Here is a 57,671-nt window from a genome sequence, read left to right on the forward strand (position 1 = left end):
TCTGCCATGTCGCCAAATCGGCAAAAACCGCATGAGGGGCGGCGTGGGTTTCATCACCGAACACATGTTTGATCTGGCTGCCCATCCCCAGATGCGGCATCACATGCTGAAGGCTCAGCTCGCGGTCAAAGTCGGTCCCGCCAATGCGCACCCCTTTGCTGGCGAGGATATGAATGCCCGCGTCACCTTCCTGCCGGAAAAGGGTAAAGTCAGACGTACCGCCCCCGATATCGACGATCAGCCCCAGATCGCCGGGTTCAAGCACGGCACGATTGGCCAGAGCCGCGGCCTCGGGTTCGGGCATAAAGCGGACCTGCTTGAACCCGGCTTGCGTATAGCATTCGGTCAAATCCACCAGCGCCTGCGCGTCCCGCGCCGGATCGGCGCTGTGGAACATCACAGGCCGCCCTGACAGCGCCCGATCAAACTGCTGGCCGGTGGCGTGCTCTGCCTTCGTCTTCAGCTCGGCCAGAAAGCGCGCCACGATGGCGATGAAATCCATGCGTTTGCCCAACAGAACCCGACTTTCGCGCATCAAGGGCGTGCCCAGCAGACTTTTGAGCGCACGCATATAGCGCCCGTCCTCCCCGCCGATCAGCGCCTCTTGGGCACCGCGACCATAGATGATCCGCTTTTCCTCATTGTCGAAAAACAGCGCGGTCGGCAGCGTGTTCTGCCCCGCCTCGACGTTAATCAAATGCGGCACACCGTCTACTGCATACCCCACGGCAGAGTTAGACGTTCCGAAATCGATACCCAAAGTGGGTGACATCGTAGCCATGGCGCGCCCCTTCAAAACTTCAAAAAACGGCGCATAAACCGCGCACAGGCTAGGTACAACCGATAATTGCGACAGCATCCCGACGCTGGTCAAACCTGACAGAACTGGTTAACATTTTCCTTATTGCCAACAGGAGACACCCATGGCCCATCTTCGCAAACTTATTCTAGGCACCTGCGCTGCCGCGCTGATGGCCACCGGCGTCGCCGCGAAAAACGACATCACCGTCGCGATGCAACTTGAGCCACCGCATCTGGACCCGACCAGCGCTGCGGCGGGAGCTATTGATCAGGTGCTCTATTCCAACGTTTTCGAAGGGCTGACCCGCTTTATGGGCGACGGATCGGTGGTGCCCGGGCTGGCGCAATCGTGGGAAATCTCTGACGATGGCCTGACCTATACGTTCAAACTTCAAAGCGGCGTGACCTTTCACGACGGAACGACGATGGATGCCGCCGACGTCAAATTCTCGCTTGACCGGATTAATGCCGAAGACAGCGCAAATGCCCAAAAGGCGCTGTTTGGCGCGATCTCGGAGGTGACAGTCGTCGACCCGTCGACCGTCGAAATCAAACTGTCAGAGCCGGACGGCAACCTGTTGTTCAACCTCGCCTGGGGCGACGCGGTGATCGTGGCACCCGAAAGCATCGACAATATCAAGCAACTGCCCATCGGCACCGGCGCGTTCAAATTCACCAGCTGGACCCAGGGCGACAATATCCGCATCGAGAAGAACCCGAACTACTGGGGGACCCCGGCCGCGCTGGATATCGCCACGTTCAAATTCATCTCTGACCCGACCGCCGCTTTCGCGTCGATGATGGCCGAAGATGTTGATGTGTTCGCCGGCTTCCCCGCGCCCGAGAACCTGCCGCAATTCGAAGCGGACCCGCGGTTTCAAGTGCTTGTCGGTTCTACCGAGGGCGAAACCATTCTGGCGATGAACAACAAACAGCCGCCGTTTGATGACCCCAAGGTGCGCGCCGCCGTCGCCCATGCCATTGATCGTCAAGCCATTATTGATGGTGCGATGTTCGGATACGGCACGCCCATCGGTACGCATTTCGCGCCCCATAACCCGGCCTATGTCGATCAAACCGCGCTGAGCCTGCATGACATCGAAAAATCCAAAGCCTTGCTGGCCGAAGCCGGCTTTGCCGACGGGTTCGAGACCACGCTGGACCTGCCGCCCCCCTCCTACGCCCGCCGCGGCGGAGAGATCATCGCCGCGCAGCTGGCCGAGGTTGGTATCACCGCCAAGATCAACAATGTCGAATGGGCCCAATGGCTTGAGACGGTGTTCAAGGGAAAGAATTTCGGCATGACAATCGTAAGTCACACCGAACCGATGGATATCGGCATCTACGCCAACCCTGATTACTATTTCCAGTATGACAACCCTGATTTTCAGGCTTTGATGACCAAGCTGAACACGACAACCGACCCGGAAGCACGCAACGCGTTGCTGGGCGAGGCGCAGACCATGATTGCCCAAGATCACGTCAACGGTTTCCTGTTCCAGCTGGCGTCACTGTCCGTTGCAAAGGCAGGTCTGACCGGCCTTTGGCGCAATGCACCGACGCAGGCTGTCGACCTTACCGGTGTTTCCTGGGCCGAATAGGGCGACATTTGAAGAAAGCGATAGAAGGGGGCTCGGGTCGTGCGCAATGCCCCTTTTTTATACCATTTTTCTATTCCATAAGGTTACCCCCCGCTTGCCCGTGTTGTGCCATTGCCCGAGATCGGCAGCGTCTGAACCTTCGCCGCCACCCGCGTAGGGAAAGCGCGCCCGAAGATATCACGGGTCAAGCCGAACTGCCTTATCCGCCCCTCGGACAATACTAGCACTTTGTTCAACGCCGAAATTGCACAGGGCTGGCGCGCCGTGATCACCACCGTGCTACCCCGATCACGCATATGGCGTGCGACCTCTGCCACGATCTGTTCAGCATCGGGACAGCTGAAAAGCGACCGCAGCGGATCATCCATCACAACCAGCGCCGGATTGCAGACCAACGCCCGCGCCAGCCCGATCTGCTGTATCTGCCCTTGGGTTAACGAGGATCCCCCACCCCCGCTCACAACACTCATATACCCATCCGGAAGAGCCATAATGGCGTGGTGAACACGGGCCAGCTTTGCAGCGGCGATCACCTTCGCATCCGTGGTATCGGGGCGAAATCTGGAAATGTTGTCGAAAATCGTCGCGGGTAGAAGATCAATGGTATCGGGCAAATAGCCGATCGCAGGGCCAATCTTCGCGGAAGGCCATCGGGCCAGATTAACGGCATCAAACCGAACCTCACCGGTTGTAGGAGCCGCAACGCCAACAGCCAGTTTTGCCAGTATGCTTTTGCCCGCATTTGGCCCGCCAAGCACGCACAGCCCATCCCCCGGTGACAGGTCAAAAGAGACATCCTTCAGCCCGTTCTCCGCCCTTCCCTCGATCCCGAGGGAAACGGCGGTGAAAGAAATCCGGCCCTTTGGTTCAGGCAATGCAACCCCCTCGGGCACCGGGACGGTCTGTGAAAAATGTCGGTGCAGGTGGCGGTGCGCGGACCAACCGCATGCAATCCCCTGCCAGCCGCTGATCATCTGGTCGATAGGGGCCAGAACGCGCCCCGCCAAGATCGAAGCGGCCATAATCATCCCCGCCGAGATTTGGCCCTGAATGACCAATATGGCCCCAACTGTCAGGATCGAGGATTGCAACATCAGGCGGAACGATTTGCTGAATGATGCCAGCGCATCCGGCGGGGCATGCAGGCGCTGGTGCCACGCCAGACTGCTGCGCTGAAGCCCACGCCAATATGTGGCAAGATCAACTTGCATACGCATGGCGCGCAGCGGCTCCGCCAGACGGCGACTGTGATAGGACATATCAGCGAGGGTAAGATCCTGATTTGCAGAGATGCTGATCGTGTTGCGCGTCAAATAGCGGCCCATTGCCATCACGGCACAAGCCAACGCCACGCCGCCCAGAACCATCGCCCCCAACCAAGGGTGAATGATGTAAAGGGCCAGCAAAAAGATCGGCACGAACGGCATATCACAGACACTTACGAATGCGGCACTAGACAGCAGCCGTCTAATGTCCCCCAGTTGTTGCAGGGGCTCTTGTGCGCTTGCCGGTACGTTGTTCTTTTCATCATTGCTGATCCAAGCCGCGAAACACTCAGACCCAAGCGCTAGGTCCAAACGCACCGAAAGACGGGCCAAAAGCCGTTGCCGGATCAGGTCAAAAAGCCCGAAGAAACAATAGAGAAGCAGCACAATCCCGAAGAGACCCATCAGCGTGACCACTGACCCACTAGGCAAAACGCGGTCATATATCTGGATCATGTAAATCGATCCTGTGAGCAGCAGGATGTTGATCAACCCACTGACCAAAAAAAGCAGCACAATCCCCCCAAGCTGTGATCGCAACGCGGCGGCATAGATGTTGTGCGTCTGCACGTTGCACTTCCCCCAAACCAATCAGTCGTCATGGCCGACATCCCCGTGCGGCCTGACTACTGTGGTAGGGTGATTTCCTTTACAAAGTGGAAAAATTGGCAAACCCGAAAAGGATCAATATTTCAAATTGTAGTTTCATTCCGCGGGGATCGCGGCTTCGCATCCAACATCCACAGTCCTGCCCCAAATATGAAGAATACGAAGCCATAGATGCTGCCCCAAATGTGCACCGTCGACAGCGTGAGGGTGAGCCCAGTAAAGCAGAGTATCCAGCTTAGCCGTAGCGCCGCTAGGGTCCGATCCATGGTGAAATCTTTGCGCCCAACACGCCAAAGCGCATAGCCATAGCCGACTGTCAAAAAAGTAAACGCCGGCAATCCGAAACGCATCGCGATAAATAGCCAAAAATTATCGATACTCGAGGTGTGCATCCAAACCGGCCTGAGCCAATCGTTTAGCCCAAGTCCAAATACAGGCGCGCTCCAGACATTGGTCATGCCCCATTGGAAAATAGCGGACCGCCAATAGGCGCTTTCGGCAGAAAATGTCGCATAGCTCATGAAAACCTGGATCGGGGTTCGATTGGAAAGGAGATCAATCACGACGTAAAAAATAACAAAACAGGTTGAGAGGATTAGCCATCGTCGCCCGATCCTGCGACATAGGTAGCTCCAGAAAATCAGCCCTATCTGCACGACTGCCGCCATCAGCGCGCCGCTGGACAGCGATAGAAAGCAGCTGGCGCAAATCACCGTCATAACCACGGACCGCAAACCCAAGCTGTGCCGTCCCGCCAGCCCAATAAAGTACAGGGACGTCGCGATTGTACAAAACAAGCCCCAGTGAATTGGATGCTCGAACGAAAGTTGCACCCGCTCCAGTCCCATGCGGCGATCAATCGCCAGATCCACCGGGGTCGTAAGCCCGGTCATCTTCCACAATTCAATGGGAACAGATGTCCCGCTTTGCGACTCTATCAAAGCCAGAGGGAAGCATAGCACGATCAGTCCTGTGAGGATCTTAACCACTGCGGCAAAGCTGTGTCTGTCTCGGATAAAGGCGCGCCCGATCAAATACCCGCCTAGAAACTCGACCCCGATTGAGCCTGCATTCTGGGTGGCTTCCACCGGGTTGTTGACCGCTAAGGCCAGCGAAACCCATAGAAAATGCATAAAGAACAGAACGTCTGTCAACAAAACACGCCCGTAGTGGCCGCAAAACAGGCGGAGACTTAGCGGAATAATCAGCACTGCTAATAGCGCCTTGGTCCCGGTCATATAGACCGACCCTAAATTGAAGCCGACGGGCACCAGCAGGAGCCCGAAATACACGAGCACAACCCGTGATACGGGCCGTTGATGGTATAGCCGTATGCGCTTGAGAGAGCGGTGCTGGTCCGTCGCGTATATATGGTTCACGTCCAAATCATATCTGTCCTTTCGTAAGAGGAATCGGCGGTACGACCACCATTGGGCTGAACATTTAATATTGCGTGAAGATTAACCCGCCCTCCGCCTCTTTCCCTGCGAATGCAACGGTTCAGCGAGGTTGATATGTATCGATGCCTACGAATTCTGATCGCAAGGTATGGACTATGCAGATGACACTCGGGCTGGGCATGAAACTGGGGCAAACGATGGCGGGGGCGCTGCCGCTAAAGATTTCGCCCGTCACGGAAATTCTTGCAGATGGTTGGCGGGCCGAGCACCGAGATATACCGTCGTTTTCCACCACTTCCGAGGCGCGGAATGTGACCGTGAACCGGCGCGGTTTTGATACGGCGGCGACGGCTGTCAGCAGGGCTTCGGTTGTGCAACTCACCAGCCGTGTCAGGCAGCCCTACCCAGATCATTCAAATTTTACTGACAAGACCGTCGCGTGTTCAGACTTTGTTTACGCGGGCGATACTATCAACGGTGCAATCAATCACAGCACAAGGCCAGCGCCCCGGCCTATTGCGATGTGGTTAAACCATGACCGTGAGAGGGTAGAAGATGATGCACATATACTAAGGCTGGCAGTTGCCCACGCATATGCCCAACAGGGGCAACCCGTCGCGGCGGTGCGGTTCATCGTCCGCGATACGCTTGGCAACGAAGCATCGCAGCTTGTGTCGTCGCAAAGCAGCCTTGGATTTGAGGCGTCGGGGCTCCATGTTCCGCATTATGCAGCGACGGTTGATCTATCAGGCTTGGCCCAGGGGGATTTATTGACTGTAGATGCCACCATCTACCCATGGGTGGGGGAAGCCTTTTCCATCAGTGCCGACGCCGATGAATATCCGTCCCCCAACCTGACGACGCTTCGGATGCTGAACGACACGAGCGGCCGGTATGGGGCATGTTATACCCAAGTCGATGGAACCACGGGCGACGATGCGACGGGTCTGGCTGCGTCTGCGCGCGCAGATGCCATTGCCGCCCCATTCGCGACAATCGCGGCCGCGGCCGACGCGATCAAGGAATTCAATGCCGCGCATATTGGGCGGGTGGATGATGCAGGGGGTGGCACGATTTTACTGGCAGAGGGGGCGCATATCCTAACGCCTTTCAAGGCTGCCGGTCGCTCGGCACAGCTGCCCTTGTGTATCAGGGCTGAAGACCCGTCCAAACGGGATACCACGATCTTAACCGACGGTGGGGTCAATCGGTTCAACGGCATACCAACGCACCTCAAGATTTGTGATGTCACTTTGCAGAAAGGCGGGGCGAACACGGTGTTTCTGGACAGTGGTGCGGAGTCGGCAGGCAATCTTCTGATAACAAAGAACTGTCTTTGGGACGCCAACGGATTCGGCAGCTACGGCGCTTGGATTTACCGGGTGGGGCGCTTTGTACAAATCAACTGCTCCGTCGTGCCCAACGAAGATCCACGCCAAGGCAATTCCTTTTCGACGGAAGCAATCATGGTCACTGCGATCGGCTGCGAAAGCTGTGCCGGAACAATTACCTATCAGGCGCTCGGCTGTTCGGGACTTGACGAATTCACCCTCCGGGCACCGATTGGCAACCGGCCTGCCATGACCGGCACGTTTTTAGGGTGGAACACATTCAGCAATGGCAGCGCGACCAATGCAATCGTTTCCGTAAGCGCCGAGATCGGCGCGCGGGGCTTTGCTTTTGTAGGGAACATCGTCGAAAGCTGGGGGAGCTCTACAAATGCGGCGCTGCGATTGAACGCTGACAGCGACACAAATGCAGCCCAAAACATCGTTGTGCACAACAATACCATCGCGGGGGAACGCGCGAATTTGCTGTATCTGGACGGCACCGAGAACGTGGCGAAGTCGGGCTCTTTTCGGAACAATCTGTTCCACCGCATCAATATCAAAAGCGATGTATTTTCCGGCGAAACCTCCCTTACCGGCAACTGGCCAGCGCGGTACAAGGTTGGATGGTCGCATAATGTCGCAATCGCAGGGTCAAGTAATGAACGCGGCTATGGCCCGTCCTCGTGGCTGGGGGAACTGCCGTCGATCGGTGAGGTTTCACATATCGCCTCGCCTTGGGTCGACGACCGCTCTCACACCGGCAGCAACACGGGCAGCGGTGACTACCGCCCCGACGCACTGTCCGATCTGCCCAAAATATCACCCGCGCAGGCCCCCTATGGGACCGACCTTGTGGGAAATACATTGGGCGATAGCGGCTTTATCGGCGCGGTGCTATCCTCCGCTTGATCAAGGACCCGCGCAGAAAACCCTCTCGCACGAAGGTCAGCGCGGGTCTTTCAATCCAGTGCCAGGACAATACCGCGCAAAGCAACGTCAACGGCAAGGCCAGCGCGATGTTCAGCGCTGGCGTCATGTCCCCCCACACCCAAACCACCAGCCCCTGCAGCGGCATCGCGTAAATATATATTCCGTATGAATAATCTCCGACCCTATTGAACATCAGCAAGGGGTCTAGCTTGCAATACCCCGCCCAGAGGCTGGTGTAGGTCACAGCCAGTGCAAGCATTGGAAAAGCGAAAACCGTAGCGTGCACGGCCCATGTCAGGACGATCAACCCAACGACGAAGGGCCACCGCAAGGGGATATAATCGCGCCAGATCCAGCAGGACGCCCCGAAAACAAAGGGCAAGGACAGCAGCCGCGTTTGCTGTAGGCGCGGATGAATGAGATCGCCGAGATACGGCGCGACTACCCACGCAATCAGGTATAGCGCCAACAGCACCGCCATCACCCGCCGGCGGGACAGGGCCCCGACAAGGCCGACGAACAGGATAAGCGCATAGCAGGCGACCTCATGCGCGAGCGTCCAAATCGACCCCTCTACGATGGGATAGGGATTCGTGGTGAACACGCCCGGCAAGGTATATTGTGGTTTAAACAAGAGTATATTTTGCACGATAAACCGCGCCGTATCGGGATGCGACAGGTACGTACCCGCGTCTAAACGGCTGACCAGCGGCCCCATGACCAGCGCCACGATCAAGATCGACACGGCCAACCCCGGCAGCAGACGCGCGGCCCGCGCCGTGACAAAGGACAAGGCAGACCCCTGCCGGTCGTAGCTGCCCGCGATGAAAAAGCCGGACAGGCCAAAGAAAACGAAAACCGCCAGCTCCCCCAGCGAATAGCCAAACGCTGTTTTCAAAGGCTCAACCGTGCCGCGCCCAAGCGCGAGCGGCCACGCGTGAGAGACAAGCACAGCCACCGCCGCGAGAAAGCGAATGAGGTTAAAGTGGTTGTCCCGCCCGATGGCAAGCTCGGACAGGCGGGGCGGCTTTGCGCGTCTCTTCATGGTGCACGGCTGCCGTTGCTTTGGCCGCGGCATATCTCTTGTGCGGTCAAAGTCTTCTTAACGGTGCTGTATCGCCTTGGGATCCATCCCATCGGGTGCTCCTTTTGTGAAAGTAATTCTGCAGACATCAGGCAGCACCATCGCCAGACCGGCCAGCAACAGACCGAAGCCTGCGGCCCGAAATCCCGTCGGCTGGTCCTGCGTGAAAACCGCCCAAGCCAATACCGCGACCATACCGATCAGTGGCGGGGCCAATGGCCGTAGCGGCACCTGTTGCACGCGGTGCATCCAGAGCAGCGCAATCATCAGCCCCGCGGCTTCGCCCAGTCCTGCGATATGCACCACATGGGGCAGGCTTGCGCCTTGCATAACGCTCCATGCCGCGAGGGGTAGGAACGTGATACGCAACAGGTCCGTCAAAAGCTCGGTCTTGCGATACCCTTCGCCCAGCGCGACAATCGCACACCCGCCTTTGGCCACCCGCAACGCCTGAACCGCCGTCAAGAGCGTCAGCAGGGGCAGCACAGCGCGGTATTTATCGCCCAGCACATGGAGCACGAAGGAACCGCCAAGCAGGTTGACTGCCATGACCATTCCCGCAGCCAGCACAATATGGCTTTGGATCGTGATGATCGCTTGGGCCCGAAATTCCGGGCGCGCGGCGCTAGCTGAAAGGCGGGGCAGAAACAGGCTCATCGTGCTACGCATCAGGACCAGCGACGGGGTCAGTGTTAGCGAGACGGCCATGGAAAACAGGGCCAGCGCCTCTAGCCCCAGAAGACGCCCGACAATGGCGCGTTCGCCATTGAACACCAGAAACATCACCGCGCCGCTTGCCATGAGGGGCCAGCCGAACCGCATGCTTTGGACCATAATGGTCCGATCAAACCGCAGTCGATAAGGGCGTTTCGCAACTGCGTGAGACATGAGCGTGCCCAGCGCCATATGCACCAACACGGCAAAAAGCATGATGCGGAAGTCATCGAACATCCGCGATAGGGGCAGCAGCGCGGCCAACGACCCCAGCGGCGGCAGCAGCGCGATCCATATTGCGGCGCGATGTTTGTGGTGGCGGGTCTGGCGATAGACGTCCAGATGCATCGCCCCCTGTATCAGCGGCACCACAGAGATCAGCTGAAACGCCCATGTCAGCTGCAACACCCCAAAGGCACGCGCCAGAAGCGGCGCGAGAAGGAACAGCGCCGCCGCCCCTATCATGCCACGTATCAGCGCCACACCATGCAGCGCGCTATGGAAATCCGCGTCATCCCCCTTGGGCGCATTGACGATCTGTTGTTGAAAGCCAAGTGCGGTCAGCATCTCTATCATAGCAAGTGCGAGCACGAGGCTTGTGCCGATCCCGAAATCTTCGAGGCTGATCAGACGCGACACCACCACCATGCGCAGCAGCAAGATCGCGGCGGCGCAGGCGTTGCCGGACAGCAGAAAGCCAAAGGACCGGATCACGGGCCACCCCCTGTCGCGCATCTGATGTCAGGGCAGGTCAATGCGGTTCCACCGGTGCAAAAGCCGTTCGGGGTCATGGCCCCGCAGCAGCGACAGCATCCGTTGCGCGCGGTAAAGCCGGATAGACGTCAGCCCGATCAACGCCATCAGACGGTTGCGCGCGCCCTTGATGCGGGGGCTGGTCGCGACCTCTGCCACAGCGCAAAGCGGAGACGGAACGAGCAGCAGCGCCTTTATCGCCCACCGGATCCGGCCGCCAAGGCCGGTACATCGCGTCCAGTCATGGGCAAGCTGCCTGTCCCATTTCAGCCGCAGGCCCGTCGCCGTATGCGGCGGGTGATAGACAACCAGATCGGCGGCAAAGCCTATGCGATATCCGGCAAAGGTGGCGCGCTGGCCCCAGTCGCGGTCCTCGGCATGGTGGAGGCCCTTGAAAGGGCCGACCGCGTCGAACACCTTGCGATGCACGATCAGATTGCCCGTCCCCGTGAACCCCTGCTGCGCGATGTAGCGGTCCATCCGATAAGCAAAAATCGCTTGATATGCGGTCGCGGGGTCCAGCCTGCGCCCTTTACGTTCGATACGGACATCACCGCCAAGGATCGTATGGGGATCGCGCGCCATATGCGCGGCAATATGCGCCAGCCAATGCGCGTCGGGCAGGCAATCGGCGTCCAGAAAGGCAAGCACATCGCCCCGTGCCTGCGCCGCGCCAAGGTTACGTGCGGGGCCGGGGATCGGCTGGTGGATCAGGGATACCCATGGGTAATCGTTAACAACTCCTTGCGGTGAACGGGCGGAGCCATTGTCGACGACGATCACCTCGACCGGCTTCCGCGTTCCGGCGTCCAGCGCGGCAAGACAACGCGCAAGGGCGTTGTGTTGGTTGAGATGGGGGATCACGACAGTGATGCCGGGCGGGGCGGACGGTGTGTTCATCCCCTCTTAAGACGGGAAGATGGTAAAGATTTCGCTAACGTCGAGGTCTCAGGAGCCGCGGAACCCCCGGCGCAGCTGGCTGCTGATAGGCTCTGCCAGATAACTCAACACGGTTCTGTCCTTGGTCTTCAAAAACGCCTCTATCGGCATACCGGGGACCAAACGGACGGAGGCTGGCAGACGGTCCAGCTCGGTACGGGGGATATCCAGAATGACCCGATAAAAGCTGTCGCCATTGCGCGGGTCCACCACCACCTGAGGAGAGATGCTGTAAACGCTGCCGGTCAGTTGCGGGGTCGTATGCGGGTCAAAGGCGGTGAGCACGAGGGTGGCGGGCTGATCATAGCGTACCAGATTGATCGAGCGCGGATCGACCTGCACCTCGAATTCGAACTTTGACTGCTGCGGCACGATATCCATCAAGGTCGCACCCGCCCCGACAACCGCGCCAACGGTCGTGGCGCGCAGTTCATGCACCATCCCGTCGACGGGAGCCCGAATGGCAATACGGTCAAGCTGCGCTTGGCGGGTGAGGATCGACAGGGTCAGTTCCTGAACTTCGGCAGTGACCTCGCGCAGTTGCAGCGCGACCTGTTCCTGAAACCGGCGATCGGCTTGCAGGCTTTCCAGCTTGAGCGTCCAACGTTGGTGGATCAACCGCGCCAAATCCGCCCGCCGCGCGGCAAGGTCACCGTGCAAACCGGCCCGCGTGGACTGTAGTTGCGACAAACGGACCTGCGGGGCCAGCCCCTTTTCAACCAAGCGCGTGAGGCTGCGCAGCTCTGTCGTGAGGATGGCAAGCTGTTGTTCCAGCGCAGAGATTTGGCCGTTGAGGCCCGTGGCCTGGGTTTCGACATCGGCCAGATCACTGGCCATACGGGCGCGCATCCCCGCGCGCATCCGGGCCCGCGCCTCGAATATCGCGGCCTGCCCTGCCTGCGCTTGCGTCATATCCAGCGCGCCGATTTTTGCTGGCAGATCAATGGCATCGAAACGGGGGGCGGGGCTTTCGTCACGCTCTGCCTCCAGACGGGCGCGCAGGCCCGCTGCCTCGGCCAGACGGGCGCGCGCCATGCGCAGGTCAATCTGCAAGATCGTGGCATCAAACCGCACCAAGACCTGCCCCGCCTTGACGATATCCCCGTTCTTGACCGGCAACTCTGCCAATACGCCGCCATCCACCGTCTGGATTACCTTGGGCTTGCCCGCCACATCGATCTGCCCCGTCGCGATCACCGCCCCCGAAATCTGTGTTGTCGCGGCCCATCCCCCAAGCAGCGCAAACAAGCAGAACATCGCGGCCATCGCAGCACCGGTAATGTGCCAAAGGCCGGTCTTGGGCTCAGGGGGGGCATGATGTGGCACGGAAAGCTCCTTTGGTTGATGAACCCGGCGGGGATGCTGGGGGTGCATTCACCTTCGACAGAGGCTTGAGGCGCTGCGGCGGCATTCGTGCGGCGGAATTGAGGCGCGGATTCTGCATGGCGGCGCGGTACAGGGTCAGGGGCGCCCTGTTGCCCGATGGGTTTAAACCAAGACAGAGGTCAGCCCCAAGGGGGGAAGAGACAGATAAACTCGCTTATTTTCAGTCTGATAGCGCAAAACCTCTGCGGTCAACCTTCAGCAAGCCCCCTCTATGGCCGCTGCAAGTTCACGCCGCTTTTACCGTGCACTTCGGTCACACCTCTAAATACCCGGCATTTTAGACCATTTGATCACATCGCAGCGCATACGCCCTGCCCCCGCGTTTCCGCGCTGTGCGCTTGGCCTTGATCCTTACCAGACTGTGTATTGTTTCGATCAAAAGCATAGAAACATGGCCACATTGTTTTTGTTTCCGGTCAAAGTGACGCCACATTGTCCCCGTACCCACAACAATACACAGGACGCGGGCCACAGGCCTGTCACCGGTTCAAAGATGTTGAGGGCTGTAACAATGGCAACCAGATTTAACGTTTTCTACCTTGGGAATGTCGGTCGTATCGATACGACCGAGGGAAACCAGATCAGCGAAAACGCAAGCTCGCTGGAGGGGGAAACCTTTGGGGGTGCCAACAGCCCGCTTTACAACAACATCAAATCCTTCTCTCCGGGGGCGCGGGGGTATGGAAATACTGCACGTGGCACATACTCTACTGATAACAGTGGGGAAAACGGGTCTGATACCTTCCGCATCGACGATGGCAACAGCCAGAACTTTGACGCCATCGCGTCCTATGCCGCGACGCTGACCTACGCCGACGGTTCCCAGGCGACCGTGACGGCGATTGTCTTCCAATCTACCAACGGCGACCTGTTTCTTGCGCCGGCTGCCAGCTCCTCCGATTACCAATCCGCGCTTGAGGCGGGGCCCATCGACTCCATCACGTTCAACACTGTCTCATCAAACGAGTCGATGATGTACGCCAGCCGCGTCGATGCCGACTATGTTGCGCCGGATGGCACCGTTGATGGGACGTCGGGCGATGATTCCATGCGTGTGGGATCGACGGACGCGCAAGCGGACGAGGTGGACAACAGCGGCAACGCGGTAAAGCTGGGCGCGGGCAACGACAAAATCTCGGCCGGGTCGGGCGATGACACGATTTTGGGCGGCGCGGGAAATGACTATATCGCAGGCAATGACGGCGACGACCGCCTCCACGGCGACGCCGACACCACCGAAGAAACCACGTTTTCCTGGGCCAACCAGAACATCGAGGACGGCGTTAGCGTCACGGGTGGCATCACCGGGGTCACCTCGTCCGGCAATATCCAGGTCACGATGTCCGTGGATCAGGGGGAGAACTTCCGCTCTGCCACGATGGAGCGGAACGACCCGCTGTATGACTACAACGAACTAAGCGACAGTTCGTCGATCCGTATCCTTGGCGGTGCGGAGGGGTCGGACCCGAATACCGCGAAGATGAGCATCGACTTCTCGTCGCTGGACAGCGGCGTGTCGGACGAGGTGAGCAATGTCACCTTCGGTATTTTCGACATCGATCAGGCCTATGGCTTCGTGGATGAAGTCATCGTGCGGGCCTATGACGCCGACGGCAATCTTATCCCTGTTAATCTGACGGCGGGCAATAGCGATACGCTGGACGTGAACGACGAAACCGGCCGTGCCATCAGCACGGATGCGGGGCGGGGCACGACCAATGCCAAGACGGGTTTCCTGCAGGTCGATATCGCGGGCCCCGTTTCGCGGATCGAGATCGAGTATAACAACCACGACCCCGATGATACCGGCCACGCGATCCGTGTTGGCGACCTCAAGATGTCGACCATCAGCGCGACCGATGCGGGCAATGATACGCTGGACGGTGGGGCTGGCAGCGACACGATCTATGGCGACGGCGGGAATGACAGCCTTTCCGGTGGCGCGGACAATGACAGCCTGTCCGGCGGCAGTGGTGACGACCGGATCGAGGGTGGCACGGGCCACGATACGATCGCGGGCGGCACCGGCAATGATGCCATGTCGGGCGGGGATGACGCCGATCTGTTTGTCATGGAAGATGATTTCGGCACCGATAAAATCGCCGGTGGCGAAGGCGGCAAGGACTATGATGTCGTCACCTTCGACGCGCTGAGCAAAGGTGTCTCTGTCACCTATACCGGCGCAGAGGCGGGCACCGCGACCGAAGGCCCCAACAGCGTTTCCTTCACCGAGATTGAAAAGCTGGTTCTGACCAATTCATCGGATTATGTGGATGCCAGCATTGGCGGTGTCGCGGTTGATACCGGTGCAGGCGATGACACGATCAAGGTTGGTGATGGTGCCTATGACATCGACGCCGGGACGGGCGACGACCGGATCATTCGCGAGGCGGGCACCACAGCGGACGACGCGAACTCCGTCATCGACGCGGGCGGTGGCATCGATACCTATGTCGCAGGCAGCGGGCTGGGGGCTGACCACACCGTCGATCTTGCCGCCAGCCGGCTGGACCACGCAGGGAGCGACCGTGGCGATCTGCTGAACTTTGAAAACGTCGCGCTCGAGAACTCTGCCGCGTCGGTCAAGGGCGACAGCAAAGACAACACCATCACCGCGCGCGGGACACAGGACAACAGCTTGTCCGGCGGCGACGGCGATGATTCAATCGACGGCGGCGGTGGCAATGACAATCTGCATGGCGACGCTGGCCGCGATACCCTGATCGGGGGCGACGGCAATGATACGCTGGACGGCGGTCAGGACGATGACCAGCTGACAGGCGGCGACGGCGATGACGTATTCGTCTACTCCGGCGGTCACGACACGATCACCGATTTCAACGCGGGCAATACCGGCCCGCTGGATGATAACGACACCACCAATAATGATTTCATTGATCTAAGCGGCTATTACGACAAGATCTTCGATCTGCGCGCTGACTATGAAGACAATGGCATTCTGGATCAGTCCAACTTCGAGACCACGGATTACACCTATAATTCCAAGTTCGAGGATGGGTCGCTCAAGTTCATCGGCGTGCAGGCGCAGCACTTTACCTATGACAACACCGGCGTTGTCTGCTTTGGCAAAGGCACCGCCATCCGCACCCCGCGCGGGGATGTCTTGGTCGAAGACCTGCGTGTCGGCGATCTTGTCACCACAATGGACAACGGCCCGCAGAAAATCCGCTGGATCAACACGCGGTCTTACGATGCCGGACAAATGCAAAAGGAATCACATCTGCATCCCGTGCTGATCAAACGTGGCACTTTCGGTGCCGAACGGGATCTCTTGGTCTCGCAGCAACATGGTGTTTTGGTCGGCCAGAGCGGCGACAGCTTTGCCCGCGCCAAACATCTTGCCGACGCGGCCAAAGGCGTGCGCATCGCCAAGGGCAAGAAATCGGTCACCTATGTGCACCTGATGTTCGACGACCATCAGGTGATCTTTGCCGAGAACGTCCCGTCGGAAAGCTTCTACCCCGGCCCGATGGCGCTGACGCAGATGAGCAAACCGCATCGCGCGGCATTCTCCAAGGTACTGCCCGCCTTGGGCACAGGGCGCGTCAACCGCGAAGAAGTCGCCAAGGTCTATGGCCCTACAGCACGCGTGTTCCTGACAAAGAAACAGGTGTTGAACCAGCACGGCTTGCCTGCGCGCGGCAAGGGTAAGGCCCCCTCGCGCCTGATCCTGCAGGCAAGCGCTGATCTGGCCCGGCAACAGGCGAGCAAGTCCATTCGGACCCGTAACACAGTGACAACGGCAGAAGCCCGCGCCTGACCCTAAAACGCGGTATAGTCACTGCATCGTAGGCTGTATCGCACGAAAAAGGCGGGCGCATTTCTGCACCCGCCCGCAAAACCCTAAAGGGTTAAGTCTTATTTGTCGCCTGGCAGACCTGCAGCGGCCTCACCTACGGTGGCGTCAAGGTTCTGGTTACATACAACCATGAACTGTTCCATCGCGGCTTCGTCCATTGGCTCTGCTGTCATGTTGGATTCAGCAGTGTTACCGCCGGTGTCTTCCACAGCTTTCAGGTCACCTTCCAGCGAACCTTCTTCAGGCTCATCGTCGGTCGCTTCGCCTGCTGTTACAGTAGTGGTGGTGGTTGTATCACCTGTGTCACGACCGGAGTTGCCCATGGAACCGCCGTTGTCACCATCATCGATCTCTGCGATCGCAGCGGAAGCTACCATCATCTGATCGTCTTTCGACAGTTCGTTGAACTCGGCGCAGGTCATCGAGGTGTCAGCATGTGCGGCAGCAAATGCTGGTGCGGATACGGTACCCATAAGGGCGGCAATAGCGAGTGTCTTAAATGTGTTGGTCATCGTTAAGCTCCTAAATTCTCGTTTCTGCATACCCAACCCCGTGCAGCGCGAATTGGTTCCCCTGCCCCAAAACTAATCGGTTCACCAAAAAGAGAGCGACGGGTAACCCGCTCGCCTTAAAAAGGTTTTTCTGCGCTGGACGCTGTTGATTTGCGCGCCTACCTTCGGTCGCATGATCCGGTACACGCTCAAACGTTTGCTTTCGCTCTGTATCAGCCTGGCTGTTGCGTCGCTGGTGATCTTTACCGTTATCGAAGTTGCCCCCGGTGACCCGGCCTCTTTTATGCTGGGGATGAATGCGCAACCTGAAACGCTTGCTGCTTTGCGCAGTGAACTTGGGCTCGATGCATCGAAACCGGCGCGCTATCTGGCTTGGGTCGGCGGGCTGCTGCAGGGGGATTTCGGCACCTCCTATACCTACCGCACCCCCGTGTCTCAGATGATCGCCGCGCGGCTTTGGGTGTCCCTGCCTCTGGCGCTGTACGCGCTAGGGCTGTCCACGTTGATCGCCTTTCCCGCCGGGATCTATGCAGCGGCGCGGCGTGGCAAAGCCGGTGATATGGGGGTGATGGGGGCCACACAACTGGGGGTCGCGGTGCCCAACTTCTGGTTCGCGATGATCCTTGTGCTGATATTCGCCATCAACCTGCGCTGGTTCGCCGCCGGCGGTTTTGTCGGCTGGGATCAAGGCGTGCTGACGGGGCTGCACGCCCTGACCCTGCCCGCCATCGCACTGGCCCTGCCCCAGGCGGCCATTCTGGCGCGGGTCATGCGGTCTGCGCTGCTGGATGTCTTGGGCGAAGACTATATGCGCAGCGCCCGCGCCAAAGGGCTGACCGAAAGACAAGCGCTGTGGCGGCACGGGTTACGCAATGCGCTGATCCCTGTGCTGACGATCATCGGACTGCAATTTTCGTTCCTGCTGGCGGGGTCGATCATCATTGAACAGGTGTTCTATCTGCCGGGGCTTGGACGGCTGGTGTTTCAATCCATTTCGGCGCGGGATCTGATCGTGGTGGAATCCGTGGTCATGCTGCTGGTCTTTTCGGTCATTGTGGTGAACTTCCTTGTGGATCTGGCCTATGCGGCGGTTGACCCGCGTCTGAGGGCGCGCGCATGAACCGGAACCTGATCCTTGGCGCGCTGCTGACCTCGGTCTTTGTGCTGTCCGCGCTTGTGTCCTTTGTCTGGACGCCGTTTTCCCATACGGCGATGGATATCCCGAACAAGCTGCAAGGGGTCGGCGGCGCGCATCTGCTGGGCACCGATCACTTTGGCCGCGATATCCTGAGCATGATCATGGTCGGCGCGCGCACCTCTATCGCCGTGGCGCTGGTGGCGGTGGGTATCGGCATGGGCCTTGGCGTGCCGCTTGGTCTGTGGGCGGCAGCCAAACGCGGGTCGCTGGTGGACGAGATCATCATGCGCGGCAACGATCTGGTCTTTGCCTTCCCCTCGCTGGTGATCGCGATCCTGATCACGGCGATCTTCGGGGCCAGCGCGGTGAACGCGATTATCGCCATCGGCATCTTCAACATTCCCGTCTTTGCGCGCATCACCCGCGGTGCCGCGCTTAGCCTGTGGGAGCGTGAGTTCATCCTCGCCGCACGGGTCGCGGGTAAATCGGCGGCGCGGATCTCGGTCGAACATATTCTGCCCAATGTGACCAATCTGTTGATCGTGCAGGGGACGATCCAGTTCAGCCTCGGCATTCTGGCCGAGGCAGGGCTGTCCTATGTCGGGCTGGGCGCGCAGCCGCCGACGCCATCCTGGGGCCGGATGCTGGCAGATGCGCAGACCATGGTCAGCATCGCACCGCATATGGCGCTGGTGCCGGGGTTCGCAATCATTCTGACGGTGCTGGGGCTGAACCTGATGGGCGACGGGCTGCGCGATGCGCTGGACCCACGGTTGCGGGTGCGCCGGATATGAGCTTGCTTAGCATCACCAACCTGTCGGTGGCGATCCACCGGTTCAATATCCTGCAGGGCGTGACCCTCTCTGTCGACGCCGGAGAGATCGTGGCCGTCACCGGCGAAAGCGGGTCGGGCAAATCCATGACCGCGCTGGCGGCGATGCAGCTGCTGCCCAAGGGGACGCAGGCGCGCGGTCATATCATGCTGGGGGATCAAGACCTGCTGGCCCTGCCTGAAGCCGAGCTTTGCGCGATCCGCGGCAATGACATCGGCATGGTGTTTCAGGAACCGATGACGGCGCTGAACCCGGTGCAAACCATCGGCCATCAAGTGGCGGAAACCATCCGTATCCACGACAAAACCGTGTCACGTCACGCCGCGGCCCGCCAAGCCGCCGAGACGCTTGAGCGGGTCGGCCTGCCAAATGACCGCTTTCCCCTGTCCCGCTACCCGCACGAGCTGTCGGGCGGTCAACGCCAACGGGTGGTGATCGCGATGGCCATTGCGCTGCGGCCGCGCTTGCTGATCGCCGATGAACCGACCACCGCGCTGGATGTCACGACCCAGGCGCAGATCCTTGATCTGCTGAAATCGCTGGCGCGGGATGACGGGATGGGGCTGCTGATGATCACCCATGATTTGGCGGTGGTCGCCGATATGGCCGACCGCATCATCGTCATGCGCAAGGGAGAGATCGTCGAGCAGGGGCACACACACACCCTGCTGCACACCATGCGCCACCCCTATACGCGAATGCTGTTTGCCGCCTCGACCCATGCGGTCGCCCTGCCTGCCGCCCCGCCTTCGCAACCGCTGCTAAAGGTGGAAAACGTGAGCCGCGACTACGTGCTGCCACGCAAGACGCTCTTCGGCAAACCGGGTCGGTTCCGCGCCGTCGATAACGTGTCCTTCACCCTGCAACGGGGGGAACGCCTTGGCCTCGTGGGTGAAAGCGGCTGCGGGAAATCGACCCTGACGCGGGCGCTTTTGGGTCTGGAACCGGTGCAATCGGGCAATATCACGCTGGACGGCACCGCGGTCTATAGCGGCAGCAAACCCGATCTTGCCGTGCGGCGCAAAATGCAGGTGGTGTTTCAGGATCCCTTCGGCAGCTTCAACCCGCGCCACCGCGTGGACCGGCTAATCACCGAACCGTTCCACCTGCTGCCCGACCCGCCCAAGGGCCGCGCCCGCAGCGATGCCATCGCCGATGCGCTGACCGCCGTTGGGCTGTCGCCGGACGATGCGACCAAATACATCCACGAATTTTCAGGCGGGCAGCGCCAACGCATTGCCATCGCCCGCGCCCTGATCATCCGCCCCGACCTCATCCTCTTCGACGAGGCGGTGAGCGCGCTCGATGTCTCGGTTCGGGCGCAGATCCTTGATCTGCTGGCCGCGCTTTGCAGCGCCTATGACCTGACCTATCTCTTTATCTCCCATGATCTGTCGGTGGTGCGCACAGTCACGGACCGGGTGCTGGTCATGAAATCGGGGCAGATCGTTGAACAAGGTGCCACCGCCGACGTCTTTGATCGCCCGCAACACCCTTACACGCAAAAACTCCTCGCCGCCGCGCCCCGTTTGCCGGATCTGTGATGCCCCTGCTTCATTTTGCCAAATAAACTCCCCGCGGAGCGTCCCGCACCAACCAAAGGCCCTGCCCTATGAAACCCGGACCCAGAAACCTGATCACCGATGTGCCCGGCCTTCGGGTGGGAAACGCGCAGGACGATGCGCTGAAATCCGGTACGACGGTGCTGCTGGCGGATGACCCCTTTACCGCCTCTGTCCATGTGATGGGCGGTGCCCCCGGCACGCGCGAGACGGATTTGCTCGCCCCCGATAAATCGGTCGCCGCGGTGGATGCGCTGGTGCTGTCGGGCGGGTCGGCCTACGGGCTGGATGCCTGTTCGGGCGTGGTGGACGGGCTGCGCGCGGCGGGGCGCGGGTTTCGGCTGGGCGAGGCGACGATCCCGCTGGTGCCGGGGGCGATCCTGTTCGACCTGCTGAACGGCGGTGACAAGACCTGGGCAGAGAACCCCTACCGCGCGTTGGGCCGTGCGGCCTATGACGCCGCGGCTGAAGATTTCACGCTTGGCACCATCGGTGCGGGCACCGGCGCGCTGAGCGCGATGGTGAAAGGCGGGCTTGGGTCCGCGTCGCTGCACCTGCCCGATGGGACAATGGTCGGCGCATTGGTCGCGGCCAATCCGGTGGGTGCTGTCACCACGCCGGGTGACCGTCACTTCTACGCCGCCCCCTTCGAGGTAGATGCAGAGTTCGGCGGCATGGGCCCTGACCCGGCGACGGGGCTAGGGATGACGATGGAAAGCCGCAAGATGGCGTCGATGTCCCCGCGCGAAAATACGACGATCGCGATTGTCGCCACAAATGCGACCCTCACAAAGGCGCAATGCCAGCGGATGTCCGTTGCGGCCCATGACGGGATCGGGCGGGCTACGGTGCCTGCGCACACCCCCTATGACGGTGATCTGGTCTTTGGCCTTAGCACCGGCGCGCATGAGGTTGCCGAGAGCATTCTGCCGCTGATCGGTCATGCCGCGTCACTGTGTCTGGCGCGGGCGATTGCGCGGGCAGCCTATCACGCGACACCGGCGGCGGGCGATCTGCTGCCTTGCTGGTCTGATCTGAACAGCTAAGGTCATAAAAAGGCCCGCGCTCCCCTCTGGAAACGCGGGCCAATCAGGCGGGTTAGAGCCGCTTATTCGGTTTTCTCGGCCTCTGCATCGTCAGCCATGGGCGCGTCTGCTGCGGCCTCGGCTTCGGGAGAGAACGTCGCGAGATAGGCCGCAACATCTTCGCCGCCTTTGCGCATTCTGAACGACATTTTCGAACGGGCTTTCTTGTCATCCAGTGTGGTGCGCAGGAAATCGGTGGGGTTCTGCAGGTATTCGGCCATATTGGCTTCGTCCCAGACCAGACCGGCTTCACCGGCGGCAACCAGATCATCGCCATAGCGATAGTCTTCGACGGTGCCGGCCTGCTTGCCGATGATCCCGTAAAGGTTCGGACCGACCTTGCCGCCCCGCTGGAAGGTTTCGCCAGCGTCGTCCACGATCATGTGGCAGGCTTTGCATTTGCCGAACTGCTTTTCGCCGGCGTCTGCGTCACCCATGCTATGGCTGTCTGCCAGGGCCGGAACCGCGATCACGGTGGCCAGTAGAGCGCTATAGATATGTTTCATTGCGATTTCCCATATGTATGAATCATCTTGTAACCTAGGGGGCGCCCCCGTGATTTCAACGGGCGCTTTTGTCGCGGGGCGATGCTGGGGCTCAGGCGCGGGGGCCTATTGTCACCTCAAGCGTCGCGATCCCGTCAACGCCGCCGGTCACGACATCCCCTTCCACAAGGGCTGCGACACCGGCTGGTGTGCCCGTCATGATGATATCCCCCGGGGCCAGCGCCATAGATTGCGACAAGATCGCCACATGTTCGCGCACTGACCAGATCAGATCGGCCAGATCGGCGTCCTGCCGCACCTTACCGTTCACGGCAAGCCAGATGCGCCCCTGTTCCACAGACGGGACATCGGCGATGGGTTTCAGCGCGGCAATCGGGGCGGAGTTGTCAAAGGCCTTGCCCCAATCCCATGGCCGACCGGCTTTCTTCGCCTCTGCCTGCAGGTCACGGCGGGTCAGGTCGATCCCGACCGAAGCCCCCCAGACGTGATCCATCACGTCAGCTTCCGCGATGTTGCGCCCGCCTTTGCCGATGGCGATCACCAGCTCGATCTCGTGGTGCAGATCCTCTGTCTGGGGCGGATAGGGGATCGTGCAGGGCGTATCCAGCGCCGCATCGGCGGGTTTGGTGAAAAAGAACGGAGCCTCACGCGTCGGATCTTTGCCCATCTCGCGGGCGTGCGCCTCGTAGTTGCGGCCCACACAGAAGATGCGGCGCATGGGAAAACGGGCGTCGGTGCCCTGCACAGCCAGACTGGCCTGCGGCGCGGGGGGGAATACAAAATCATCAGCGGGCATGGGGCATATCCTTTGCAATAGTCGTGCCACAGACATACGCCCCTGCGGCAGCCCCGTCATCCGATAAGACACCAAAAGGCAGGTTAGACATAGGCTGCAACGCAAAAAGGCCGACACAATACGTGCCGGCCTTTGTTTTCGTTCACCTTTGGGCCCCGCGCTATTTCTCGGGCTGGGTGGCTGGTTTTTCAACCGGATCAACGGCGCCTGCGGGGGTGTCGTCGATCAGCTCTGCATCCTCGATATCGGCGCGGGTGGCGACAGGCGGCTTGGCATCCGCGCCCGAGTTATCCTCTAGTGCGCCGACGATCAGCGGCAGCATCTGCACACCGCCGGGCATGGCGACTTCGGACAGGGGCGGGGTTTTCCACGCCAGCGTATCGAAGCTGTGGCAGTTTTCGCAGATCGGCTTCCAGCTCGCGTGGATATGTTGGCAGTTGTCACAAATCCACTGAGGGCCGCGCGATACGGTCAGCGCCCGTGCCAGCCAGCCTTTGACGATGGTATCAGAGGCCCCCTCGCCCCGTTCGATGGCCGCCATCAAGGTGACCGAACGTGCGGTCGGGTCGGTTTCGACCAGATCCCCCAAGGACCGGCGCGCTTGCGGGAAATCTTCGGCGGCGATGTTCAGCTCTGCCAGCAGCATCTTGGTCTCGGGGTGGTCCGGCTGCACGCGGGTCAGCGTGGTAAACCGCTTGAGCCGCTCTTTCGGGGTCTCGTCCGGCTGGATCGCGGCGAAGGCACCGGCCAGATCGGGGTGCGGTTGTACGTCCCACGCTTTTTTCAGCACGCGGGCCGCATATTTCGGTTTGCCCTGATCGATATAACCATGCGCCGCCATCACGGCTGCGGGGATCAGATCGGGGGACAGGCGGTTCGCCTCGATCGCGGCCTCGCGGGCTTCGATGCTGTTGCCTTCGGCAATGACGTCTTTCGCCTCGGACAGGGCGAGCACGGCATCGCGACGTTTATGCACATCACGCGGCATCTGGCCGTTCTTGAGCTTGGTGTTCAGCGTTTGGCGCGCACCGGCCCAATCTTCTTTCTCGGCCTGTAGTTTCAGCAGCACATCACCGGTTTCGGCATGTTTCGGTTTGATGGCAAAAGCTTTCTCGGCCAGCTTCAGCGCGGTTTCCGTGTCGCCTTCGGCCAGCTTCTGTTTCATGATCCCGCGCACACCGACAAAACGGGTGCGTTCGTTGGTGACCAGTTTGCGATAAGTCTCTTCTGCCTTGCGACGGTCGCCCGCCATTTCCGCAGCCTGCGCGATCAGCAGATTGGTCAGGTCGGGACGTTCAAGGTATTTATCCGCCTTTGCAGCCTTGGCCATCGCCAGACGCCCTTCGCCGCTGGCCAGCGCCATAAGCCCTTCAGAGAGCGCCTCGTAGCCCTTGCGTTCGCGGTTGCGGTCAAAATAGCGCGACAGCGCGGTTTCGTCGCCGTTCAGGAAATGCCAGACCGCAACCAGCAGCGCAAAGATCTTGAGCATGATCCAGACCGCGACAATCAGCAGGACCACGGCGATGACGGATTGCAGCGGGCCAAAGCTGTATTCGGTGCCCATCACGGTGACCTGCAACCCGCCCGAGCTTTCCAGCAAGAACGATGCGCCCCAGGTGATGGCGGCAATCACCGCAACGAACACAACGATCTTAATCAGTGACCAAAGCATAAATCAGGTTCCTCAGTTCGCCGTCAGGCGTTGTGTCAATGTCTGTACGGCGTCTTGGGCGTCGTGGCGCGCTTGCGCATCAGACAGCCATTCGGACAGGGGCTCTTGGGCTTCGGGCGGCAGGGCTTTCACCTCTGCCAGCGCATCGGCCAGACGCCCGTCGCGCATTGCCGCTTCGGCGCGGGACAGGATCGCGTCGGGGTCATCCCCATCACGCGGTGCAACCGACCGCGCCCCCAACTGCTGCTTGAAGAAGCCGCCGATGCCGCCCCCGTCCACATCAGGCGAGGCCGCGCGTGCCGCGGCAAGCGATGCCCGTGCCGCATCGGGGAAACGGTCCTGAAGATTGGCGGCGGTGACAACGCCCGTCGCCGCCGTATCGGCAAGGGCCGGCGGGACTTCCTGAATACCATTGGCTTTCAGATCGGCGATCTCTGCCTCGAAGGGCTGGCCGGTTGTGACGGCAGAGACGATCCGGCCCAAGGCGGATTGCAACGTCGCGGCCTGTGCGGCTTGCGCCGTCGCTTCTTCAACGCTGAGCGCATTGTCGAGCAGACGTTGAATTTCATCCCGCTGCGTCTCGACCGAGGATTGCAGCGCCGCCAGTTCCTCTTCAAAGGCTGACGTATCGACAGGGGCCGGTGCCTCTGTCGCGGGGCGGTTACCCAGATCATCCACACGGGTGGCCAGTTCGGCCACCAGCGCCTGAACCTCTTGCAGGGCGGCGTCATCGGTGGGCGCGGGGGCCGGATCTGTCTCTTCCAGCGCCTTGATCCGTGCTTCTTGCGCGGCGATCGTGTCGCTCAGGTTAGATTGCGAGGTGTCCGCAGGGCGCAGGCCCGCCTGTTCCAGCAGATCATATTCCGCCACGGCAAAGCCGATTCCGCCCGCGATGATGCCGCCAAACAGCATCGGCCAAAAGACACTACCGCGCTTTTCAGGCTCTGCCACGGGGGTGACGGGGGGCGGCGTCTTGGACGGCGTGGCCGGTTTCGCCGTTGTGGTCGATGCGGTTGACGTTGTGGGCTTGGACGCGGGTGTCGCCGGTTTATCAGAGGCCGTGTCCGGCTTTACATCTTTCGCGTCTGGCTTTGCATCGGATTTTGTGTCGCTCGGCTTCGTCTCGGGTTTGGCAGACGTCGAGGCGGTCGCGGTAATCGCGGGCGAAGCAGCCTTGGCCGCCGTATCACTGCCCCCCGTTTTCACAGCGGGTGTCGTTGCTTCTTTGGCGTCGCTTGCTTTCGAGGCGGTCGATGCGGTGTCGGTGGTTTTCACGCTTTCGGGTTTGGCACTCGCTTTGTCATCGCTGGCTTTACCTGTCGCGGTTTTATCAGCGCTCGCCGCGCTTGCAGCAGATGTCTTGGCCGCAGGCTTGGGCTTGGCCGTTGATGGCTTCGCCGTTGACCCAGCCGGTTTTGTCGCGGTGGACGACCCGGTTTTCTTGGCTGTGGTCTTCGGCTTGGCGGCGGCAGCAGACGCCTTTGATTTCGAAGATGTCTTCGGGGTGTCGTCACCTGAACTGGGTGTTTTCGCTTTCGCCACGCTTAAAAACCTTTCCGATTCTGACCTGATATCAGACGTATTGCACAACCTTAGACGGCATCTAGGTCGACCTTCAAGCTAACCTGTTCCAATCCACCGCAGTTTCAAGCGTAAAACGCAGTGACGTGGCGGTTGGTTCAGGGGCGATGAGTATCTGCTGAACCACTGTGCGGTCCAGCGCCTCGGCCACGGCGGGGCTGAGGGCGATGATGGTGGCCCGCCGCGTTTCACATGCCTGATCAGCGAATTGCGCGGCGGTGCGCGGGGAAAACAGCGGCACGATCGACGGGCCATCTGCCAGCGCGGCTTGGGCGTCACGCGTCAGAGGCAGCGCCCGCTGGTCATAAAGCACCACAGCGCGTGTCGGCAGACCGGCCTGCGTTAACCGTTCGGCAATATCCCCGCGTTGATGCGTGCCGCGCAGATGCAGCAGGGGCGTTGCGGGGCGATGTGCCTTGATCATCGGGAGCAAACGCGCGGCATCGGGCGCGTGAAACGCAACCTGCCAGCCCTTGGCCGCAGCCGCCTGCGCCGTCGCCTCGCCCACACAATAGGCCGGCAGGGCGCCCCCCTTCGGGCCATGCGCCACCCCATTGGCCGAGGTAAAGATCACCCCGCCGATGCCGCCAAGATCAACAGGTGCTGCGGTCGGTAGAATGTGCAGTAACGGGCTGATCACTACCCGCACCCGCGACAGCAGCGCAGCCGGCAGGCTGGCCGCAAACGCCGCGCAGGCGGGCGCAGGGCGGGTCAGGATCAACGCTGGTTTTGTCATCTGACGCTTGGGCCCCAAGGATTGTTCCACCTGCCCCAAGGTGTTACTTGGCCCCTGTCACCCTTGCAACGGAAACAGCCATGTTACTTCTTGGATTGGAAAGCAGCTGCGATGATACCGCCGCCGCACTGGTGCGTCAGCTGCCGGGGCAACGCGCCCTCGTGCTGTCCTCCGTCGTTGTGGGGCAGACCGAGCTTCATGCCTCTTTCGGCGGTGTCGTCCCCGAAATCGCCGCCCGCGCCCATGCGGAAAAGCTGGACCTTTGTGTCGAAAAGGCGCTGGCCGAGGCCGCGCTGACCTTGGCGGATGTGGACGGTTTCGCCGTGACCGCGGGACCGGGGCTGATCGGTGGCGTGATGTCGGGCGTGATGTGCGCCAAGGGGCTGTCGGCCGCGACGGGCAAGCCGCTATATGGCGTGAACCATCTGGCGGGCCATGCGCTGACGCCACGGCTGACCGATGATGTGCCCTATCCCTATCTGATGTTGCTGGTGTCCGGCGGGCATTGCCAGTTCCTGCTGGTGCATGGGCCGGACCGGTTTGAACGCTTGGGCGGCACCATCGACGACGCCCCGGGCGAGGCTTTTGACAAGGTGGCGCGGCTGATCTCACTGCCGCAACCGGGGGGCCCCGCGATTGAGCAGGCGGCCAAGGCGGGCGATCCAAAGCGCTTTGCCCTGCCGCGCCCGCTGCTGGACCGGCCTGATTGCGACATGTCTTTTTCGGGGTTGAAAACGGCGGTGCTGCGCACGCGGGACAAGGTGATCGACGAAAAAGGCGGGTTGAGCGTTCAGGATCAGGCCGATCTGGCTGCCGGGTTCCAGGCTGCCGTTACTGATGTACTGGCCGAAAAGACCCGCCGCGCCTTGCGGAAATATCTGGACCATGCCCCTGATGTGCGCACCCTTTGTGTGGCGGGTGGTGTGGCCGCGAACAAGGCAATAGGCCGCGGGTTAGAGACTGTTGCAGCCGAAGTAGACTGCGCCTTTATCGCGCCGCCGCTGTCGCTGTGCACCGATAATGCCGCGATGATCGCCTTTGCCGCGATCGAGCAAAGCCAGCTGCGCGCGCCCGATGATCTGACCCTGTCGGCCCGCCCGCGTTGGCCGCTGGACACAAGCCAGCCCGCCATGTTGGGCAGCGGCAAAAAAGGAGCGAAAGCATGAGCATTGCCGTTCTGGGGGCCGGTGCCTTTGGCACTGCGTTGGCGATCTCTTTGGCGGGTAAGGGCGCGGTGACGCTATGGGCGCGGGATGCACAGGGCATGGGGCAAAGCCGCGAAAACACCGCCCGCCTGCCCGGTTGCCCGCTGCCCGAGGGCCTGTTCGTGACCGAGGATCTGGCAGAGGCCGCCAAGGCGCAGACCTTGCTCGCCGCTGTTCCGATGCAAAAACTGCGCGGGTTTCTGCGCGATCACGCTGCCGCGCTGGACGGCAAGACCATCGTCGCCTGTTGCAAGGGGATCGAGCTGAACACCGGCCTTGGCCCTGTCGCCGTGATCCGCGAGGTGCTGCCCCATGCGACCGCCGCGATCCTCACGGGGCCAAGCTTTGCCGCGGATATTGCACGGGGGCTTCCCACGGCACTGACCCTTGCTTGCGCCGATAAAACCACCTGCGCGACCCTACAACAGAGCCTAACAACGGCAAACCTGCGTCTTTACCGCACCTCTGATACCGTGGGTGCGGAACTGGGGGGCGCGTTGAAAAACGTGGTGGCCATCGCCTGCGGTGCCGCAATCGGCGCGGGCCTGGGCGAAAGCGCCCGCGCCGCCGTGATGACCCGTGGCTTTGCCGAAATGCAGCGGCTTGCCGCGCATCACCACGCGGATCCGGTGACCTTGGCGGGCCTGTCCGGTTTTGGCGATCTGACGCTGACCTGCACCTCGACCCAATCGCGGAACTACCGGCTGGGGCTGGCCCTCGGCCGGGGGGAGCCCTTTGACAGCGCCACCACCGTCGAAGGTGCCGCCACCGCGCGGGCGGTCGATGCGCTGGCCCATGACAACGGGCTGGATCTGCCGATCACCGCGGCCGTTGCAGGTCTGGTCGAGAACCGCTTAGATGTAGCAAGCGCGATGAAAGCGCTTTTGACCCGCCCTTTAAAGGAAGAATAACATGCTGGTTGCCCTTATTGCCAAAGACAAAGCTGGCGCGCTTTCCGTGCGTCAAGAAAACCGCCCCGCCCATGTGGAATATCTGAAATCCACTGGCGTCGTTGCCCAAGCTGGTCCGCTGCTGGATGATGCCGGCGATATGATCGGGTCTTTGGTCATTCTTGATGTCGCCGACAAAGCTGCGGCGCAAGATTGGGCCGACAATGACCCCTATGCCAAGGCCGGGTTGTTCGCCGATGTGCAGCTGATCCCGTGGAACCGGGTGATCGGGTAATGGCCTACTGGCTGTTCAAATCCGAACCCTCGACCTGGGGCTGGCCGGATCAGGTCGCCAAGGGTGACGCGGGCGAGGAATGGGACGGCGTGCGCAACTATCAGGCGCGCAACTTCATGCGCGAGATGGCGGTTGGCGATCTGGGGTTCTTCTACCATTCGCAAGGCGAGCGCGCGATTGTCGGCATTGTCGAGGTCTGCGCCGCCGCGCATCCCGATAGCTCGACCGAGGACGCACGCTGGGAATGTGTCGATATCAAAGCCGTGCGCCCGTTTGAAAAACCGGTGACGCTGGACGATATCAAGGCCGATGGCCGGTTCGATGATATGCCGCTGGTCAAAAGCCCGCGTCTGTCTGTCCAGCCTGTCACATCAGAGCAATGGAGCGCGATCTGCGCCCTTGGAAACACCAAACCCTAGAGCCTAATACAGGCTTTAGACACGCGCTTTAGACATAAAAACGCCCGCTGAACCAAGCGGGCGTTTTCAGTTCGGCAGGGTCAGATTTACGCGTAAACGGATTCTTTGCCGAAGTGTTTGGTCAGCATATAGTAGACCACCGCGCGGTATTTGTTCCGCTCGGATTTTCCGTAAGTCTCTACGGCTTTGTGGATACCGTCCATCAGCTCGGGGCTATCCGAGAGACCAAGCTTTTTGATGAGGAAGTTGTTCTTGACCAGCTCAAGCTCGCTTTCCTGCGACGCGGCGATGGTCTGCGCGTCAGCGTTATAGATCGACGGACCGCAACCGATAGTCACTTTCGTCAGCAGGTCCATATCTGGCGTCATGCCGCATTTCGTTTGCAGATCGTCGGCATATTTCGCGATCCATTCATCTCTTTTGCCCATTCGTGGTCTCCAACCGTTGATTTGACCGATGTTTCCGGCCTTGTTTCAGACCCTAAAGCGGTTTTGACGCGCGCAAAAGAAATTTTTCCCCCCTGCGTTTGTCTGTGCGGTTTTCGGCATGTCTTGATTGCGGGTCGCCCCGCGTCAAACGCTTGTACCGAAGCGGTTTTTCCGCAAAACTGCGAGGATGAAGACCGCCCTTGTCACCGCTTTCGCCCTTTGTCTTGCGCCGTTTCCTGGCGTTGCGGGACCGCTGCCCGACCCCGTTGATCCGGCCAGCTTTGCGCCCGTCGATCTGGACGAGGCGATCCTCGGGCAATTGCTGTTTTACGATCCGATCCTGTCGGGCAACCGCAATATCGCCTGCGCTACCTGTCACCACCCCGATTTTGCCACCAGCGATGGCGTGTCGCTGGGTCTGGGCGAAGGTGGGGTCGGGCTGGGGCTGGAACGGCGCGGGGATCCCGACAACATGCCGCCCCACCGCATCCCGCGCAATTCGCCTGCGTTGTTCAATCTGGGCGCAAAGGAATTCACCGTGCTGTTCCACGATGGCCGGATCGAGGTTGACGCCGAAATGCCGTCCGGTTTCCGCACGCCGCTGGACGACGATATGCTTGACGGTTTTGCGTCTTTGCTCTCGGCGCAAACCATGTTTCCGGTGCTCAGCCCCGACGAGATGGCCGGCCAGAATATGGAGAATGACGTTGCCAAAGCCGTGCGTCAGGGTCTGATCACGGCGCAGGGCGGGGCGTGGGATATTCTGGCGCGACGGGTGGCGGGTTTGCCCGACTATGCGCGGCGGTTCCAATCGGTCTATGATCATATCACCACGCCCGACGACATCGGATTTACCGATATTTCAAACGCGATTGCCGTCTTTGTGGCCCATGAATGGCGGTCAGACAGCTCTGCCTTTGATGCCTATCTGCGCGATCGGTCAGCCCCGTTGGACGCCGATGCGCAAAAGGGCATGGCGCTGTTTTATGGCGAGGCGGGCTGTAGCACCTGCCACGCGGGGGCGTTCCAGACTGACCATAGTTTTCACGCCATGGGGGCACCGCAGCTTGGCCCCGGCAAGGCGGCCGTGTTTGAAACCCACACCCGCGATACGGGGCGTATGGGCGTGACTGGAAATGGGGCCGATGCCTATGCGTTTCGCACGCCGTCCCTGCGCAATGTGATGCAGACCGGCCCTTGGGGGCATGCGGGCGGGCACAGCCAGATAGAGAAGTTCTTGCGCGATCATATGGATCCGGCCCGCGCGGCGAAACGCTTTGCCCCCGGCGCGGCTGACAGGAACGGGGTGCGCCTGCCGCCGCTGGACAGGGATGACTGGCGCGAGATGGACGACCCCGCCGCCCGTGATGCCATCACCCAAGCCGCGATGATCCGCGCGCCCAAAGGGCTGAATCCCGGTGATATCGCCGCGTTAGTGTCTTTCTTGCGCAGTCTGGATGACCCGCAGGCGCTGTCGGGACGCTTGGGTATCCCTGACACGGTGCCAAGCGGTCTGGCCGTGGGCGGTGCGCCCTGATCAATCGGGCTGCGTGACCGTGATCTCATCGCCTGCCGTCATGCGCATGGGGTCGCTTTGCGTGCCATCGGGCCAGCGGACCTGCACCGATGCTTCTGCCGCGTCGCCGATGCCGAAATGCAGCGGTGCCAGCACCGCCCCCGCATGACCGCCGCCAAGGGTGATCTGCTGGCTTTGCACGGCGTCGCCCACCGTCACGATCACCCGCGCCCCCACGGCAAAGCGATTGCCGCCCGCGCCCCGCACCGCGATGCGCACAAAGCGGCCTGCCTCGGGCGTCACATTGCGATACATACGCATCGGCGCGCGCCGGTTCACCACGGCAAGATCCAGGAGCCCGTCGCCATCAAAATCCGCCAGTGTCGCCCCCCGTGACCGCGCGATATCGGCCACACCTGCGGTGTCGCCGGCCTCGGTAAAGCGGCCATCCGCCCCTTGGATCAACAGATTATTCGGATCGCGCATCGCCATGCCGGGCATCTGGTCGACATTGCCCTTGGCGATAAACAGATCGGCGCGGCCATCGTTGTTCACATCGGCGAAACTGGCGTGCCATCCGGTAGACGGGCGGCCATCGCCGGGCACATAGGGGCGCTGCGCATAGGTGCCGATGTCATAGGGCGCGCCGCGATAGCTGCCGTCGGCTTGCGCCACCTGCATCAGTTGGTCCCCCATAGAGGTGAGCATCAGCTCGTCCCGTTGGTCGCCGGTCAGGTCACGGCTGGCGATCCCCATCCCCCAAAGCGAAACTTTGGCCCAGCCGTCCGCTTCGGTCAGGAACCGCTGTTCAGCGATATCCCACATCTGCTCCGCCCCGCCGGTGACATAATAGTGTCTATCATTGGAGATTCGCAGCGATTTGAGCCCGCGCGCATCCTCTGCGGCAAGCATCGAGAGGGCGCAATACCCCGGCGACAGCGCGTGCGCGGTATATCGGGGCGAGGTGCCGCCCTTGGGCGCGAGCAGCGTGTTGGTATCACAGGCGCCAAACGGCCCATCGGGATTGGCGCGGTCAACATAATGGCCGATCGCAAGCGTGGGAAAGGATGCGCCATCCTCCCACCAGGCGGTGAAGGCGGTGGTCCATTGATCGGTTTGCGGGATCCCCCATGCCTCTGTCACATCGGTGAACTGGCAATCCGCGCCGCCCTGAAGCACGCGGTCCGGCCCGACGCGCATGACATATAGATCAAGCAGCCCGTCACCGTTCATATCGACAGGATAGGCCCCCGTAGCACCCGTAATCTCGGGGTCGATCACAGCCCGCTCAAAGGCGATTTCCCCAGTGTCAGAGACGTTTTTGAGCAACAATAGCGGTGCAGTGCCACCTGCGGCCACCAGATCGGGCAGCCCGTCGCCCGAACAGTCAAACGCCGACACACCGCCGCCGACAAAATGTTCCCACCCGCCGGTATAATGATGGTCGGGCAGGCCCGCGCTGATGTCCTGAAACAACGGATCGGCATGGGCAGCAGAGGCAAAGACACAGGCTGCCGCCATCAAACGATGGATCACGCAGCAGTCTCCCCCAGCAGGGCGTCGGTCACATCGGACAGAGCCAATGCAGCGGCCCCTTTCGCCCAGACGGACCCGCCCCAAGCGTGGATGTCGACAGGGGTCGGCGCGCGGCCCGCGGGTAGGATCATAGAGTTCATCTCGTTTAGCACATCGTCAACGTTCAGATAGTCATAGCGCATCCGTTCGCCGCTGAGAATGATCCGTTCGGGGTCAAACAACTGCACGATATTGGCAAGCCCGACGCTCAGGAACCGTCCGGCGCGGTTAAAGATCGCGAGCGCGGCCTCGTTGCCTGCGTTCGCTTCGTCATACAGGGTTTCGATCATCGACACGGCAGAGCTTTCGGCGCGCGGGTCGCGTTCAAACGCGGTGCCTGCCTCGCGGATAATGGCGTAATCGGCGACATAGGCCTCAAGACAGCCGCGCTGCCCGCAACGGCACAGGGCACCGTCCAGCTGCACCTTGGTGTGGCCCAGCTCCATCCCCGGGCCAAGGGCGCCGCGGAACAGTCGGTTGTTCAGCACCAGCCCCATGCCGACGCCGCGTTCAATGGTCACCACGGCAAAGTTGGAAATCCCCCGACCGGCCCCGAACCACAGTTCGGCCAGCGTCAGCAGGTTGGTGTCATTGTCCAAGGACACAGGCAGCCCCAGCGTTTTCGACAGCAGATCGCGCAGCGGCATGTCCGTGTCCAGCATCACCGGCGACCATTTCACGATCCCGAGGCTCGCATCCACCAGACCGGGCAAGCCGATTCCCACGGCGCTGATGTCGGACATCACGCGTCCCGATTTCTGCAACAGCCTGTCCATGAGGGAACTGACTTCGGTCAACATATCTTCGGTAGACTGCCGCAGCGACGCACTGGCGACATGGGCCTCGGCGATGATCGTGCCGGCAAGGTCCAGCAAGACCGCGGTATGACGTTCGTCCGACAGCTTCATGCCCACGACGAAACGGCTTTGCGGGGCGACCCGCAGGGCAATGGGCGGGCGGCCACGGCTGGGGCCGCGCTGGCTGTCCTCTACCTCTTGCAGCAGACCGCGCGCGATCAGATCAGAGGTGATGGTGGTCACCGACCCGGGGCTGATGTTGAGCTTGCGCGCCACATCCATGCGCGGCATCTGTCCGTTCGCGCGGACCTGTTCAAACACCTGTTGGCGCAGCGGGCGTGTATCATCCTGCGGCAAGGCCAGCAGCGGGCCACAGCCTGAAGACACAAGTTTTGACCCCTCCGACCCAAGGTCGCGAATTAGTTCGCTCGCCAAACTTTATCCTCCCGATGTATTTTGAAATTACCCTGCAACAGGTTAATCCCTCTGTCTCCCACAGGAAATAAGCCGTGTTTTGCCGATCTGTGTCAAATTCTTTGTGTCATAATGTAAAATTTATTTTGACAACTGAATTAAAGTGCGCAACCTCATACTACGACGTCACCGATGCCACCAAGGACATCGGATCATTTCATCTGGGAGGAAAGAAATGCGTAAACTCTTTATGGCAGCGGCCGTCGCCACTGCTGGCTTCACTCAGACCGCAGCAGCCGAGGATATCACCGTCGGCGTGAGCTGGTCGAACTTCCAAGAAGAGCGCTGGAAAACAGACGAGGCCGCGATCAAGGCCGCGCTGGACGCTGCCGGTGCGAAATATGTCAGCGCCGATGCGCAATCGTCGTCGGCCAAGCAGTTGTCGGATGTGGAAAGCCTGATCGCCCAAGGCGTTGATGCGCTGATCATCCTTGCCCAAGACAGCCAGGCCATCGGCCCCGCAATCACCGCAGCCGCGGACGAAGGTATTCCGGTTGTGGGCTATGACCGCCTGATCGAAGACCCCCGCGCCTTTTACCTTACCTTCGACAATGTCGAGGTGGGCCGTATGCAAGCGCGTGCCGTGCTGGAAGCGATGCCAAAGGGCAACTATGTGATGATCAAGGGCTCGCCCACCGATCCGAACGCCGACTTCCTGCGCGGCGGCCAGCAAGAAGTGCTGCAATCTGCGATTGATGCGGGCGATATCACCATCGTTGCCGAAGCCTATACCGACGGCTGGCTGCCCGCCAACGCACAGCGCAACATGGAGCAGATCCTGACCGCGCAAGACAATAACGTTGATGCGGTTGTTGCGTCTAACGACGGGACAGCAGGCGGCGCCGTTGCCGCGCTGACCGCGCAAGGCATGGAAGGCACGCCCGTATCCGGCCAGGACGGCGACCACGCGGCGCTGAACCGTGTTGCCAAGGGCACGCAGACCGTCAGCGTCTGGAAAGACGCCCGTGATCTGGGCAAGAACGCTGCCGAAATCGCTGTTGCCCTTGCCGGCGGCACCGAGATGGCAGACGTGGACGGCGCGCAGGAATGGACATCCCCTGCGGGTACAGCCCTGTCGGCCAAGTTTCTGGCCCCCGTGCCTGTCACCATCGACAACCTGAACGCGGTTCTGGACGCCGGCTGGATTTCGAAAGAAGCCCTGTGCCAAGGCGTGACAGACGTCGCGGCCTGTAACTAAGACCAGAACGCACACCCCGCCCCTGATGCGGGGTGTGCCACCCGTTTGCTTCAGCCCGGCTGCCGCGCTTTGCGGCCCCGCTGATTGACATTGCGACCCAATCCGGAAGCCAATCACATGACAGATACGACCACCGAAACCGGGGCAGATGTACATCCGTCGCCGACAGCGCCCAAGCGCTCTTTTCTTAGCCAGCTCGAAATCGATACCCGTCTGTTAGGGATGATCGGTGCGTTCATTCTGGTCTGCCTCGTGTTCAACGTGCTGACCGACGGGCGCTTTCTGACGCCGCGCAATATTTTCAACCTCACGATCCAGACGGTCAGCGTTGCCATTATGGCGACCGGTATGGTCTTCGTGATCGTGACCCGTCACATCGACCTGTCGGTCGGCGCGATGCTGGCCACCTGCTCTGCCGCGATGGCGATGACCCAGACCGATATCCTGCCGCGTATGCTGGGCATGGGGCTGGGGCATCCGATGATCCCCTGGATCGCGATCATCGTCGGCCTGCTGTTTGGCACAATCATCGGCGCGTTTCAGGGCTGGCTGATCGGGTTCCTCACGATCCCTGCCTTCATCGTGACCCTTGGCGGGCTGCTGATCTGGCGCAACGTGGCGTGGTATATGACCGACGGTCAAACCATCGGGCCACTGGATGAAACCTTCCGCAAGTTCGGCGGCATCAACGGAACCCTGGGCGAGACATGGTCTTGGGTCGTCGGGCTGATCGCCGTGGTTCTGGCGCTTTGGGCGCTGTGGTCGTCACGGCGCAACAAGGTCAACCACGGGTTTCACGTGAAACCGGTTTGGGCCGAGGTGCTGGTCGGTCTGATCATCGCCGTGGGCATTCTGGGCTTTGTCGCCATCCTGAACGCCTACGAGGTTCCGACCGCGCGTCTGATGCGCGAGTTCAAGGCCCGTGGCGATGTGATGCCCGAAGGCTATACCGCGTCATACGGTATCCCCTATTCGGTGTTGCTGCTGATCGCGCTGGCGATTGGCATGACCGTGATGGCCAAACGCACGCGGCTGGGGCGCTATATCTTTGCCACGGGCGGCAACCCCGACGCGGCAGAGCTGTCGGGCATCAACACCCGTCTGCTGACGGTCAAGGTCTTTGCCCTGATGGGGGCCTTGGTGGCGCTGTCCGCGGTTGTTGCCTCTGCCCGTTTGACCAACCACTCGAACGACATCGGCACGTTGGACGAACTGCGTGTCATCGCGGCAGCTGTCATTGGCGGCACGGCTCTGGCGGGCGGTATAGGGACGATCCACGGGGCCATTCTGGGTGCCTTGATCATGCAATCGCTGCAATCGGGCATGGCTATGGTGGGCGTTGACGCACCGCTGCAAAACATCGTCGTCGGTGCGGTTCTTGTCTTCGCCGTCTGGATCGACATCGTCTATCGCCGCCGTATGGGAGGGAAATCATGACACCGCTTGTAGAGCTCAAGAATATCTCGCTGTCCTTCGGGGGGGTGCGTGCCGTCGATAACGTGTCGCTGGACCTGTATCCGGGCGAGGTCGTCGGCCTGTTGGGGCACAATGGCGCGGGGAAATCCACGCTGATCAAGATCCTTGCAGGTGCCTATCAGATGGACGAGGGCGAAATCTGGATCGAGGGCAAGAAAGCCAACATCCATTCGCCCCGTGACGCCCGCCGACACAACATCGAGACCATCTACCAGACGCTGGCGCTGGCCGATAACCTTGATGCGCCCAGCAACCTGTTTCTGGGGCGGGAACTGACCAATAAGTTCGGCCTCGTGGATGACGCGCGGATGGAGGCAGAGACCCGCAAGATCATGGCGCGGCTCAACCCCAACTTTAAGAAGATAAGCGAGCCTGTCTCGGCGCTTTCGGGCGGTCAGCGGCAATCGGTTGCGATTGCCCGCGCGGTCTATTTCAACGCCAAGATCCTGATCATGGACGAACCGACCGCCGCCCTTGGGGTGCATGAAAGCAAGATGGTTGCCGATCTGATCAAGGAACTGAAGGCCCAAGGGCTTGGCATCTTCCTGATCAGCCACGACACCCGCGAGATGCTTGATCTGTGCGACCGTGTGTCGGTGATGAAGAACGGCGCGCTGATCGGCACCGAAAAGGTCGGCGACGTGACCGAGGATGACATCCTGAGCATGATCATCATGGGCAAGGCGCGCGACGCCGCATAGGTGCTGACAAAGGGGAAAACCATGTTTCTGGGGCTTGATCTGGGCACCTCTGGGCTGAAGGCCCTGCTGGTGGACGACGCGGAAAACATCATCGCGGAAAGCGTGGCACCCTTGCAGGTGTCGCGCCCCCACGATGGCTGGGTCGAACAGGACCCGCGCGATTGGTTCACCGCCTGCGCCGATGCGATTGCGGGGCTGGGGGTTGATCTGGCCGCTGTGCAGGGCATCGGGCTTAGCGGGCATATGCATGGCGCGACCCTGCTGGATGGTGCGGGCACGCCGCTGCGCCCCTGCATGCTGTGGAACGACACCCGCGCCGCGGCACAGGCCGCCGCGATGGATGCTGATCCCCTCTGGCGTGCGGTCACGGGCAACATTGTGTTCCCCGGTTTCACCGCGCCCAAAGTGGAATGGGTGCGCGACCATGAGCCCGATATTTTCGCCCGCATTGACAAGGTGCTGCTGCCCAAGGACGCGCTGCGCTTCTGGCTGACCGGCGACGCCGTTTCAGAGATGTCGGATGCCGCAGGCACAAGCTGGCTGGATACCGGCGCGCGCGACTGGTCCGACGCTTTGCTGGAAAGGTCCGGCCTGACGCGAGTGCAGATGCCATCACTGGTCGAAGGATCGCAGGTATCAGGGCATCTAAGCGGCTCTATCGCTGCGCAACTGGGCCTACCTGCGGGGATCCCCGTTGCGGGGGGCGGCGGCGATAATGCCGCCTCGGCCATCGGGATGGGTGTGGTGAAACCGGGGCAGGCGTTCGTCTCGCTTGGCACCTCGGGCGTGCTGTTTGCCGCGACGCCGGGCTATGCCGCAGCACCTGAAAGCGCGCTGCACAGCTTTTGCCACGCGTTGCCGGACCTGTGGCACCAGATGGGGGTGATCCTGTCGGCCACGGATTCGCTGAATTGGCTGGCCGGTGTGTTGAACGAGGACGCGCGGACGCTCACCTCTGATCTGGGCGCGTTGCAGGCCCCCGGCCGCACGATCTTTATGCCCTATCTGGGCGGAGAGCGGACGCCCCATAACGACGCCGATATCCGGGGCGGTTTCCTGCATCTGGCCCATAACACCGACCGCGCCGCCATGACCCGCGCGGTGCTGGAAGGGGTCACCCACGCCCTGCGCGACAGTTTCGACGCGATGCGGCAAACCGGCACGCGGATCGACAGCCTGATTGCCGTCGGTGGCGGGTCTAAATCCGACTACTGGCTGTCGGCCATTGCAACGTCGCTGAACATGCCGATCCAGCTGCCCGCCGCGGGTGACTTTGGCGGTGCCCTTGGGGCTGCGCGCTTGGGTCGTATGGCCGCCACCGGTGCCGGGGCCGAGATCGCCGTGCCACCCCCCCTTTCCCGCGTGATAGAGCCTGTTCCAGCCCTGGTAGATGCCTTTTCAGAGGCCCACGCCCGATATTCAGACACGTATAGCGCCGTAAAACATTTGCGCTAAGACAAGAAGGACCATCCCCATGACCAGCTTTTTCGACGGCATCCCGACGATCTCTTACGACCCGCAAGCGGACCACGATTTCGCCTATCGCAGCTATAATCCCGACGAGATGCTGATGGGCAAGACGATGGCAGAGCATCTGCGCTTTGCCGTCGCCTATTGGCACAGTTTCGCATGGGAAGGCGGCGACCCTTTTGGCGGTCAGACCTTCCTGCGCCCGTGGTTCGACACCACGATGGACGCCGCCCGCACCAAGGCTGACACCGCGTTTGATATGTTCAAGATCCTCGGTCAGCCGTATTTCTGCTTCCACGACGCCGATGTCCGTCCCGAGGGCGATACCTTTGCCGAAAGCACCGCGCGGCTGCACGAGATCACCGATTACTTTGGCGAAAAGATGGAGCAGACGGGCACCAAGCTGCTGTGGGGCACGGCCAACCTGTTTTCCAACCGCCGCTATATGTCGGGTGCTGCCACCAACCCCGACCCCGATATTTTTGCCTATGCCGCCGCGACGGTGAAGGAATGTATCGACGTCACCCATAAGCTGGGCGGCGAGAATTATGTGCTGTGGGGCGGGCGCGAAGGCTATGAAACGCTGCTGAACACCGACCTGAAACGCGAACGCGAACAGGCGGGGCGTTTCTTGCAGATGTCCGTCGAATACGCCCGCAAGATCGGCTTCAAAGGTGCCATCCTGATCGAGCCTAAACCGCAGGAACCGACCAAACACCAGTATGATTACGACGTTGCCACCGTCTATGGTTTCCTCAAGGATTACGGGCTTGAGAACGAGGTGAAGGTGAACATCGAACAGGGTCACGCCATTCTTGCCGGGCATTCGTTTGAACACGAATTGGCCATGGCCTCGGCGCTTGGGATTTTCGGGTCGATCGACATGAACCGCAACGATTACCAGTCAGGCTGGGACACCGACCAGTTTCCCAATTCCGTCCCCGAAGTCGCGCTGGCCTATTACGAAGTGCTGAAAGCGGGCGGTTTCACCACCGGCGGCACCAACTTTGACGCCAAACTGCGCCGCCAGTCGCTGGACGCCGAGGATCTGATTTTGGCCCATGTCGGTGCGATGGATGTCTGTGCCAAGGGCCTGAAAGCCGCCGCCGCGATGCTGGAGGATGGCAAGCTCGAAGCGGCGCGTGACGCGCGCTATGCCGGTTGGGCCTCTGAACGCGGCCAAGGCTTGCTGAGCAGCGATCTGGAGACGATCAACGCGCAGGTCAAAGCCGATGCGCTGAACCCGCAGCCCGCCTCGGGCCGTCAGGAAGCGCTGGAAAATCTGGTTAACCGCTATCTTTAAGCTGTTACATGGCGCTGTTAGGGGTCTAGGCTGACCGATAAGGGGGCCCAAGATGTTCAAACGCTACGCCATTTACTATACGCCGCCGCCGGGGGATTTCGCCCGGCGGGGCGCGGCCTGGTTGGGTTGGGATGTGCAGGCGGGCGAAGCTGTCGCACATCCCGATATCGCGGGGCTTGATATTGCCAAGCTGACCCAAAGACCACGCAAATACGGGCTACACGGGACGGTCAAGGCGCCGTTCTTTCTGGCCGACGCCACCAGCGCGGCACAGCTGACCGATGGCCTCGCCGCCTTTTGCAAAGGGCAAGCGCCGGTGCAGTTGGATGGGCTGGCCCTGTCGCAGATCGGGCGGTTTCTGGCGCTGGTGCCGCAGGGCGACACGACCGCGCTTGGCAGTCTTGCGGCCTCTGCCAATGTGGTGCTGGACGCCTTCCGCGCGCCGCTGTCAGAGGCGGAGTTCACGCGCAAGAACGCCCCCTATCTGACCGATCAGCAGCGGATCTACCTCAAAACCTACGGATACCCCCATATTATGGAGTATTTCCGCTTTCACATCACCCTCACCGGGCCGCTTGCGCCCGATCAGATCGACCCCGTAAAGACGGCTCTGCACCGCTATTTAGGGTCCTATACCCCTGCCCCATTCACCATCGATAGTCTGACGCTTTGTGGCGAGGACGCACAGGGGCGTTTTCACGAGGTCGAACGCTTCGCGCTTGGCAGCTGACCCACAAAAAACGCCGCCCTGCATCCCTGCAAGGCGGCGTTCTGTCAGACGGTATGAACCGGCTTAGTAGCGGTAGTGTTCGGGCTTGAACGGGCCTTCGGGTGTGACGCCGATATAAGCGGCTTGTTCGCTGCTCAGCTGGGTCAGTTTCACGCCGATACGATCAAGGTGCAAACGAGCGACTTTCTCGTCCAGATGCTTGGGCAGGATATAGACCTTGTTCTCGTATTTGCCGGTGTTTTCCCACAGTTCGATCTGCGCCAACACCTGGTTGGTGAAAGACGCGGACATGACGAAGGACGGGTGACCGGTCGCGTTGCCGAGGTTCAGCAGACGGCCTTCGGACAGCAGGATCAGACGGTTGCCCGAAGGCATCTCGATCATGTCGACCTGTTCCTTGATGTTGGTCCACTTGTGGTTCTTCAGCGCGGCAACCTGGATTTCATTGTCAAAGTGGCCGATGTTGCCAACGATCGCCATATCCTTCATCTCGCGCATATGCTCGATGCGGATCACGTCCTTGTTGCCGGTGGTGGTGATGAAGATGTCGGCACTGTCCAGCACGTCTTCCAGCAGGACAACCTCGAACCCGTCCATCGCGGCTTGCAGCGCGCAGATCGGGTCGGCTTCGGTCACTTTCACGCGGGCACCGGCACCGGCCAGCGACGCGGCAGAGCCTTTGCCAACGTCGCCATAGCCACAGACGACAGCAACCTTACCGGCCATCATCACATCTGTCGCGCGGCGGATACCGTCGACCAGCGATTCACGGCAGCCGTACTTATTGTCGAACTTGGATTTGGTGACGCTGTCGTTGACGTTGATCGCGGGGAAGGGCAGCTGTCCTTGCTTCACCAGATCATACAGACGGTGGACACCTGTGGTGGTTTCCTCGGACACGCCCTTGATCTGGTCGCGCATCTTGGTGAACCAGCCGGGGGATTGCTCCATCCGCTTTTGGATCTGCGCCTTGATCGCGACTTCTTCTTCCGACGTTGGCACGGGGATCACGTCTTCGCCAGCTTCGGCACGGGCGCCCAGCAGGATGTACAGCGTCGCATCGCCGCCATCATCAAGGATCAGGTTCGGGCCGTCGGGGAACTGGAAGGATTTATCCAGGTAATCCCAATGCTCTTCCAGCGATTGCCCCTTGATCGCGAAAACAGGCGTGCCGCCTTCGGCAATCGCCGCCGCCGCGTGATCCTGGGTCGAGAAGATGTTGCACGACGCCCAACGGACATCGGCCCCCAATGCGACAAGCGTTTCGATCAGAACAGCGGTCTGGATCGTCATATGCAGAGAGCCGACGATGCGCGAACCGGACAGCGGTTTGCTGTCGCCGTATTCCGCGCGCAAGGCCATCAGGCCGGGCATTTCGGTTTCTGCGATATCAAGTTCCTTGCGGCCATAGGCGGCAAGGCTAATGTCTTTAACGATGTAATCGTTGGCCATCGGGGCATCCTTTTTCAAAAGATCGGCTATGTATCGTATATTTGAAAAGGGCCGTAGCACTTTGATGCGGTGATCTCAACGGTGGCGGTCAAGCGTCACACGAAACGGTTACTCTGCCGAGGCGACGATCATCTCGTCCGTGGTCATCCCCGCCATCCAGTTTGCGCCCTGCGCGGTGACGCAGGCCATCCCGTTCGACAGGGTTTTTACAGCAGACCATGTGCCTGTGTCATCCGAAGCCCAGATTTGGACCGCGCCGTCGTCCTGGCCTTCAACCGGCGTTTCGCCGTACCAATCCACCAGCGACGCCTTCAGCTCTTGCGCGGGCATGCAGACATCGCTTGCCATTGCGGGTGCGGCCACGGTCCCGAGGCCAAGTGCGAGTGTGAGAGCAGAAATAACAGGTTTCATGATCGTCTCCTTCGTGGGAAGAACACGGCGAAACCCGCAAATGTTCCACGTGTCAAAGGCAGAGCAATAGAATGGCGCAGCAATCCCGTGCATGGCAACGTATGTTATCCGGCCGCAGGCTTGACCTGCTGGACCCGACGCCGGTCGATATAGAGATCGAGGATATCGCCCACGGGCTGGCCTTTGTCGCGCGGTGGAACGGGCAAACGCGGGGGGATTTTGCCTATTCCGTGGCCGAACATTCGCTGCTGGTCGAAACGATTTATGGCCGGATGAACCCCAAGGCCCCGCCAAAGTGGCGATTGGCCGCGCTGCTGCATGATGCGCCGGAATATGTGATCGGCGATATGATCTCTCCGGTGAAGGCGGCGGTCGGGCCGGAATATGGTGCGCTGGATGACCGGCTGATGTCCGCGATCCATATCCGCTTTGGCCTGCCTGCGGCGCTGCCGAAATCGGTCAAGCAGCAGATCAAGCGCGCCGATAAGGTCAGCGCCTGGATGGAGGCGACGCAGATCGCCGGTTTCTCGGAGGCCGAGGCGTCCAAGTTCTTTGGCCGGCCCAACCCCGATCTGATGGAGGGGCTGTCGATTGTGCTGCGCCCGCCGGTGGACACGCGCAATGACTTCACCGCGCGGCATCTGGATTTGCTGGGCGCGCTGTGATGGTCAAGGTCCGCCCGCCAATCGCGCTGGATGCCGGCAATATGGCGCAGCTGCTGAACGAGATCATCACCATCGGGGGTACCACCGCGATGACCCGCGCTGTCACCGGCAAGGATCTGACCGAATGGATGGCCAGCAACGCCGATCAAAGCGCGTGGCATGTGGCGCTGGACGATAAGGAGAACGTCGTGGGGTTCCAGTGGATCAGCCCGCACCCCGATCTGCCGCCCGAGGCCTGCGACATCGCGAGCTTTGTGCAGGTTGGTCGTACCGGTCTGGGCATCGGGTCCGCGCTGTTTGATGCCACCGCGCAGGCAGCGGCACGGCTGGGGTATGTCTGGATCAACGCCACGATCCGCGCCGACAACCACGGCGGGCTGACCTATTATCAAAGCCGCGGATTTCGCGACTGGCATTATGACGAAGGGGTCTCGCTTGCCTCGGGTCAGGTCGTGGACAAGATCAGCAAACGCTACGACGTGTAGCGCGTTACTGCGGGGACCGTTTTGCCAGGATGCGCTGCAAGGTCCGGCGGTGCATGTTCAGCCGCCGTGCCGTCTCGGACACGTTTCTATCGCAAAGCTCGTAGACACGCTGGATATGTTCCCACCGCACACGATCCGCGCTCATGGGGTTTTCCGGTGGCGGCGGCATGTCATCGCCCGTGGCCAGCAGCGCGTTCACGATGTCATTGGCATCAGCGGGTTTTGACAGATAATCCGTCGCACCGATCTTGACCGCGGCGACAGCGGTGGCGATGGCACCGTAGCCGGTCAGCACCACAACCCGCGCATCGGGGCGTTTGTCGCGCAGCACCTCGACCACATCCAGCCCGTTGCCGTCCTGCAACCGCAGATCGACCACCGCATAGGCCGCGGGCCGCGCGGTGGCGATCGCCACACCGGCGGCGACGGAACCGGCGGTTTCTACGTCAAAGCCGCGCTTCTCCATCGCCTTGGCAAGGCGTCGCAGAAACGGTTCGTCATCATCCACCAGAAGGAGGGACCGATCCTCGCCGAGATCAAGCGCATTTTCCTGAACCATATCATGCTCCGCTGGTTGAATGTTGTACCGGGACTTTATCCAGATATGTGGCGGTGGCCTAGCTTGGTCAAACTTTTACTGATGTTCCACAAAGCAGGCGACCTTGTCGGCCAGCTGTTCTGGCGGGACATCGCGGCGGAAGAAATCGACGAAACCTTCGCCCGGCATCACCAGATAGCTAAAGGTCGAATGGTCCACGAGGTAGTCTTCGCCTTCATCCTCATGCGCCTTGTAATAGGTGCGGTAGGCATCGCTTGCCGCTTTGACCTGTGCGGGCGATCCGGTCAGCCCGATCATCTTGGGGTGCATGTTGGCGGCGAAATCTCCAACAACTTCAGGGGTATCGCGGGCAGGATCGACAGAAATGAACACCGGCGTCACGGACATACCACGCGCCTCCAGCTCATCCACGGCGCGGGCGTTCCGGTCCACATCCAGCGGGCAGACGTCTGGGCAGAAGGTATAGCCAAAGTAAACGAGGCTGGGCTCGGTGATCACATCCGCGTCCGTCACGGTCTGGCCTTGGGCATTCACCAGCTCGAACGGCCCGCCCAATTCCGCGCCACCGGCCACGGCAGAGTTCTTGCACTGCGCGTATTTGTCGCTGTCGCCATCGGTCCGGTATACCAGCATCAGGGACACCGCCAGAAACGCCAGCACGACCAACACCGCGCCAATTGCCAACACTCTTCTCATATTCATTCTCCTGCGCGGTTAGGCGCTCTTGATCCCGGTCGGACACAGACCTACGCTTTCCCTTTATCAACGTAACCGACATTTTGAAAAGGTGCGCCGATGACGCAGGCCGCTAACATTCCCGTGGGTAGAGGCCTGGGCAAGGGCGCGCGCGCCAACTGGATCCGCCTGCGCACAATGATCGTGCTGCGGTGGGTGGCGATTGCGGGGCAACTGACGGCGATCACCGTCGCGCAACGCATCTTTGGCCTGCAGCTTGAACTGGGGCTGTGCTATTTCGCGATTGGCGTGTCGGTGATCGGCAATCTGATCGCCATTCTGGTGTTTCCCGAAAACAAGCGTCTGTCTGAGTATGAAAACCTGCTGATGGTGCTGTTCGATCTGGTGCAGCTGGCCTTTCTGCTGTTCCTGACGGGCGGGCTGCATAATCCGTTTTCGCTGCTGTTGCTGGGGCCGGTGACCATCTCTGCCACGGCGCTGAGCCTGCGGTCGACCATCGTGCTTTGTGGCACAGCCATTGGGCTGGCGACGGGGCTGGCGCTGTTTCACCTGCCGTTGATCACACAAGATGGGGGCGTGCTTGAGCTGCCGGGCATCTTTATCTTCGGCATCTGGATCGCGCTGGTGATCGCGATTGTGTTTTCTACCGCCTATTCCCGCCGCGTCACCACCGAGATCCATTCGATGGCCGACGCCTTGGCCGCCACCCAGATGGCGCTGGCGCGCGAACAGAAGCTGACCGACCTTGGCGGCGTGGTGGCCGCTGCCGCACATGAACTGGGCACTCCCCTTGCCACGATCAAACTGGCCAGCAGCGAGCTGTGGAATGAACTGCAAGACCAGCCCGATCTGGCCGAGGATGCCGCGTTGATCCGCGATCAGGCGGACCGCTGCCGCGATATTCTGCGCGACATGGGGCGGGCGGGCAAAGACGATCTGCATCTGCGCCAAGCCCCCTTGATGACGGTGCTTGAAGAAGCCGCCGAACCCCACCGGATGCGCGGCAAAACGTTTACCTTTACGCTCGGGCCAGATGCCGGGGACGCCGCCGACCAGCCCGCGATCCTGCGCCGACCCGAGATCATCCACGGCCTGCGCAACCTGATGCAGAACGCGGTGGATTTCGCCGCCACAACAGTCTGGGTAGAGGCGAACTGGTCTGACACGGTGATCTCGGTCCGGATATTTGACGATGGTACGGGTTTTCCTCCGCATATCCTTGGCCGCATCGGTGACCCTTTCATGCGGCGGCGCCCTTCGGACCGCAGCAACGCGCGGCGCCCCGAATACGAAGGCATGGGGCTGGGGCTGTTTATCGCCAAGACCTTGCTTGAACGCTCGGGTGCGGAGCTTCGCTTTGCCAATGGGCCGGACAGCGCCCCCAAGACGGACACCCCCGTCGGTGCGGTGGTCAAGGTCACATGGCCCCGCGAAAAGCTGGATGCGCATCACGGCGAAACGCCCCTGCCCACCGGAGAGAACACGCGCTTCACGTGATCCATGCGGCAGCGGCGTAGGGGGCACCAAAGACGATCTCGGCGATTTTCCGCGGCCATTCACACGGCGGTTAATAAACTGTTAACTATTTGGGCGCTTAACTGAGTGGAACCCTAAAGAATTGAGTCCCGCCGTGGCTTCCACCTTCGACATTGCGCTCGTGATCTTTGCCATTCTTTCGAGTGGCTATATCGCCTATCTCTGGCTCGATAACGCAGAGACCGCCGACAAGGCCGATCCGCGGGGGGAGCCCGAGCTGTCCTATCTTTTTGACCACGGGGTATTGCAGCACGCCTCTGGCACGACAGCGCAGTTTTGCCCGCTAGAGGCAGGGTTTCACGAATGGTCCGACTTGCATCACAACGTGTCAGGTCGCTTCGCGATGTTCCCCGACAAACCCCCTTCGACGCCCGAAGGCCAGTTGATCGTCCCGGCCACCGACCCCAAGATTCACACGCTGATCCGCATCACCTGGGAAAAGCACCTGTGCCGCGTGGTGGTGCTGGACCCCAATGATATGGGCGTCGATCTGCGGTCAGAGGCAGAGGTCACGCTGACGCGGCTACGCTCTACCGTGTCGGTGCCGCTTTGGCATACGGACCATGCAAACCGACTGCTTTGGTACAACGATGCCTATCACGAGTTGTTTAACGCCTGTCACCCCGGTCAGGCGATTGAAACCCAGCGGCTGTTTCCCAGCGATTTCAGCAACGCGACCCACCGTCTGTCCTTGCGCGACCGGACCACGGGGGTGAAAGACTGGTACGCGGTCACCCACAGCCAATCGCGTAGCATCAACTGCTATCAGGCGACCTGCATCACCACATTGGTCCGCGCCGAAGAGGCGCAGCGCAATTTCGTGCAAACCTTGACCAAGACCTTTGCGCAGCTGTCCATCGGGCTCGCGATATTTGACCGCAAGAGCCAGTTGGTGCTGTTTAACCCGGCGTTAATCGACCTGACCGGATTGGGAGCGCAGTTCCTGAGCGCCCGCCCCGCGATCCAGACCTTCTTCGACAAGCTGCGCGAGGCGCGCAAAATCCCCGAGCCCAAGGATTATGCCAACTGGCGCACCACCGTGTCCGAGCTGATCAGCGCCGCCCATGATGGCCGCTATGAAGAGATATGGTCGCTTGAGTCAGGGCAGACTTTTCGGGTCAAGGGCCGACCGCACCCCGACGGGGCCACGGCCTTTCTGATAGAGGATATCAGCGCCCAGGTCAGCCTGACCCGCACCTTCAGGGCAGAGCTGGAACAGGGGCAGGCGATGCTTGATACGCTGGACGATGCCATCGTCGTCTTTTCGTCGTCGGGTATTCTGACCTTCTCTAACACCGCGTATAATGACCTTTGGGGTGTCGATCCCGACATGACCTTTGCCGATATCTCTATCCACGACGCCATTCAGGGCTGGCGCCGCCGGTCCGCCCCCAATCTGCTGTGGCAAGAGATAGAGGATTTCGTGACCAACCGCGAAGATCGCATGAAGTGGAGCATGCCGCTGTATCTTGCCAATGGTACAGAGCTGACCTGCCTGTTTTCCCCCATCGTGGACGGGGCCACGCTGATCCGGTTTCATCAGCCGAAAAAGCCGGTGGCAGAGATTGAAAACCCCGAAGCCGAGAAACCGCCACAAGACGCCTGACGCCCCGCTTTCGCCTTGCGGCGCACCACCACGCCCAAGTAACCTTGGCGCATGGCATCACACGCACTTGATCTTACGCTGCATGACGCAGACCAAACCGCCCGATTGGCCGTGACCCTCGGGCGCGCGCTCACTGCGGGCGACGTTGTTTTACTGACCGGCGACGTTGGCGCGGGCAAGACGCATTTCGCGCGGGCGCTGATCCAGTCGCTGCTGCCGGTGCCCGAAGACGTGCCCTCGCCCACCTTCACGCTGGTGCAGACCTATGACACCCCCGCCGCCGCGATCTGGCATGCGGATCTGTATCGTCTGACCTCTGTCTACGAGATCGAAGAGCTGGGGCTGACCGATGCGTTCAGCGATGCCATCTGCCTTGTGGAATGGCCCGACAGGCTGGGCGATCTGCGCCCCGAAGATGCGCTTGATCTGACGTTGACGGTCACCGGCGACGACACACGCCGGCTCTCTGCCACGTGGAACGACGATAAATGGCCCGAAAAGCTGGGGGCATGGCGCAAATGAACGACCGTATGACTGCCTTGGACAGCTTCCTTGCCGATGCGGGGTGGGCACAGGCGCGGCGCGATCTGCTGGCCGGGGACGCATCGAACCGCCGCTATGACCGTCTCACCCTTGATGATGGCCGCACCGCCGTGCTGATGGACGCCCCCGCCGACAAGGGTGAAGACGTGCGCCCCTTTGTCCGCATCGCCGATTGGCTGCGTGCCCAAGGGGCCAGCGCGCCCGAGATTTACGCGCAAGACGCCAGCAACGGCTTTCTGCTGATCGAGGATCTGGGCGATGACCTGTTTGCGCGGCTGATGGTCCAATCGCCCGCGATGACCCTACAGCTTTATACCGCCGCGACCGACTGTCTGCTGGACCTGCACAAGGCCCCGCCCCCCGATCTGCCGCTCTGCGATGCCGATTGGCTGACAGAGGCGGCGCAGATGGTGTTTGACTGGTACGCCCCCGACAGCGGCGCCGCAGCGGAGTTTAACACCCTCTTCACCCCGCTGGCCCGCGCGCTGGACAATAGCCCCCGTGTGATCATCCTGCGCGATTACCACGCTGAAAACCTGTTGTGGCGGCCCGAGCGGACGGGCTCTGCCCGCGTGGGGCTGCTGGATTTCCAAGACGCGCTGCAGGGCCACCCCGCCTATGATCTGGTGTCGATCCTGCAAGATGCGCGGCGCGATGTGACCCCGCAGATCGAGGCGGCGATGATCGCCCATTACATCCAGCACAGCGGTCAGGATGATGCCGCCTTCCGCAGCGCCTATGCCTTGCTTGGCCTGCAACGCAACCTGCGGATCTTGGGGATCTTTGCACGGCTTTGCCTGCGCGACGGCAAGGCGCACTACGTCGATTTCATCCCCCGCGTTTGGGGCTATGTGCAGCGTAACCTTGATGATCCGGCGCTTGCGCCCTTGGCCAAAGTGCTGCGTCCCGCCCTCCCCGCGCCGACCCCCGATTTTCTGAAGGATTTGAAAGCCAGATGCGCCACGCCCCAGATGCCGTGATGATGTTTGCCGCCGGCTTCGGCACGCGGATGCAACATCTGACCAAAGACCAGCCCAAGCCGATGATCCCTGTCGCGGGCAAGCCGTTGATCGACCACGCGCTTGATCTGGCGCGCGGCGTCGCGCCGCGGCGGATCGTCGTGAACCTGCACTATAAGCCCGACGCACTGCTGGATCATCTGGCAGGGCGCGACGTGCAGACGATTGTGGAACAGCCCGATATTCTGGAAACCGGCGGCGGGCTGCGCAACGCGCTGCCGCTTTTGGGCGACGGACCGGTCTTTACGATGAACACCGATGCGATCTGGGCGGGCCCCAACCCGCTGTCCTTGCTGGCAGACGCATGGGACCCCGACAGGATGGATGCGCTGCTGATGGGCGTGCCGGTGGCGCAGGCCGTGGGGCATGGCGGCGACGGAGACTTTACGATGGGCACCGACGGCGCATTGAAACGCGGGCCGGGGGTTGTCTATGGCGGGGTGCAGATCATCAAAACCGACTTGTTAGAGACGATTTCAGAGCGTGCATTCTCGCTCAACCTCTTGTGGGACGTGATGCTGGACCGCGGGCGGATGTACGGGCTGTCCTATCCCGGCGGCTGGTGCGATGTTGGCCACCCCGGCGGGATCACCCTTGCCGAAGACATGCTGGACGCCGCCGATGTTTGAACCGCAGGACGCACCGCGCGTTTTCGGGCTTGCCCCCGGCATCGACTTCCCCAAGGAACTGGTGCGGGGTTTGCTTTCGCGGCTGGAAGGGCACCCGGCCCATGCCATCGGGCGGATCGATCTGGTGGTGAACACCCGCCGGATGCAGCGGCGTTTGCGCGATATTTTTGACGCGGGCCCGCCCAGCCTACTGCCGCGCATCCATCTGATCGACAACCTTGATACACTTGGCAGCGGCGTTGACCTACCGCGCCCCGGTCCTGCTCTACGCCGCCGGTTAGAGTTGATTACGCTGGTGTCAAAGCTGCTGGATCAAGCGCCTGAACTGGCCCCGCGCGCATCGCTTTATGACCTATCGGACAGTCTGGCGCAGTTGATCGACGAAATGCAGGGCGAAGGCGTGCCGGTCGAGGCCGTGACCGAGCTGGATGTCAGTGACCAATCGGGCCATTGGGAACGCGCGAAACAGTTCCTCGCCATCGCGCACCAGTATCTGGGGGAAAGCGTCACCCGCCCCGATCCGCGTGCGCGACAACGTCAGGTCGCACAGCGCCTGATCGCAGAGTGGGAGCAGAACCCGCCCCGGCATCCGGTGATTGTCGCAGGCTCTACCGGATCGCGGGGCACCTCTGCCCTGCTGATGGAGGCGGTGGCAAAGCTGCCGCAAGGCGCGCTTGTGCTTCCGGGTTTCTGTTTCGACATGCCGCAAGCGGTCTGGACCGATCTGGGCGAGGATCAGGAAAAGATATCGCAGGATCATCCACAATACCGGTTCCGCGACCTGCTGCGCCAGCTTGAAATGTCGCGCAGCAAGATCGAGGCCTGGACCGACACGCCGCCGCCCTCTGCCGCGCGCAATGCATTGGTGTCGCTGTCCCTGCGCCCTGCCCCTGTGACCCACGTCTGGCTGACCGAAGGGCCGAAACTGCCCGATCTGCATCAGGCCACCGAAGGGTTAACCCTGATACAGGCCCCCACCCCGCGTGCCGAAGCGCTTGCGATTGCGCTGCGCCTGCGGCAAGCGGTCGAGGACGGCAAAACCGCCGCGCTGATCACCCCGGACCGGATGCTATCGCGTCAGGTGACCTCGGCGCTGGACCGGTGGAACATCCTGCCCGACGACAGCGCGGGCCTGCCGCTGCATCTGTCGCCTCCGGGTCGGTTCTTGCGTCACGTGGGCGATCTGTTCCTGCGCAAGCTGGATTCCGAAGCCTTGCTGACCCTGCTGAAACATCCGCTGACCCACAGCGGCGGCGATCGCAATTTTCACCAGCTCAACACCCAACGGCTGGAACTGCAACTGCGCCGCGACGGGCTGCCCTATCCGGATGCGGAAGGTGTGTTGAAACTGGCGCGCAAGACGGTATCGCGGTCGAAAGACCCCGCGCAAATGGATGTCTGGGCCGACTGGGTCGGCACCCATCTGACTGATTGCGAACTCACCGGCGACCGGCCGCTGGAAGACTGGGTCGCCCTGCATATGGCGCTGGCCGATGCCATCGCCGACGGTGCCACGCCAAGCCAGCCCAACGGGTTGTGGCAGCATCACGCGGGCGAAGAGGCGGCGAAGGTGATGAACGATCTTGCCGAAAACGCGCCCTATGGGGGCGAGATGTCGGCGGCGGATTACACCGATCTGGTGGGTGCCCTGCTGCAACAGGGCGAAATCCGCGACCGCGACGCGCCGCATCCCAACGTCATGATCTGGGGCACGCTAGAGGCCCGCGTGCAGGGCGCCGATCTGGTGATCCTTGGCGGGCTGAACGACAGCACATGGCCCGAAGCCCCGCCGCCCGACCCCTGGCTGAACCGCCAGATGCGCCTGAAGGCCGGTTTGCTGCTGCCCGAACGGCGGATCGGCCTGTCGGCCCATGACTATCAACAATCCATTGCCGCGCCCGAGGTCTGTTTGACCCGCGCGATCCGGTCGGACGAGGCTGAGACCGTGCCTTCGCGCTGGCTGAATCGTTTGGGCAACCTGCTGAATGGCTTGCCCGCGCAGGGCGGTGATGCAGCGTGGAAGGCGATGATCAAACGCGGCGACCACTGGTTGGATCAGGCCCGCGCGCTGGAAACCGTGACCCGTGTGCCCCCCGCGCCGCGCCCGTCGCCGCGCCCGCCCCGTGCCGCACGCCCCCACGCGCTGTCCGTGACAGAGATCAAGCGCCTGATCCGCGACCCCTATGCGATCTATGCAAAACACAGCCTGAAACTGCGTGCGCTGAACCCGCTGGTGCAATCGCCAGACGCGCCTGTGCGCGGCATCATCGTGCACGAGATCATGGAACGGTTCATCAAATCGGTGACAGCGGAGCCTGCGCTTTTGACGAAAAGCCACTTGTTAGAGACTGCCCGCACCGTGTTAGAGGCCGAAGCCCCCTGGCCCGCCGCGCGCGTCATGTGGCTGACCAAGATCGAACGGATTGCCGATTGGTTCATCGAAAACGAATTGCACCGACAAAGCTATTCCACCCCCGCCGCTTTTGAAAAAGGCGCCAAGGGCAGTCACGATTTCCCCGATCTGGGGTTTACCCTTATGGGATTTGCCGACCGGATCGACCGGACCGAAGATGGCGATATTCTGATCTATGACTACAAGACCGGCACACCGCCCAGTGTGGCCGAGCAGAAAGCCTTTGATAAGCAGCTGCTGCTCGAAGCCGCGATGGTCGAGGAAGGCGGGTTTAAAGAAATCGGCCCCGCCCCCGTTGCCCAAGCCGCCTATATCGGGCTTGGCAGCAAACCGGTGGAACGCCCAGCGCCGCTTGAGGATGAGCCCCCGCACGAGGTGCTGGCCAAGCTGCACGCGCTGATCACCAGCTACCTGTCGGATGAACAGGGGTTTACCGCGCGCCGGATGGTAAAAACCACCGATTTCGCGGGCGATTATGACCAGTTGGCCCGGTTTGGCGAATGGGATGCCACGACCGAACCCACGCCGGAGGATCTGACATGACCGCCCCCTTTGACGACGCCACCCGCGCCCAGATCGACGCGGCGCGGCCCGATGCCTCTACGTGGTTGGGGGCGAATGCGGGGTCGGGTAAGACCCGCGTGCTGACCGACCGCGTGGCGCGGCTGTTGCTGAACGGGGTCGAACCGCAGCATATCCTGTGTCTGACCTACACCAAGGCCGCCGCGTCAGAGATGCAGAACCGGCTGTTCAAACGGCTCGGTGCCTGGGCCATGCTGACCGACGCCGATCTGCGTCATTCACTGTCGGAGCTGGGGGTCGAGGATGGCTTTACCCCCGAAAAGCTGCGCATGGCCCGCACCCTGTTTGCCCGCGCCATCGAAACCCCCGGCGGGCTGAAAATCCAGACGATCCATTCGTTCTGTGCGTCTCTATTACGGCGCTTTCCACTAGAAGCAGGGGTCAGCCCGCAGTTCACCGAAATCGAAGACCGCGCCGCCGATCTGCTGCGGGCCGAGATCGTGGACACCATGGCCGAGGGGCAGGATGCCGCGCTGATCACCACGCTGGCGCGGATGTACACCGGCGAGGACTTCAGCAAGCTCACCCGCAGTATCGTCGGGCAGCGCGAAGGCTTTGCCACTGTGCTGTCATGGGAAGATGTGCTGGCGCTGTTCGATCAGCCCGCCGACCTGACCGAGGACAAGATCACAACTTCGGTGTTTCTGGGATCAGAGGCGATGATCCTTGAACAGATGATCCCGCCGATGCGGGCCAAGGGCGGGCTGGACGGCAAAGCGGCGGAAAAGCTGGCGACGATCCAGACAATGGATATCTCTGCCCTGCCCGTTCTGGAAGACGTGATGCTGACCGGTGCGGGTGCCAAGGAACCCTTTACCGCCAAGGTCGGCAGCCTGCCCACGAAACCGACGCAAAAGCTGCTGTTTGATCTGATGCCGCAGGTCGATGACCTGATGCGGCGGGTCGAAGATGCCCGTGACGCGCGGCTGGCGCTGCGGGCGGCGCAGAAGACCCATGTGCTGCATCAATTCGCGCATCGTTTCCTTGAAATCTATGCCCACGAGAAACAGAAACGCGGCTGGCTCGACTTTGATGATCTGATCCTCAAGGCGCGGGCGCTGCTAACCAACCCTGCGGTCGCAGCTTGGGTGCTTTATCGGATCGACGGTGGCATTGATCATATTCTGGTGGACGAAGCGCAGGATACCAGCCCGCGCCAATGGGATGTGATCGAACGGCTGGCGGATGAATTCTACAGCGGCGACGGTGCCCGAGAAGAGGAAGACCGCACGCTGTTCGTTGTGGGCGATAAAAAACAGTCGATCTATTCCTTTCAGGGGGCCGACCCGCGCGAGTTTGATCACAAACAGGATCTGTTCGAACAGAAAATCACCCAAGCGGGTCAGATCTTTCAACGGCGCAGTCTTGAATATTCGTTCCGATCGTCCTCGGCGATCCTGCAACTGGTGGATACAACGCTCGCCCCGCATACGGATGCAGGGTTTCAGGCGGATGCGGCGCATAAGGCGTTCAAATCCGCCCTGCCCGGCCGTGTTGATCTTTGGCCCGTGGTCGAGAAAACCGACGAACCCGATGACCGTGAATGGTCCGATCCTGTCGATCAGAAGTCGGCGCATCACCATACAGTCGTTCTGGCCGATCAGGTCGCGTCGCAGATCAAGGAACTGACCGAGGGCGAACATTATCTTCCCGTCGATACCGATACCCCCGGTGCCTTTGCGCGGCGGCGTATTCGGGCGGGTGACTTTCTGATCCTTGTGCAGCGGCGCAGTGATCTGTTCTCGGAAATCATCCGCGCGTGCAAAACCGCCGGTGTGCCGATTGCGGGCGCGGACCGGCTCAAGGTCGGGGCCGAACTGGCGGTCAAGGATCTGGCGGCGCTGCTGTCGTTCCTTGCCACGCCCGAAGACAGCCTGTCGCTGGCGACGGCGCTGAAATCGCCTCTGTTCGGGTGGACAGAGCAGATGTTGTTCACCCTGTCTCACTACCGCAAGGAAGATCACCTGTGGCAGGCCTTGCGCAGCAGCGATGCCTATCCTGAAACCGTTGCGATCCTCCGAGATTTGCGGGCGCAGGTCGATTTCCTGCGGCCCTATGACCTGATCGAACGTATCCTGACCCGCCATGACGGGCGCCGCAAGCTGCTGGCACGGCTGGGGTCAGAGGCAGAGGACGGGATCAACGCCATGCTCTCGCAGGCGCTATCGTATGAACGCGGCGCGATCCCCAGCCTCACGGGGTTTCTGGTGTGGATGCAGACCGACGACCTCGAGATCAAGCGCCAGATCGACAACGCCTCGGATCAGGTGCGGGTGATGACCGTGCACGGGGCGAAGGGGCTTGAGGCGCCGATCGTGATCCTGCCGGACACGGGCAAACGCCCTTTGGTGATCCGGGACGAGATCATCAAGATCGGTGACACGCCCGTGTGGAAACTGTCCGAAGGGGATATGCCCGCTGCCATGCGTGGCGCGCTGGACGACCGCAAGGCGCGCGAGATGGCCGAACGGCTGCGGCTGCTCTATGTGGCGATGACGCGGGCCGAAAAATGGCTGATCGTGGCCGCGGCGGGAGAGCTGCCCAAGGATGGCAACAGCTGGTATCAGATGGTCGGTGCCGCGATGGGTCAAGCCGGTGCCAAGCCGGTCGGCAGCTCGGGCGGGATGCGGTTTGAACATGGCGACTGGGATGCGCTGCCGGTGATCGACACCGCCCCCAAAACCCATACCACGCCAGTGTTAGAGCCTGTTTTCAACACACCCCTAACCGATATCCCACTGCGCGCCAAAACGCTGGCCCCTTCTGAGCTGGGCGGTGCCAAGGCCCTGCCCGGCGATGATGGCCAATCGGAAGATGCTGCGAAATCCTACGGCAATCTGGTACATAAGATGCTGGAAACCCTGCCCATGATGCACAGCGACCGCTGGAACGGGGTGCTGCACACGCTGGCGCAGGGGTATGACGAAACCGTCGCCCAAGCCGCCTTGAGAGAGGCGATCGCGGTCTTGGATACGCCCGAACTGGCCCATGTCTTTGGCAAGGACGCCTTGGCAGAGGTACCGATCACCGCGCCCTTGGGCACCGAACGGCTGCACGGGACAATCGACCGGCTTCTGGTGTCGGATACGGATGTATTGCTGGTGGATTACAAAACCAACCGCGTGGTACCCGATACGCCTGATCGCTGCCCCGAAGGGCTGTTGCGCCAGATGGGGGCCTATGCCGCCGCGCTGGCGCAGGTGTTTCCCGATCACCGCATCCGCACCGCTATTTTATGGACCCGTACCGCCACGCTGATGGAACTGCCCGACGCGCTGATCACAAACGCCCTATCGCGGGTGCGCGATCTTGACGGGACGCATGGGGCTACATAGGTTCCCACTCTAACCAACCCCGTGCAGGAGCAGCAACATGGCAACCGTCGCAGTCACAGACGCAACATTCGACGCAGAAGTTAAGAATTCCGATATCCCCGTTGTGGTGGATTTCTGGGCTGAGTGGTGCGGCCCCTGTAAGCAGATCGGCCCCGCGCTCGAGGAACTTTCCTCCGAGATGGACGGCAAGGTAAAGATCGTCAAAGTCA

49 protein-coding genes (2 of these 49 cut by a window edge) are annotated in these 57,671 nt (G+C 61.2%); 29 read left to right on the forward strand and 20 right to left on the reverse strand.

Going from position 1 to position 57,671, the window contains the following annotated elements; all coding sequences use genetic code 11:
• A protein-coding gene (locus AADW22_RS01605) for an Hsp70 family protein (RefSeq protein ID WP_407474107.1) crosses the window boundary here: on the reverse strand, positions 1 to 781 show its 5' portion. The gene continues 491 nt to the left of window position 1, outside the view; 781 of the gene's 1,272 nt are visible here — the first part of the coding sequence; it begins with the start codon at positions 779 to 781; its stop codon lies beyond the left edge, outside the window.
• A gap of 142 nt (positions 782 to 923) precedes the next feature.
• On the opposite strand from AADW22_RS01605, the gene AADW22_RS01610 reads away from it, so the two are divergent.
• Positions 924 to 2,402 (forward strand): ABC transporter substrate-binding protein, encoded by a 1,479-nt coding sequence (locus AADW22_RS01610; RefSeq protein ID WP_009825657.1) that lies wholly within the window; start codon positions 924 to 926, stop codon positions 2,400 to 2,402.
• Between the two features lie 83 nt (positions 2,403 to 2,485).
• Here the strand turns inward: AADW22_RS01610 and AADW22_RS01615 are convergent, their stop codons facing one another.
• Both AADW22_RS01615 and AADW22_RS01620 read right to left on the reverse strand, forming a co-directional pair.
• Complete coding sequence (locus tag AADW22_RS01615) at positions 2,486 to 4,237, reverse strand: type I secretion system permease/ATPase (RefSeq protein ID WP_407474108.1); 1,752 nt, start codon at positions 4,235 to 4,237, stop codon at positions 2,486 to 2,488.
• Positions 4,238 to 4,359: 122 nt separating this feature from the next.
• Positions 4,360 to 5,568 (reverse strand): O-antigen ligase family protein, encoded by a 1,209-nt coding sequence (locus AADW22_RS01620; protein WP_407474109.1) that lies wholly within the window; start codon positions 5,566 to 5,568, stop codon positions 4,360 to 4,362.
• 263 nt (positions 5,569 to 5,831) lie between these two features.
• On the opposite strand from AADW22_RS01620, the gene AADW22_RS01625 reads away from it, so the two are divergent.
• Complete coding sequence (locus tag AADW22_RS01625; protein WP_407474110.1) at positions 5,832 to 7,916, forward strand: hypothetical protein; 2,085 nt, start codon at positions 5,832 to 5,834, stop codon at positions 7,914 to 7,916.
• On the opposite strand, the gene AADW22_RS01630 is transcribed toward AADW22_RS01625, so the two are convergent.
• Genes AADW22_RS01630 through AADW22_RS01645 form a run of 4 tightly spaced genes read right to left on the reverse strand, consistent with a single transcriptional unit; the run spans position 7,888 to position 12,753 of the window.
• A complete protein-coding gene (locus AADW22_RS01630; RefSeq protein WP_407474111.1) occupies positions 7,888 to 8,982 on the reverse strand; it encodes an acyltransferase family protein in 1,095 nt (364 codons plus the stop codon). The two genes, AADW22_RS01625 and AADW22_RS01630, sit on opposite strands and share 29 nt — an antisense overlap.
• A 57-nt stretch (positions 8,983 to 9,039) precedes the next feature.
• Positions 9,040 to 10,449 (reverse strand): oligosaccharide flippase family protein, encoded by a 1,410-nt coding sequence (locus AADW22_RS01635; protein WP_407474112.1) that lies wholly within the window; start codon positions 10,447 to 10,449, stop codon positions 9,040 to 9,042.
• Between the two features lie 27 nt (positions 10,450 to 10,476).
• The gene (locus tag AADW22_RS01640) at positions 10,477 to 11,388 is read right to left on the reverse strand and encodes a glycosyltransferase family 2 protein (RefSeq protein WP_407474113.1); all 912 of its coding nucleotides are present in this window, start codon (positions 11,386 to 11,388) and stop codon (positions 10,477 to 10,479) included.
• Positions 11,389 to 11,436: 48 nt separating this feature from the next.
• Positions 11,437 to 12,753: an HlyD family type I secretion periplasmic adaptor subunit gene (locus AADW22_RS01645; RefSeq protein ID WP_407474114.1), complete on the reverse strand. Its 1,317-nt coding sequence runs from the start codon at positions 12,751 to 12,753 to the stop codon at positions 11,437 to 11,439.
• A gap of 571 nt (positions 12,754 to 13,324) precedes the next feature.
• On the opposite strand from AADW22_RS01645, the gene AADW22_RS01650 reads away from it, so the two are divergent.
• Complete coding sequence (locus AADW22_RS01650) at positions 13,325 to 16,594, forward strand: Hint domain-containing protein (RefSeq protein ID WP_407474115.1); 3,270 nt, start codon at positions 13,325 to 13,327, stop codon at positions 16,592 to 16,594.
• A 98-nt stretch (positions 16,595 to 16,692) separates the two neighbouring features.
• Here AADW22_RS01650 and AADW22_RS01655 read toward each other — a convergent pair whose 3' ends face one another.
• Entirely contained in the window at positions 16,693 to 17,145 is a 453-nt protein-coding gene (locus AADW22_RS01655) for a hypothetical protein (RefSeq protein ID WP_082896120.1), read from the reverse strand.
• A gap of 172 nt (positions 17,146 to 17,317) precedes the next feature.
• Here AADW22_RS01655 and AADW22_RS01660 point away from each other — a divergent pair, with 172 nt between their 5' ends.
• The 4 genes from AADW22_RS01660 to AADW22_RS01675 all read left to right on the forward strand — a co-directional run bounded on the left by AADW22_RS01660 (position 17,318) and on the right by AADW22_RS01675 (position 21,724).
• Complete coding sequence (locus AADW22_RS01660; RefSeq protein ID WP_132997621.1) at positions 17,318 to 18,265, forward strand: ABC transporter permease; 948 nt, start codon at positions 17,318 to 17,320, stop codon at positions 18,263 to 18,265.
• Positions 18,262 to 19,077: an ABC transporter permease gene (locus AADW22_RS01665; protein ID WP_180828478.1), complete on the forward strand. Its 816-nt coding sequence runs from the start codon at positions 18,262 to 18,264 to the stop codon at positions 19,075 to 19,077. Before AADW22_RS01660 ends, AADW22_RS01665 begins: the two co-directional genes overlap by 4 nt.
• A complete protein-coding gene (locus AADW22_RS01670; RefSeq protein WP_407474116.1) occupies positions 19,074 to 20,660 on the forward strand; it encodes an ABC transporter ATP-binding protein in 1,587 nt (528 codons plus the stop codon). Before AADW22_RS01665 ends, AADW22_RS01670 begins: the two co-directional genes overlap by 4 nt.
• Before the next feature lie 68 nt (positions 20,661 to 20,728).
• Entirely contained in the window at positions 20,729 to 21,724 is a 996-nt protein-coding gene (locus tag AADW22_RS01675; protein WP_407474117.1) for a P1 family peptidase, read from the forward strand.
• A 62-nt stretch (positions 21,725 to 21,786) separates the two neighbouring features.
• Here the strand turns inward: AADW22_RS01675 and AADW22_RS01680 are convergent, their stop codons facing one another.
• The 4 genes from AADW22_RS01680 to AADW22_RS01695 all read right to left on the reverse strand — a co-directional run bounded on the left by AADW22_RS01680 (position 21,787) and on the right by AADW22_RS01695 (position 25,649).
• The gene (locus AADW22_RS01680; RefSeq protein ID WP_243250918.1) at positions 21,787 to 22,269 is read right to left on the reverse strand and encodes a cytochrome c family protein; all 483 of its coding nucleotides are present in this window, start codon (positions 22,267 to 22,269) and stop codon (positions 21,787 to 21,789) included.
• Between the two features lie 91 nt (positions 22,270 to 22,360).
• Complete coding sequence (locus tag AADW22_RS01685; RefSeq protein WP_037965638.1) at positions 22,361 to 23,065, reverse strand: fumarylacetoacetate hydrolase family protein; 705 nt, start codon at positions 23,063 to 23,065, stop codon at positions 22,361 to 22,363.
• 160 nt (positions 23,066 to 23,225) lie between these two features.
• Positions 23,226 to 24,737: a heme biosynthesis protein HemY gene (locus AADW22_RS01690; RefSeq protein ID WP_407474118.1), complete on the reverse strand. Its 1,512-nt coding sequence runs from the start codon at positions 24,735 to 24,737 to the stop codon at positions 23,226 to 23,228.
• A gap of 12 nt (positions 24,738 to 24,749) precedes the next feature.
• Positions 24,750 to 25,649, reverse strand: a complete 900-nt coding sequence (locus AADW22_RS01695; protein ID WP_407474119.1) for a COG4223 family protein — start codon at positions 25,647 to 25,649, stop codon at positions 24,750 to 24,752.
• Between AADW22_RS01695 and AADW22_RS01700 the strand changes: the two genes are divergently transcribed.
• Positions 25,630 to 26,361: a hypothetical protein gene (locus tag AADW22_RS01700; RefSeq protein ID WP_407474120.1), complete on the forward strand. Its 732-nt coding sequence runs from the start codon at positions 25,630 to 25,632 to the stop codon at positions 26,359 to 26,361. The genes AADW22_RS01695 and AADW22_RS01700 overlap by 20 nt on opposite strands.
• Here the strand turns inward: AADW22_RS01700 and AADW22_RS01705 are convergent.
• Positions 26,353 to 27,054 (reverse strand): uroporphyrinogen-III synthase, encoded by a 702-nt coding sequence (locus AADW22_RS01705; protein ID WP_407474121.1) that lies wholly within the window; start codon positions 27,052 to 27,054, stop codon positions 26,353 to 26,355. The genes AADW22_RS01700 and AADW22_RS01705 overlap by 9 nt on opposite strands.
• Before the next feature lie 80 nt (positions 27,055 to 27,134).
• Here AADW22_RS01705 and tsaD point away from each other — a divergent pair, with 80 nt between their 5' ends.
• The 4 genes from tsaD to AADW22_RS01725 are packed head-to-tail and all read left to right on the forward strand — an operon-like array spanning position 27,135 to position 29,863.
• Entirely contained in the window at positions 27,135 to 28,220 is a 1,086-nt protein-coding gene (gene tsaD, locus AADW22_RS01710) for a tRNA (adenosine(37)-N6)-threonylcarbamoyltransferase complex transferase subunit TsaD (protein ID WP_407474122.1), read from the forward strand.
• Complete coding sequence (locus AADW22_RS01715) at positions 28,217 to 29,170, forward strand: NAD(P)H-dependent glycerol-3-phosphate dehydrogenase (protein ID WP_037942477.1); 954 nt, start codon at positions 28,217 to 28,219, stop codon at positions 29,168 to 29,170. Before tsaD ends, AADW22_RS01715 begins: the two co-directional genes overlap by 4 nt.
• Before the next feature lies 1 nt (position 29,171).
• Positions 29,172 to 29,444 carry a YciI family protein gene (locus AADW22_RS01720; protein ID WP_005850688.1) on the forward strand — a complete coding sequence of 91 codons (273 nt, stop codon included), beginning with the start codon at positions 29,172 to 29,174 and terminating at the stop codon, positions 29,442 to 29,444.
• Entirely contained in the window at positions 29,444 to 29,863 is a 420-nt protein-coding gene (locus AADW22_RS01725) for an EVE domain-containing protein (protein ID WP_005850690.1), read from the forward strand. Before AADW22_RS01720 ends, AADW22_RS01725 begins: the two co-directional genes overlap by 1 nt.
• Positions 29,864 to 29,949: 86 nt before the next feature.
• Here the strand turns inward: AADW22_RS01725 and AADW22_RS01730 are convergent, their stop codons facing one another.
• Entirely contained in the window at positions 29,950 to 30,291 is a 342-nt protein-coding gene (locus tag AADW22_RS01730) for a DUF2853 family protein (protein ID WP_005850691.1), read from the reverse strand.
• Positions 30,292 to 30,478: 187 nt separating this feature from the next.
• On the opposite strand from AADW22_RS01730, the gene AADW22_RS01735 reads away from it, so the two are divergent.
• Positions 30,479 to 31,828, forward strand: a complete 1,350-nt coding sequence (locus AADW22_RS01735) for a cytochrome-c peroxidase (protein ID WP_407474123.1) — start codon at positions 30,479 to 30,481, stop codon at positions 31,826 to 31,828.
• On the opposite strand, the gene AADW22_RS01740 is transcribed toward AADW22_RS01735, so the two are convergent.
• Together AADW22_RS01740 and AADW22_RS01745 are read right to left on the reverse strand one after the other, a co-directional pair.
• Positions 31,829 to 33,328, reverse strand: coding sequence for a CRTAC1 family protein (locus AADW22_RS01740; protein WP_407474566.1), 1,500 nt, complete (start codon positions 33,326 to 33,328; stop codon positions 31,829 to 31,831).
• Between the two features lie 11 nt (positions 33,329 to 33,339).
• Positions 33,340 to 34,566 (reverse strand): ROK family protein, encoded by a 1,227-nt coding sequence (locus AADW22_RS01745; protein ID WP_260005486.1) that lies wholly within the window; start codon positions 34,564 to 34,566, stop codon positions 33,340 to 33,342.
• 262 nt (positions 34,567 to 34,828) lie between these two features.
• Between AADW22_RS01745 and xylF the strand changes: the two genes are divergently transcribed.
• The 6 genes from xylF to AADW22_RS01775 all read left to right on the forward strand — a co-directional run bounded on the left by xylF (position 34,829) and on the right by AADW22_RS01775 (position 41,531).
• Positions 34,829 to 35,851, forward strand: coding sequence for a D-xylose ABC transporter substrate-binding protein (gene xylF, locus AADW22_RS01750; RefSeq protein ID WP_037942471.1), 1,023 nt, complete (start codon positions 34,829 to 34,831; stop codon positions 35,849 to 35,851).
• A gap of 117 nt (positions 35,852 to 35,968) precedes the next feature.
• Entirely contained in the window at positions 35,969 to 37,288 is a 1,320-nt protein-coding gene (locus tag AADW22_RS01755) for a sugar ABC transporter permease (RefSeq protein ID WP_243250925.1), read from the forward strand.
• The gene (locus AADW22_RS01760) at positions 37,285 to 38,028 is read left to right on the forward strand and encodes an ATP-binding cassette domain-containing protein (RefSeq protein WP_407474124.1); all 744 of its coding nucleotides are present in this window, start codon (positions 37,285 to 37,287) and stop codon (positions 38,026 to 38,028) included. The genes AADW22_RS01755 and AADW22_RS01760 overlap by 4 nt, the downstream gene beginning before the upstream one ends.
• Before the next feature lie 21 nt (positions 38,029 to 38,049).
• Positions 38,050 to 39,483, forward strand: a complete 1,434-nt coding sequence (gene xylB, locus AADW22_RS01765) for a xylulokinase (protein ID WP_407474125.1) — start codon at positions 38,050 to 38,052, stop codon at positions 39,481 to 39,483.
• Positions 39,484 to 39,502: 19 nt separating this feature from the next.
• On the forward strand, positions 39,503 to 40,801 hold the full coding sequence (gene xylA / locus AADW22_RS01770; RefSeq protein WP_407474126.1) for a xylose isomerase: 1,299 nt from the start codon (positions 39,503 to 39,505) through the stop codon (positions 40,799 to 40,801).
• Positions 40,802 to 40,853: 52 nt separating this feature from the next.
• The gene (locus tag AADW22_RS01775) at positions 40,854 to 41,531 is read left to right on the forward strand and encodes a DUF1045 domain-containing protein (protein WP_407474127.1); all 678 of its coding nucleotides are present in this window, start codon (positions 40,854 to 40,856) and stop codon (positions 41,529 to 41,531) included.
• A gap of 63 nt (positions 41,532 to 41,594) precedes the next feature.
• On the opposite strand, the gene ahcY is transcribed toward AADW22_RS01775, so the two are convergent.
• Positions 41,595 to 42,983 (reverse strand): adenosylhomocysteinase, encoded by a 1,389-nt coding sequence (gene ahcY / locus AADW22_RS01780; protein WP_407474128.1) that lies wholly within the window; start codon positions 42,981 to 42,983, stop codon positions 41,595 to 41,597.
• Positions 42,984 to 43,091: 108 nt separating this feature from the next.
• Positions 43,092 to 43,394, reverse strand: coding sequence for a hypothetical protein (locus AADW22_RS01785; RefSeq protein ID WP_005850714.1), 303 nt, complete (start codon positions 43,392 to 43,394; stop codon positions 43,092 to 43,094).
• Positions 43,395 to 43,465: 71 nt separating this feature from the next.
• Here AADW22_RS01785 and AADW22_RS01790 point away from each other — a divergent pair, with 71 nt between their 5' ends.
• Together AADW22_RS01790 and AADW22_RS01795 are read left to right on the forward strand one after the other, a co-directional pair.
• Positions 43,466 to 44,059 (forward strand): HD domain-containing protein, encoded by a 594-nt coding sequence (locus AADW22_RS01790; protein ID WP_037965663.1) that lies wholly within the window; start codon positions 43,466 to 43,468, stop codon positions 44,057 to 44,059.
• On the forward strand, positions 44,059 to 44,544 hold the full coding sequence (locus AADW22_RS01795; RefSeq protein WP_407474129.1) for a GNAT family N-acetyltransferase: 486 nt from the start codon (positions 44,059 to 44,061) through the stop codon (positions 44,542 to 44,544). The genes AADW22_RS01790 and AADW22_RS01795 overlap by 1 nt, the downstream gene beginning before the upstream one ends.
• Positions 44,545 to 44,548: 4 nt before the next feature.
• Here the strand turns inward: AADW22_RS01795 and AADW22_RS01800 are convergent, their stop codons facing one another.
• A complete protein-coding gene (locus AADW22_RS01800) occupies positions 44,549 to 45,103 on the reverse strand; it encodes an ActR/PrrA/RegA family redox response regulator transcription factor (RefSeq protein ID WP_037942457.1) in 555 nt (184 codons plus the stop codon).
• A gap of 75 nt (positions 45,104 to 45,178) precedes the next feature.
• A complete protein-coding gene (locus AADW22_RS01805) occupies positions 45,179 to 45,799 on the reverse strand; it encodes an SCO family protein (RefSeq protein WP_181358622.1) in 621 nt (206 codons plus the stop codon).
• 99 nt (positions 45,800 to 45,898) lie between these two features.
• On the opposite strand from AADW22_RS01805, the gene regB reads away from it, so the two are divergent.
• The 8 genes from regB to trxA all read left to right on the forward strand — a co-directional run.
• The gene (gene regB / locus AADW22_RS01810; protein ID WP_243250930.1) at positions 45,899 to 47,296 is read left to right on the forward strand and encodes a sensor histidine kinase RegB; all 1,398 of its coding nucleotides are present in this window, start codon (positions 45,899 to 45,901) and stop codon (positions 47,294 to 47,296) included.
• A 133-nt stretch (positions 47,297 to 47,429) separates the two neighbouring features.
• The gene (locus AADW22_RS01815) at positions 47,430 to 48,941 is read left to right on the forward strand and encodes a PAS-domain containing protein (RefSeq protein WP_407474130.1); all 1,512 of its coding nucleotides are present in this window, start codon (positions 47,430 to 47,432) and stop codon (positions 48,939 to 48,941) included.
• 51 nt (positions 48,942 to 48,992) lie between these two features.
• Complete coding sequence (tsaE, locus tag AADW22_RS01820; protein WP_407474131.1) at positions 48,993 to 49,463, forward strand: tRNA (adenosine(37)-N6)-threonylcarbamoyltransferase complex ATPase subunit type 1 TsaE; 471 nt, start codon at positions 48,993 to 48,995, stop codon at positions 49,461 to 49,463.
• Positions 49,451 to 50,464: an aminoglycoside phosphotransferase family protein gene (locus AADW22_RS01825; protein ID WP_407474132.1), complete on the forward strand. Its 1,014-nt coding sequence runs from the start codon at positions 49,451 to 49,453 to the stop codon at positions 50,462 to 50,464. Before tsaE ends, AADW22_RS01825 begins: the two co-directional genes overlap by 13 nt.
• On the forward strand, positions 50,440 to 51,132 hold the full coding sequence (locus tag AADW22_RS01830) for a nucleotidyltransferase family protein (RefSeq protein ID WP_260004364.1): 693 nt from the start codon (positions 50,440 to 50,442) through the stop codon (positions 51,130 to 51,132). The genes AADW22_RS01825 and AADW22_RS01830 overlap by 25 nt, the downstream gene beginning before the upstream one ends.
• Positions 51,125 to 54,088: a double-strand break repair protein AddB gene (gene addB, locus AADW22_RS01835; protein WP_407474133.1), complete on the forward strand. Its 2,964-nt coding sequence runs from the start codon at positions 51,125 to 51,127 to the stop codon at positions 54,086 to 54,088. Before AADW22_RS01830 ends, addB begins: the two co-directional genes overlap by 8 nt.
• Complete coding sequence (gene addA, locus AADW22_RS01840; RefSeq protein ID WP_407474134.1) at positions 54,085 to 57,462, forward strand: double-strand break repair helicase AddA; 3,378 nt, start codon at positions 54,085 to 54,087, stop codon at positions 57,460 to 57,462. Before addB ends, addA begins: the two co-directional genes overlap by 4 nt.
• A gap of 37 nt (positions 57,463 to 57,499) precedes the next feature.
• Positions 57,500 to 57,671: the 5' portion of a thioredoxin gene (gene trxA / locus AADW22_RS01845; protein WP_005850739.1), read on the forward strand. 149 nt of this gene lie beyond the right edge of the window; the window shows 172 of its 321 coding nt (coding positions 1-172); the start codon lies at positions 57,500 to 57,502; its stop codon lies off the right edge, out of view.

Source organism: Sulfitobacter sp. PM12 (assembly GCF_045586035.1).
GTDB classification, from domain to species: domain Bacteria; phylum Pseudomonadota; class Alphaproteobacteria; order Rhodobacterales; family Rhodobacteraceae; genus Sulfitobacter; species Sulfitobacter pontiacus.

Coding starts and splice junctions, on each gene's coding strand:
- AADW22_RS01665 (WP_180828478.1), top strand. CDS start 18,262: ATGAACCGGAACCTGATCCTTGGCGCGCTGCTGACCTCGGTCTTTGTG.
- xylB (WP_407474125.1), top strand. CDS start 38,050: ATGTTTCTGGGGCTTGATCTGGGCACCTCTGGGCTGAAGGCCCTGCTG.
- tsaD (WP_407474122.1), top strand. CDS start 27,135: ATGTTACTTCTTGGATTGGAAAGCAGCTGCGATGATACCGCCGCCGCA.
- AADW22_RS01830 (WP_260004364.1), top strand. CDS start 50,440: ATGCGCCACGCCCCAGATGCCGTGATGATGTTTGCCGCCGGCTTCGGC.
- AADW22_RS01740 (WP_407474566.1), bottom strand. CDS start 33,328: ATGGCGGCAGCCTGTGTCTTTGCCTCTGCTGCCCATGCCGATCCGTTG.
- AADW22_RS01690 (WP_407474118.1), bottom strand. CDS start 24,737: ATGCTTTGGTCACTGATTAAGATCGTTGTGTTCGTTGCGGTGATTGCC.
- AADW22_RS01760 (WP_407474124.1), top strand. CDS start 37,285: ATGACACCGCTTGTAGAGCTCAAGAATATCTCGCTGTCCTTCGGGGGG.
- addA (WP_407474134.1), top strand. CDS start 54,085: ATGACCGCCCCCTTTGACGACGCCACCCGCGCCCAGATCGACGCGGCG.
- AADW22_RS01735 (WP_407474123.1), top strand. CDS start 30,479: ATGAAGACCGCCCTTGTCACCGCTTTCGCCCTTTGTCTTGCGCCGTTT.
- AADW22_RS01650 (WP_407474115.1), top strand. CDS start 13,325: ATGGCAACCAGATTTAACGTTTTCTACCTTGGGAATGTCGGTCGTATC.
- AADW22_RS01790 (WP_037965663.1), top strand. CDS start 43,466: ATGGCGCAGCAATCCCGTGCATGGCAACGTATGTTATCCGGCCGCAGG.
- AADW22_RS01800 (WP_037942457.1), bottom strand. CDS start 45,103: ATGGTTCAGGAAAATGCGCTTGATCTCGGCGAGGATCGGTCCCTCCTT.
- AADW22_RS01695 (WP_407474119.1), bottom strand. CDS start 25,649: ATGCTGTTTGGCGGCATCATCGCGGGCGGAATCGGCTTTGCCGTGGCG.
- tsaE (WP_407474131.1), top strand. CDS start 48,993: ATGGCATCACACGCACTTGATCTTACGCTGCATGACGCAGACCAAACC.
- AADW22_RS01700 (WP_407474120.1), top strand. CDS start 25,630: ATGATGCCGCCAAACAGCATCGGCCAAAAGACACTACCGCGCTTTTCA.
- addB (WP_407474133.1), top strand. CDS start 51,125: ATGTTTGAACCGCAGGACGCACCGCGCGTTTTCGGGCTTGCCCCCGGC.
- AADW22_RS01795 (WP_407474129.1), top strand. CDS start 44,059: ATGGTCAAGGTCCGCCCGCCAATCGCGCTGGATGCCGGCAATATGGCG.
- AADW22_RS01680 (WP_243250918.1), bottom strand. CDS start 22,269: ATGAAACATATCTATAGCGCTCTACTGGCCACCGTGATCGCGGTTCCG.
- AADW22_RS01725 (WP_005850690.1), top strand. CDS start 29,444: ATGGCCTACTGGCTGTTCAAATCCGAACCCTCGACCTGGGGCTGGCCG.
- AADW22_RS01705 (WP_407474121.1), bottom strand. CDS start 27,054: ATGACAAAACCAGCGTTGATCCTGACCCGCCCTGCGCCCGCCTGCGCG.
- AADW22_RS01670 (WP_407474116.1), top strand. CDS start 19,074: ATGAGCTTGCTTAGCATCACCAACCTGTCGGTGGCGATCCACCGGTTC.
- xylA (WP_407474126.1), top strand. CDS start 39,503: ATGACCAGCTTTTTCGACGGCATCCCGACGATCTCTTACGACCCGCAA.
- ahcY (WP_407474128.1), bottom strand. CDS start 42,983: ATGGCCAACGATTACATCGTTAAAGACATTAGCCTTGCCGCCTATGGC.
- AADW22_RS01640 (WP_407474113.1), bottom strand. CDS start 11,388: ATGAACACACCGTCCGCCCCGCCCGGCATCACTGTCGTGATCCCCCAT.
- AADW22_RS01675 (WP_407474117.1), top strand. CDS start 20,729: ATGAAACCCGGACCCAGAAACCTGATCACCGATGTGCCCGGCCTTCGG.
- AADW22_RS01730 (WP_005850691.1), bottom strand. CDS start 30,291: ATGGGCAAAAGAGATGAATGGATCGCGAAATATGCCGACGATCTGCAA.
- AADW22_RS01610 (WP_009825657.1), top strand. CDS start 924: ATGGCCCATCTTCGCAAACTTATTCTAGGCACCTGCGCTGCCGCGCTG.
- regB (WP_243250930.1), top strand. CDS start 45,899: ATGACGCAGGCCGCTAACATTCCCGTGGGTAGAGGCCTGGGCAAGGGC.
- AADW22_RS01775 (WP_407474127.1), top strand. CDS start 40,854: ATGTTCAAACGCTACGCCATTTACTATACGCCGCCGCCGGGGGATTTC.
- AADW22_RS01655 (WP_082896120.1), bottom strand. CDS start 17,145: ATGACCAACACATTTAAGACACTCGCTATTGCCGCCCTTATGGGTACC.
- AADW22_RS01685 (WP_037965638.1), bottom strand. CDS start 23,065: ATGCCCGCTGATGATTTTGTATTCCCCCCCGCGCCGCAGGCCAGTCTG.
- AADW22_RS01660 (WP_132997621.1), top strand. CDS start 17,318: ATGATCCGGTACACGCTCAAACGTTTGCTTTCGCTCTGTATCAGCCTG.
- AADW22_RS01825 (WP_407474132.1), top strand. CDS start 49,451: ATGGCGCAAATGAACGACCGTATGACTGCCTTGGACAGCTTCCTTGCC.
- AADW22_RS01755 (WP_243250925.1), top strand. CDS start 35,969: ATGACAGATACGACCACCGAAACCGGGGCAGATGTACATCCGTCGCCG.
- AADW22_RS01630 (WP_407474111.1), bottom strand. CDS start 8,982: ATGAAGAGACGCGCAAAGCCGCCCCGCCTGTCCGAGCTTGCCATCGGG.
- AADW22_RS01805 (WP_181358622.1), bottom strand. CDS start 45,799: ATGAGAAGAGTGTTGGCAATTGGCGCGGTGTTGGTCGTGCTGGCGTTT.
- AADW22_RS01715 (WP_037942477.1), top strand. CDS start 28,217: ATGAGCATTGCCGTTCTGGGGGCCGGTGCCTTTGGCACTGCGTTGGCG.
- AADW22_RS01785 (WP_005850714.1), bottom strand. CDS start 43,394: ATGAAACCTGTTATTTCTGCTCTCACACTCGCACTTGGCCTCGGGACC.
- AADW22_RS01720 (WP_005850688.1), top strand. CDS start 29,172: ATGCTGGTTGCCCTTATTGCCAAAGACAAAGCTGGCGCGCTTTCCGTG.
- AADW22_RS01625 (WP_407474110.1), top strand. CDS start 5,832: ATGCAGATGACACTCGGGCTGGGCATGAAACTGGGGCAAACGATGGCG.
- xylF (WP_037942471.1), top strand. CDS start 34,829: ATGCGTAAACTCTTTATGGCAGCGGCCGTCGCCACTGCTGGCTTCACT.